At 41.9% G+C, this 57,671-nt stretch carries 46 protein-coding genes, 1 tRNA gene and 1 pseudogene (1 of these 48 running past the window's edge); 14 read left to right on the top strand and 34 right to left on the bottom strand.

Translation table 11 applies throughout. The features are described from left to right. Positions 1–83 carry the end of a TonB-dependent receptor gene (locus EXT43_RS00860; RefSeq protein ID WP_062566547.1) on the top strand. The gene continues 2,017 nt to the left of window position 1, outside the view, so 83 of the gene's 2,100 nt are visible here — the last part of the coding sequence; its start codon lies beyond the left edge, outside the window; it ends in the stop codon at positions 81–83. Between the two features lie 68 nt (positions 84–151). Here EXT43_RS00860 and epmA read toward each other — a convergent pair whose 3' ends face one another. Continuing rightward, the gene (epmA, locus tag EXT43_RS00855) at positions 152–1,126 is read right to left on the bottom strand and encodes an elongation factor P--(R)-beta-lysine ligase (RefSeq protein WP_130166172.1); all 975 of its coding nucleotides are present in this window, start codon (positions 1,124–1,126) and stop codon (positions 152–154) included. A gap of 66 nt (positions 1,127–1,192) precedes the next feature. After that, positions 1,193–1,759: an elongation factor P gene (gene efp / locus EXT43_RS00850; RefSeq protein ID WP_054554126.1), complete on the bottom strand. Its 567-nt coding sequence runs from the start codon at positions 1,757–1,759 to the stop codon at positions 1,193–1,195. 41 nt (positions 1,760–1,800) lie between these two features. Between efp and epmB the strand changes: the two genes are divergently transcribed. Then, the gene (gene epmB, locus EXT43_RS00845) at positions 1,801–2,814 is read left to right on the top strand and encodes an EF-P beta-lysylation protein EpmB (RefSeq protein WP_130166171.1); all 1,014 of its coding nucleotides are present in this window, start codon (positions 1,801–1,803) and stop codon (positions 2,812–2,814) included. Here the strand turns inward: epmB and EXT43_RS00840 are convergent, their stop codons facing one another. After that, positions 2,815–3,027: a hypothetical protein gene (locus EXT43_RS00840; protein ID WP_054554124.1), complete on the bottom strand. Its 213-nt coding sequence runs from the start codon at positions 3,025–3,027 to the stop codon at positions 2,815–2,817. 72 nt (positions 3,028–3,099) lie between these two features. Here EXT43_RS00840 and EXT43_RS00835 point away from each other — a divergent pair, with 72 nt between their 5' ends. Then, complete coding sequence (locus EXT43_RS00835) at positions 3,100–3,390, top strand: hypothetical protein (RefSeq protein ID WP_054561134.1); 291 nt, start codon at positions 3,100–3,102, stop codon at positions 3,388–3,390. Between the two features lie 176 nt (positions 3,391–3,566). Here EXT43_RS00835 and EXT43_RS00830 read toward each other — a convergent pair whose 3' ends face one another. Then, a complete protein-coding gene (locus EXT43_RS00830; RefSeq protein WP_130166170.1) occupies positions 3,567–4,070 on the bottom strand; it encodes a DUF3016 domain-containing protein in 504 nt (167 codons plus the stop codon). Positions 4,071–4,300: 230 nt separating this feature from the next. Between EXT43_RS00830 and galE the strand changes: the two genes are divergently transcribed. Further along, positions 4,301–5,314 (top strand): UDP-glucose 4-epimerase GalE, encoded by a 1,014-nt coding sequence (gene galE, locus EXT43_RS00825; protein WP_062566551.1) that lies wholly within the window; start codon positions 4,301–4,303, stop codon positions 5,312–5,314. A 63-nt stretch (positions 5,315–5,377) separates the two neighbouring features. Here the strand turns inward: galE and EXT43_RS00820 are convergent, their stop codons facing one another. The 5 genes from EXT43_RS00820 to EXT43_RS00800 all read right to left on the bottom strand — a co-directional run bounded on the left by EXT43_RS00820 (position 5,378) and on the right by EXT43_RS00800 (position 10,091). Next, complete coding sequence (locus tag EXT43_RS00820) at positions 5,378–7,828, bottom strand: carbohydrate-binding domain-containing protein (protein ID WP_130166169.1); 2,451 nt, start codon at positions 7,826–7,828, stop codon at positions 5,378–5,380. Between the two features lie 151 nt (positions 7,829–7,979). Next, positions 7,980–8,549 carry a hypothetical protein gene (locus tag EXT43_RS00815; protein WP_130166168.1) on the bottom strand — a complete coding sequence of 190 codons (570 nt, stop codon included), beginning with the start codon at positions 8,547–8,549 and terminating at the stop codon, positions 7,980–7,982. A 5-nt stretch (positions 8,550–8,554) separates the two neighbouring features. Then, positions 8,555–9,058, bottom strand: coding sequence for an RNA polymerase sigma factor (locus EXT43_RS00810; protein ID WP_130166167.1), 504 nt, complete (start codon positions 9,056–9,058; stop codon positions 8,555–8,557). Positions 9,059–9,079: 21 nt separating this feature from the next. Then, the gene (locus EXT43_RS00805) at positions 9,080–9,787 is read right to left on the bottom strand and encodes a hypothetical protein (RefSeq protein ID WP_130166166.1); all 708 of its coding nucleotides are present in this window, start codon (positions 9,785–9,787) and stop codon (positions 9,080–9,082) included. Positions 9,788–10,014: 227 nt separating this feature from the next. Then, positions 10,015–10,091 (bottom strand) — tRNA-Ile (locus EXT43_RS00800). Positions 10,092–10,364: 273 nt separating this feature from the next. Here EXT43_RS00800 and hemN point away from each other — a divergent pair. Further along, positions 10,365–11,738, top strand: a complete 1,374-nt coding sequence (hemN, locus tag EXT43_RS00795; protein ID WP_063529036.1) for an oxygen-independent coproporphyrinogen III oxidase — start codon at positions 10,365–10,367, stop codon at positions 11,736–11,738. A gap of 60 nt (positions 11,739–11,798) precedes the next feature. Here the strand turns inward: hemN and EXT43_RS00790 are convergent, their stop codons facing one another. The 3 genes from EXT43_RS00790 to EXT43_RS00780 form a co-directional block, all read right to left on the bottom strand. Beyond that, positions 11,799–12,314, bottom strand: a complete 516-nt coding sequence (locus EXT43_RS00790; protein ID WP_054561152.1) for a DUF2489 domain-containing protein — start codon at positions 12,312–12,314, stop codon at positions 11,799–11,801. After that, entirely contained in the window at positions 12,311–12,910 is a 600-nt protein-coding gene (yihI, locus tag EXT43_RS00785) for a Der GTPase-activating protein YihI (RefSeq protein WP_130166165.1), read from the bottom strand. Before yihI ends, EXT43_RS00790 begins: the two co-directional genes overlap by 4 nt. Before the next feature lie 748 nt (positions 12,911–13,658). After that, on the bottom strand, positions 13,659–14,291 hold the full coding sequence (locus tag EXT43_RS00780; protein ID WP_054561153.1) for a c-type cytochrome: 633 nt from the start codon (positions 14,289–14,291) through the stop codon (positions 13,659–13,661). A 283-nt stretch (positions 14,292–14,574) separates the two neighbouring features. Here EXT43_RS00780 and yihA point away from each other — a divergent pair, with 283 nt between their 5' ends. Next, positions 14,575–15,222 (top strand): ribosome biogenesis GTP-binding protein YihA/YsxC, encoded by a 648-nt coding sequence (yihA, locus tag EXT43_RS00775; RefSeq protein WP_054561154.1) that lies wholly within the window; start codon positions 14,575–14,577, stop codon positions 15,220–15,222. A 4-nt stretch (positions 15,223–15,226) separates the two neighbouring features. Here the strand turns inward: yihA and EXT43_RS00770 are convergent, their stop codons facing one another. Together EXT43_RS00770 and EXT43_RS00765 are read right to left on the bottom strand one after the other, a co-directional pair. Beyond that, complete coding sequence (locus EXT43_RS00770; protein WP_130166164.1) at positions 15,227–15,745, bottom strand: DUF1285 domain-containing protein; 519 nt, start codon at positions 15,743–15,745, stop codon at positions 15,227–15,229. Beyond that, positions 15,745–16,332, bottom strand: a complete 588-nt coding sequence (locus tag EXT43_RS00765) for a YceI family protein (protein ID WP_058585960.1) — start codon at positions 16,330–16,332, stop codon at positions 15,745–15,747. The genes EXT43_RS00770 and EXT43_RS00765 overlap by 1 nt, the downstream gene beginning before the upstream one ends. Positions 16,333–16,756: 424 nt before the next feature. Between EXT43_RS00765 and EXT43_RS00760 the strand changes: the two genes are divergently transcribed. Beyond that, complete coding sequence (locus tag EXT43_RS00760) at positions 16,757–17,677, top strand: triacylglycerol lipase (protein ID WP_130166163.1); 921 nt, start codon at positions 16,757–16,759, stop codon at positions 17,675–17,677. Positions 17,678–17,994: 317 nt separating this feature from the next. Here the strand turns inward: EXT43_RS00760 and polA are convergent, their stop codons facing one another. Beyond that, on the bottom strand, positions 17,995–20,730 hold the full coding sequence (gene polA, locus EXT43_RS00755; RefSeq protein ID WP_130166162.1) for a DNA polymerase I: 2,736 nt from the start codon (positions 20,728–20,730) through the stop codon (positions 17,995–17,997). 511 nt (positions 20,731–21,241) lie between these two features. On the opposite strand from polA, the gene elbB reads away from it, so the two are divergent. The 3 genes from elbB to EXT43_RS00740 all read left to right on the top strand — a co-directional run bounded on the left by elbB (position 21,242) and on the right by EXT43_RS00740 (position 25,233). Then, positions 21,242–21,892 (top strand): isoprenoid biosynthesis glyoxalase ElbB, encoded by a 651-nt coding sequence (gene elbB / locus EXT43_RS00750; protein WP_130166161.1) that lies wholly within the window; start codon positions 21,242–21,244, stop codon positions 21,890–21,892. Positions 21,893–22,074: 182 nt separating this feature from the next. Next, entirely contained in the window at positions 22,075–22,467 is a 393-nt protein-coding gene (locus EXT43_RS00745; protein ID WP_054554118.1) for a cytochrome c5 family protein, read from the top strand. 201 nt (positions 22,468–22,668) lie between these two features. After that, positions 22,669–25,233: a diguanylate cyclase gene (locus tag EXT43_RS00740; protein ID WP_130166160.1), complete on the top strand. Its 2,565-nt coding sequence runs from the start codon at positions 22,669–22,671 to the stop codon at positions 25,231–25,233. Here the strand turns inward: EXT43_RS00740 and rep are convergent. Next, entirely contained in the window at positions 25,223–27,235 is a 2,013-nt protein-coding gene (gene rep, locus EXT43_RS00735) for a DNA helicase Rep (RefSeq protein WP_130166159.1), read from the bottom strand. The genes EXT43_RS00740 and rep overlap by 11 nt on opposite strands. A 111-nt stretch (positions 27,236–27,346) precedes the next feature. Here rep and EXT43_RS00730 point away from each other — a divergent pair, with 111 nt between their 5' ends. Continuing rightward, positions 27,347–27,610, top strand: a complete 264-nt coding sequence (locus EXT43_RS00730; RefSeq protein ID WP_054561163.1) for an accessory factor UbiK family protein — start codon at positions 27,347–27,349, stop codon at positions 27,608–27,610. A 51-nt stretch (positions 27,611–27,661) separates the two neighbouring features. Here the strand turns inward: EXT43_RS00730 and can are convergent, their stop codons facing one another. From can to ilvG, 7 genes are all read right to left on the bottom strand, one after another. After that, a complete protein-coding gene (can, locus tag EXT43_RS00725) occupies positions 27,662–28,324 on the bottom strand; it encodes a carbonate dehydratase (RefSeq protein ID WP_054561164.1) in 663 nt (220 codons plus the stop codon). Positions 28,325–28,342: 18 nt separating this feature from the next. Further along, a complete protein-coding gene (locus EXT43_RS00720) occupies positions 28,343–29,521 on the bottom strand; it encodes a methyltransferase (RefSeq protein WP_130166158.1) in 1,179 nt (392 codons plus the stop codon). A gap of 49 nt (positions 29,522–29,570) precedes the next feature. After that, a complete protein-coding gene (locus EXT43_RS00715) occupies positions 29,571–30,566 on the bottom strand; it encodes an ABC transporter substrate-binding protein (RefSeq protein ID WP_130166178.1) in 996 nt (331 codons plus the stop codon). Positions 30,567–30,703: 137 nt separating this feature from the next. Then, positions 30,704–32,257, bottom strand: coding sequence for a threonine ammonia-lyase, biosynthetic (gene ilvA, locus EXT43_RS00710; protein WP_130166157.1), 1,554 nt, complete (start codon positions 32,255–32,257; stop codon positions 30,704–30,706). A gap of 2 nt (positions 32,258–32,259) precedes the next feature. After that, positions 32,260–34,116 carry a dihydroxy-acid dehydratase gene (ilvD, locus tag EXT43_RS00705; protein ID WP_130166156.1) on the bottom strand — a complete coding sequence of 619 codons (1,857 nt, stop codon included), beginning with the start codon at positions 34,114–34,116 and terminating at the stop codon, positions 32,260–32,262. 103 nt (positions 34,117–34,219) lie between these two features. Continuing rightward, positions 34,220–34,465, bottom strand: coding sequence for an acetolactate synthase 2 small subunit (gene ilvM, locus EXT43_RS00700; RefSeq protein WP_054554110.1), 246 nt, complete (start codon positions 34,463–34,465; stop codon positions 34,220–34,222). Next, positions 34,462–36,111: an acetolactate synthase 2 catalytic subunit gene (gene ilvG, locus EXT43_RS00695; RefSeq protein WP_130166155.1), complete on the bottom strand. Its 1,650-nt coding sequence runs from the start codon at positions 36,109–36,111 to the stop codon at positions 34,462–34,464. The genes ilvM and ilvG overlap by 4 nt, the downstream gene beginning before the upstream one ends. A gap of 535 nt (positions 36,112–36,646) precedes the next feature. On the opposite strand from ilvG, the gene EXT43_RS00690 reads away from it, so the two are divergent. After that, entirely contained in the window at positions 36,647–37,525 is an 879-nt protein-coding gene (locus EXT43_RS00690) for a TraB/GumN family protein (protein WP_130166154.1), read from the top strand. A gap of 26 nt (positions 37,526–37,551) precedes the next feature. Here EXT43_RS00690 and modF read toward each other — a convergent pair whose 3' ends face one another. Next, positions 37,552–39,009 carry a molybdate ABC transporter ATP-binding protein ModF gene (modF, locus tag EXT43_RS00685; protein WP_130166153.1) on the bottom strand — a complete coding sequence of 486 codons (1,458 nt, stop codon included), beginning with the start codon at positions 39,007–39,009 and terminating at the stop codon, positions 37,552–37,554. A 129-nt stretch (positions 39,010–39,138) separates the two neighbouring features. Here modF and EXT43_RS00680 point away from each other — a divergent pair, with 129 nt between their 5' ends. After that, entirely contained in the window at positions 39,139–39,762 is a 624-nt protein-coding gene (locus tag EXT43_RS00680; RefSeq protein ID WP_062566584.1) for a hypothetical protein, read from the top strand. A 13-nt stretch (positions 39,763–39,775) separates the two neighbouring features. Here the strand turns inward: EXT43_RS00680 and EXT43_RS00675 are convergent, their stop codons facing one another. The 5 genes from EXT43_RS00675 to EXT43_RS00655 all read right to left on the bottom strand — a co-directional run bounded on the left by EXT43_RS00675 (position 39,776) and on the right by EXT43_RS00655 (position 46,048). After that, entirely contained in the window at positions 39,776–41,527 is a 1,752-nt protein-coding gene (locus tag EXT43_RS00675; protein WP_130166152.1) for a response regulator, read from the bottom strand. A gap of 93 nt (positions 41,528–41,620) precedes the next feature. After that, complete coding sequence (locus EXT43_RS00670; protein ID WP_130166151.1) at positions 41,621–43,957, bottom strand: fatty acid cis/trans isomerase; 2,337 nt, start codon at positions 43,955–43,957, stop codon at positions 41,621–41,623. Further along, on the bottom strand, positions 43,954–44,334 hold the full coding sequence (locus tag EXT43_RS00665; protein ID WP_055198464.1) for a hypothetical protein: 381 nt from the start codon (positions 44,332–44,334) through the stop codon (positions 43,954–43,956). The genes EXT43_RS00670 and EXT43_RS00665 overlap by 4 nt, the downstream gene beginning before the upstream one ends. Positions 44,335–44,472: 138 nt before the next feature. Further along, the gene (locus EXT43_RS00660; protein WP_130166150.1) at positions 44,473–45,138 is read right to left on the bottom strand and encodes an SDR family oxidoreductase; all 666 of its coding nucleotides are present in this window, start codon (positions 45,136–45,138) and stop codon (positions 44,473–44,475) included. Positions 45,139–45,253: 115 nt separating this feature from the next. Continuing rightward, complete coding sequence (locus tag EXT43_RS00655) at positions 45,254–46,048, bottom strand: VOC family protein (RefSeq protein ID WP_130166149.1); 795 nt, start codon at positions 46,046–46,048, stop codon at positions 45,254–45,256. Positions 46,049–46,273: 225 nt separating this feature from the next. Between EXT43_RS00655 and EXT43_RS00650 the strand changes: the two genes are divergently transcribed. Further along, on the top strand, positions 46,274–48,346 hold the full coding sequence (locus EXT43_RS00650) for a TonB-dependent receptor (protein ID WP_240701456.1): 2,073 nt from the start codon (positions 46,274–46,276) through the stop codon (positions 48,344–48,346). A 65-nt stretch (positions 48,347–48,411) separates the two neighbouring features. Here EXT43_RS00650 and EXT43_RS00645 read toward each other — a convergent pair whose 3' ends face one another. The 5 genes and pseudogenes from EXT43_RS00645 to EXT43_RS00625 form a co-directional block, all read right to left on the bottom strand. Then, on the bottom strand, positions 48,412–49,128 hold the full coding sequence (locus EXT43_RS00645) for a hypothetical protein (protein WP_130166148.1): 717 nt from the start codon (positions 49,126–49,128) through the stop codon (positions 48,412–48,414). A gap of 71 nt (positions 49,129–49,199) precedes the next feature. Further along, positions 49,200–50,996, bottom strand: coding sequence for an alkaline phosphatase (locus EXT43_RS00640; protein ID WP_130166147.1), 1,797 nt, complete (start codon positions 50,994–50,996; stop codon positions 49,200–49,202). Between the two features lie 11 nt (positions 50,997–51,007). Then, positions 51,008–52,597 (bottom strand): alkaline phosphatase, encoded by a 1,590-nt coding sequence (locus tag EXT43_RS00635; protein WP_130166146.1) that lies wholly within the window; start codon positions 52,595–52,597, stop codon positions 51,008–51,010. A gap of 301 nt (positions 52,598–52,898) precedes the next feature. Beyond that, a complete protein-coding gene (locus EXT43_RS00630) occupies positions 52,899–56,543 on the bottom strand; it encodes an Ig-like domain-containing protein (RefSeq protein WP_062566593.1) in 3,645 nt (1,214 codons plus the stop codon). Positions 56,544–57,595: 1,052 nt separating this feature from the next. After that, positions 57,596–57,671 (bottom strand): annotated as a pseudogene (locus tag EXT43_RS00625) (elongation factor Tu); the annotation flags it as partial.

Here is a 57,671-nt window from a genome sequence, read left to right as displayed (position 1 = left end):
CATTAGACGGTTACACCACTCATACATACACACAACTTGGCGAACCTATGGTTGCCGGTGTGACATTTATTTACGAGCTATAAGCAATTAGGTGCTAGGTTTTTTACCTAGCACCCAAACACCTAGAGCCTAGAGCCTAGAGCCAAATCAGTTAAGCCCTTTCAACATCAAAGGCGAGTACGTCTTTAATCTTTTGTTTATTCATTGCCAGCATAATGAGTCGATCAATACCCAGTGCGACACCCGCACATTGTGGTAAGCCATGCTCTAGTGCAGCTATTAAACGCTCATCCATTGGCACTTGCTTTAAGCCATTTGCTTCACGATATTGATTATCTTCACTAAAACGAGCTGCTTGCTCTTTGCCATTGGTCAGCTCATTAAAGCCGTTTGCCAGTTCCATATTTTTAAAATATAACTCAAAGCGCCCTGCGACTCGCTCATCATGTTGGCAAATTTGCGCAAGAGCGGCTTGCGATGCAGGAAAATGATAAACAAAACAAGGCTTTTCTTGGCCAATCGTTGGTTCAACCTTCATACAAAATAATAGCTGCAACAAGGTATCGCGGTGCGTTTCATTCGCCGCAATATCGGCAAAGCCCTGCTCTGTTGCTAGTTGCTGCAATGTGCTGATATCAGCAGTTAAAGGATCAACACCTAAGGCGTTCATAAAGGCTTGCTGATATGTGAGTCGCTCTGCGCTTTCTACGCCAAGCACCAATTGCATAAGCTCATCTATTTCATCCATAAGCGCAAATTCATCAAAACCCGGACGATACCACTCAAGCATTGTAAATTCAGGATTATGATGACTACCCGCCTCTTCATTACGAAAGGCTTTGCATAGCTGGAAAATAGCCCCAGAGCCTGCAGCAAGTAAACGCTTCATGGCAAACTCAGGTGATGTTTGCAAATAAAGTGGTAAGCCACCAGCATGACCAGGACCAACAAACTCGGTACTAAATGTCGCTAAATGCACATCGGTTACACTGGCCGCACTTAAGCTTGGCGTTTCAACCTCCATAACATCACGATCATAAAAGAACTCGCGAATACGGCGGATGATAGCGGCACGGTGGCGTAAAGTTTCAATATCGGCGCTTGGTTGCCAAAGGACATTAGACATAAAGTGTTTCCCAAAAAAATCCCAGCAGAAGCTGGGATTTTATAATAAATTGCTTAACAAAGCCTGTTACTTAACACGGCTCACGTATTCACCGCTACGTGTATCAACTTTGATCACTTCGCCGATTTGTACGAATAGAGGAACGCGAACAACAGCACCTGTGCTTAATGTTGCTGGTTTACCGCCAGTACCCGCTGTATCACCTTTTAGACCTGGATCTGTTTCAGTGATTTCTAATTCAACGAAGTTTGGTGGAGTCACAGCGATTGGGCTACCGTTCCAAAGCGTGATTGTACAAACGTCATTTTCAACTAACCATTTTGCATTGTCGCCAAGCGCTTTTTCGTCAGCAGCGATTTGCTCAAATGTTTCGTTGTTCATGAAGTGCCAGAACTCACCGTCAGTGTATAGATACGCTAAATCTGTATCCATTACGTCTGCACCTTCAACTGATTCACCTGACTTGAATGTTTTTTCTAGTACTTTACCTGTGATAAGTTTACGAATACGAACACGGTTAAACGCCTGGCCTTTACCTGGTTTTACCATTTCATTTTCTAAGATGCTGCAAGGTTCGCCGTCTAACATAATTTTTAGGCCGCCCTTGAACTCATTGGTGCTATAATTCGCCATCGTTTCCTCTGTCTAAATAATTTCGAGTAATCTACGTGTCAATGATACAAAGAAATGAAGTAAATTTGCATAAAAACTGGCAAAAAGAATTGGCAAATGTTGTCACTTGTCCTGAACGCTTGCTAGAAATGCTAGGATTATCAAGCAAAGTAGACGAAAAAGACCTCAAAGCACGCAGTCTTTTTCCTGTCCGCGTGCCACTGCCTTTTATCAAAAAAATGCGTTATGGCGACATAAACGACCCTCTTTTGCTGCAAGTGATGCCAAGACACCAAGAGTTTTTAGCAAAAACAGGTTACGACAAAGATCCTCTAAAAGAGCAAGATAACAACCAACCTGGTTTGTTACACAAGTATCGCTCTCGGGTTTTAGTGATGTTTAAAACCGGCTGTGCTGTAAATTGCCGTTATTGTTTTAGACGCCATTTTCCTTATCAAGAAAACCAATTAAACAAACGCAGCTTGATTGACGCACTGGCTTACATAAAAGCAGACAGCAACATCAACGAAGTCATTTTAAGTGGTGGCGATCCATTGATGGCCAAAGACGATGCTGTTAGTTGGTTTATGGATGAGTTAGAGCAGCTTCCGCAAATTAAACGCATGCGTATTCACAGCCGCTTACCTGTTGTGATCCCAGCAAGAATTACCGATGAGCTATGTGCACGCTTTGCTGCATCGCCCTTAAAGGTGGTGTTTATAAATCATATCAATCACGCTAACGAAATTGATGATGATTTTAAAACGGCCATGCAAAAGTTAAAAGCTGCGGGGGTTACGTTATTAAATCAGGCGGTGTTACTAAAAGATGTGAATGATTCTGTCGAGTCGCAAGTTGCACTTAGTGAGGCTCTGTTTGAGGCAGATATACTTCCTTACTACTTACATCTACTTGATAAAGTTGAAGGTGGCAGCCACTTTGATATAGCTGAGAGTCAGGCACGGGAAATCGTGACGGCTATGCTAGCAGCATTGCCGGGGTTCTTGGTTCCTAAGTTGGTGCGCGAGATCGGCGGCGAAAAAAGTAAAACGCCTATCGATCTCAATATACTGTAGCTAAACGTATACGTTTACGTTGTTACCTAGTGTCGCAGTTACCGACTTAGCAGGTGTTTGTGCAGCACTGGTGTTCATTGCTGCGCCTTCGATAAGTGCAAGTGCCGCAGCACCATCAGCCTTTTGCTGTTTTTTAGCAAGCGATGCGCTGTAAACTTCTGCGCTTTCGCCACCGCCACTCATCGCTGGTAAGCTTGATCCTGATATATTCATAGTTCATTACCTGACTTTTTATGACAATCCACGTACTATATCGGCATTGCAGTCTAAAGCTTTAGGAAAAAAATGGATTCAATTATTGAACAACTCAATGCTAACCTAAAAATCGTTTATCGTCAGGCACTTGATGCTGATAAAAAATTAGATGATTTACAGCAGCAAGGCCATGGCAAATTCACAGCCTTATTTGCAAAAGATGCTGGCTTTGATTTTGAAGCGAAACGCTTTAAACCTTACGTTCTCGATGTTGCAGCTGATGTAGAAAGCTTAAGCAACGACGGTATGGACGAAGAAAAACTGAAAAAAACCGTTATTAAACTGCAACAGCTACTACAACTGTTAGCGACGTTTAAGTAAAGTAAAAGCCTCTATTTTATTTATTGTAAATAGAGGCTATCGCGCGAAATAAATTTCACGCCTACATGTGGGAGCAGCTTTGGCCGAGTATTGTTTTTCGGCGTTAAACGCCTCCCACGATATAGGTCTTTCACAAGACCCACAAACAACACAGCTCAACTTAAAACTGACAGTTATCATTCACCCAAATTTAACGATGGCAATAACTCATCTTCAAACCAATCCGTGATTAAGCGCTTGTCGTAATAATAGGCTTCATCGCGCCCCATTTTCATGCGATCCATGAAGCCCATGTCTTTAAGCTTTACATCGTTTGCTTCACTTATCACTTTACCGTCTTTGTCGGTAATCGAATAATTTAGGTCGATACGCGGAAAATAAATTGGCTTAACGATACGTAGTTCATTCATGGTACCAAAACGCACATCACCCGCTAGGTCGAGCTCAGTCACTTCAACATTGAAGGTGTAGCCTTCAGGTAACTTTTCAGCAAGTTTATTAAAGTGTTTTTCAAAATTCTTTGCCACATTTTTATGAAATGAACCTTTCGGTGAGTTGTTACCTGGTTCTACATCGCGGTAATCGTTAAAGTCATGCCATTTAACTTTTGCTTCTCCTGCGTGAGCAAAAGCGGGTAGTGCAATGATCATTGCTAAGGCAATTTTTTTTACTGTATTCATCTGTTTCTCCACTTAACAGGTATAGCTAATGATTAAATTTTAGCTGCTGACAATTAACTATAGCTTAATATCTAAACACTTAGGTGTAACCAATATGGTGCAAAATGTAATCAAAAACAAGCGATTCATGTTTTTGCTTTATCGCCGTAAATCACAATTTATTCATGTAATTTAGGCCGAAATGTGATGAAATAAGGCTAATTCAACCAGGTATAGTTCATGGATATTTTATGACCATTTTAGTCACCGGCGGAGCCGGATACATCGGTTCTCACACCGTATTAGAGTTATTACAACAAGGCACTGACGTTGTTGTACTCGATAACTTAAGCAATTCATCAAATGAGTCATTGGCTCGGGTAAAAAAAATAACAGGCAAAGACGTCACGTTTTATCAAGGTGATATTTTAGATAGAGCCTGCTTAGACAAAATCTTCAGTGAACACACAATTGATAGTGTTATTCACTTCGCTGGTTTAAAAGCGGTTGGTGAATCGGTTGTAAAACCTATCGAGTATTATCAAAACAACGTACAAGGTACGCTGACTCTGGTTGATGCTATGCGTGATGCTGGCGTGTTTAAGTTAGTATTTAGCTCATCAGCAACCGTATACGGTGACCCTGCAAGCCTGCCAATTCGCGAAGATTTCCCAGTTGGCGGCACGACTAACCCGTATGGCACATCAAAGCTTATGGTTGAAATGATGCTGCAAGATATCGCGAAATCAGATGAACGCTTTGCCTTTGTTATCTTACGTTACTTTAACCCTGTCGGCGCACATGAATCTGGTCTTATTGGTGAAGACCCAAATGGTATTCCTAACAACTTATTACCTTATATTTCGCAAGTCGCTGTGGGTAAGCTAGAAAAGCTAGGTGTATTTGGGGATGACTACGATACTGTAGATGGTACAGGTGTTCGTGACTATATCCATGTCGTCGATTTAGCATTAGGTCACTTAAAAGCGCTGAACCGAATTGCAAGTGATACAGGCGCGCACGTATTTAACCTAGGCACAGGTAATGGTTATTCAGTACTGCAAATGGTTACCGCTTTTGAGAAAGCCAGTGGTCAAGCCGTTCCATACCAAATTTCGCCGCGCCGAGCTGGCGATATTGCAGCTTGCTACGCAGCTCCAGAAAAAGCGTTAAAAGAGCTTGGCTGGCAAGCTGAGCGTGGTATCGATGAGATGATGCAGGATACATGGCGCTGGCAAAGCAATAACCCGAACGGTTACAAATAGTCAAAGTCATTATAAGCCAGTAAAAATTAAGCCTGCACTAAATGCAGGCTTAATTATAAATCACTAACCGCCGGGGCCGCCTCGACCACCGCCACCACCTGGGCCAGTTTGCCCTCCTAACTGAGTAACAACATCAGTAAGAGTAAATGACTCTGACAAACTAGCTCCGTCTAATGAGAGCTCCCCTGAAGTATACAAACCATTAAAGCTTTCACCGTCACTCACACTGCCGCCAACATAAATATCGTAGCTCTCAGACAAGCTCAATTTGGCACTTGAATAAAGTATAGTCGCAACTTGTTTAGGCACTAAAAAAGTAAGCGCTTCGTCTTGTGATTCTGAGTGAATATGTAAAATACTATCTTTGGCTACCCCATCGAGCACGATGCTATTTTGCGTGCTTTCGGTTGAGCTTGGTAAACTTGTGGTTCCACCGAGCCCAAGAATTGTGCCCCCTGTGAACTTAATCGTGTTGCTATCTGCATCGATCCCTGCCTCTGGTGCACTGCTACCAATCGCTATCAGAACACCACCGGTGATAGTAATTTCACCATTTGAGTCAACCGAGTCATTTGAACTGCTATACGCGTAGATCTGACCGCCATTAATATAAATCATATCGCCAGCATTTATGGCATCGTCATACGCGTTGATCTCGAATTGCCCATCGTTAATGGTTATTTCACTTTTCGCTTCAATTCCTTCTCCTTCTGAGGTTGTTATCGTAAAAGTGCCGCCATTAATCGTTACATTAGGAGTAATTGACTCATCTGGTTCGTCTTCTTCGCTAATATCATAAGATGCAGCAATACCATCATCTAGCACGTCAATATTAAAGACTCCATCATTGATAATAATGTAGCCCTCAGATGCATCAATACCGTCGCTTTGTGCTGCCAGCGTAAAACTACCGCCATCAGCAATAAAATAATCATTGGTATGAATGGCATCTTTTACTGCGTCAGTCACAATAATAGTGCCATCACGTACACGGATATAATCATCACTGACAATACCGTGCTTGTAATTAGCCGTCACGGTTAACTCACCTGAGCCACTAAAAATGAGTTGCCCTTCACTAAAGAAGGTCGCTTTAGCGTCTTCATCGTCAGGGATATCTGAATACGTTGTACCGTCGATAAGAGAGCTCTCACCTTCTAAAATGACAAACACCGTTTTTTTAGATTGAATATTAATGGCAGGGCCATCGCTATTTACAAGCTCAAGATCTGATAAACCCAGTTGAAATTTATTATCGCTGTAGATCTTTAATGATCCCTCAGTGCTCGAGCCTGCGACGTCATACGCAACTCCCGAGATGGTTGCCACTATAGTCACATCAGCACCATCAACGCTAATCTCAACACCATTGTCTTCAAACGGATTTGTTACCGATACGCTGGTATCGGCATAACTAATAATGACAGTGCCATCAAAGCTAGCATTTTCAACAAGGTCGTCTTCATCATCACCTGTGTTGTCAGTATCTCCTTCTGCTGCTCCTGAAGGGTTGTAGTCTAAAATAGTAATGGTATCTGCAGATGATGTACTCGTGGTCGCTGTAATAGCTACCGTATCAGCAGTACTATTTTGCGAGCCATCATTAACGATTAATTGAATGGTATAAACACCGTCTAAATCAGTTGTGAATGAGGGGGATACCGTTGTTGCATTCGTTAATTCGGCTTCACTGTCTGTCGGAGTTGATAACAATGACCATTGATAAGTAAGTGTATCGCCGTCTTCATCGCTACTTGATGAACCATCTAAGGTCACCTCTGCTCCAGTTTCAACGCTTTGACTGTCGCCCGCTTCCGCTATGGGTGCGGTATTAGTTGCAGCTGTCGATGATGCAGTAATAGTCACCGTATCTGCACTGCTCAACTCTGCCCCATCATTCACTATTAACTGTACTTCATAGTCGCCATCGCTATCTGCAGTAAAAGTAGCAGAGACACTCGTTGCATTTGAGAGGGTTGTTTCGCTGCCTGATGGAATACTTACAAAAGACCATTGATAAGTTAATGTGTCATCATCCTCATCACTACTCGACGCGCCATTTAAAGTGACGAGCGTGCCCGTTTCAACAGTTTGATCAGTACCAGCATCGGCTTCAGGTGCTGTATTTTCAACGCTAGTGGTACTTGCCGTGATAGTAACCGTATCTGCACTACTTGTGTCTTCACCATCGCTTACAACAAGCTGTACTTGGTAGCTCCCCGCTACATCTGTAGTAAAAGTAGCAGATACGCTGGTTGCATTTGTAAGACTGGCGGAGCTGTCCGAAGGTACGCTAACAAAAGACCATTGATAGGTTAACGTGTCACCATCTTCATCACTACTTGATGAGCCATCTAACGTAACCAATGTGCCCGCTTCGACACTTTGATCGACCCCTGCAATCGCAATAGGCGCCGAATTCACCGTTTCTTGATTGTCTGAGCCACTGTCACCACAGGCAACTAAGCTCAGCACAATGATCGATAAAAGCAAACATTTCACAACATGTGTCATAAATACTCCCTATATCTCAGTATTGACATAGGTGTATTTTTAGCCAGTTACAGGGCGCTCTACTATAGGTCGGGAGGCATCTTTATTGTATAAGCACAATACTTCCACACTATAAACACAATTTGGCCACCTCAAGTAGCAACGCCGCTCATCAGCGCATCGCTTGAATACTCTCAAGCGCTACAGCTAGCTGTGCTTTTAGTTTTTTATAGCGTACATAAACAGCCAGCACGATAATACCATTTATACCCAGCTGGATGAGCCATAGGCTGTATGTTTTAAACATAACCATATTAAATAAGGCAAGGATTAACAAAGCGCACCAAAGCACAACGCAGCCAATAAAACTCACACGCCAGTAATGAACTTGGTGCTTCAGCTGATTCTCTTTAAAATTAAGCATTGCATTGACGTCTAGCGTTTCTGCTCGCCAAAGCTTTCGTCTTAAACGGTATGACCAAATTCCAAAACCTAGAGGAATAGGCACTAATAGCGCAAACATAATGGTTTCATAGGTGTTTTTTGCCTCAAATAACATGGCGTAAATACAAAATACGGTTACCACAACACCTAAAAATGAGTCGATTAACCCTTTTAGCTTTAACTTAGTTCGCGACTTTTGCGTTTGTGCTATTAACGCTGCACTATCCACTTTCGGCGTTGCCTGCACGAATGCCTGCTGCCACTTAGCTAATTGATCATCTGCTTCGAATTTATCCACTTTATTTACTCCATTAGGCTTACAAGTTGTTGCCTTGCTCTACTTGCACGTTTAGCAACCGCATCTTCAGACAGCCCCAGCGTTTGAGCTATCTCACTTTGATTAAACCCTTCAAGCTGTAAGGCAAGCACTTGTCGGTATTTCAGCGTTAATTTACGAAGGGCAGCCATTAAATCTAAACTGTCGTCTGGTGATTTATGCGCACTTAAGGCTTGGGTGTAATCAATACTTTCAGAGCTTGCCACCTCTTTGCGGTTTTGCTCTTTTATCACATGATCAACCGCTTTATTGTGAGCTATTCGGGCAATATAGGTTTTTATGCTGGCATCGCCACGAAAGGCAACATCGGGTGATGAGTCACTACTTTCAAAAGCGCGCCAAACAGCCAGCGACATCTCTTGAATTAGCTCATCTTGTAGCGCTAGATTGATCTCGTAGGTTGCAGCAACACGCGCCAACAGCGGCGCATATTCATTCAGCAATGTGTTTATTTGAACATCAGCTTTCACTGTACTTCCATGTTTTTATTATTATTTGAACAAACGATTATAGGCACAAAAGTAGGTACATGCTAATACCGGCCCTACCAACAACATAGGTAAAAGACTATAAGGGGCAGTAAAGGTAACAAGCATATTAATCAAACAAAGCATGCTTAATGGTTTAATCACCTTTAGTGCCGTTGTAATGCCTTCTTTAACAGCTTCACTAAGCGAAGCATTGTTTAAAAGTAACAGAGGTACCACAAACATAAGCAACATATTTACAGGAACAATTGATACAAACATGACTCCTACGCGCCAGCGCTCAACATCAACAAACTGACCTGACAATAAAGCCGATAACTGCTCACTACCAATCAAAGCACTCCCTACTGCAAATTGCACCAGCGCCAGTAAAATACCAACAACTGACCACATGGCAACTCGCCCCCACTTCGCCCATGTTGCATTATGCTTAAATGAAAAACCTTGCTGATTATTCAGGTTAAACAACAATGGCCACACCGTTGCCATTAACATAGGCGCTAACCATTTTGATAAAGTTAAACCTGTAGGTGCAGGTAATAGCTGCACTAAACCTGGCACAATAGCGAACAGCGTCATAAGTAAAAAAAGTTTAAACGGTGCTTTTTTAAATAGCCCCCACCCTTCTTTTAACCAAACAGCAGCATCACTAAATGGTGCATTCGTTGAATCAAGTTTTAGCGTATTCACAGTTGATGTTGTAGTCGTCATGAGTTTGTCCTTTTCGTAAAAATAGATACATAAGACACTGCCTATTGCTACCACCAAATAGAACAACTTCGTGTCATTTGCAGCTATAGACGAGACAAACACAGAAAACCTGACAAAATATTTTTAAAAAATTAAAAATAATTTTATCTCATTGAATTTTAAGGATAAAAAGAAATTGAGCGCAGCTATAAAAACAGCTTTAATTTTGGATTTTTACAGTAAGAAAATGGTGGCCCCTCCCAGACTTGAACTGGGGACCTAACGATTATGAGTCGTGTGCTCTAACCAACTGAGCTAAGGGGCCATTGTATTAGCGAAAGCTAAATTTTTTGATGCGTTTAGCAGGTTTAACTGACTAAAGCGGGATGCAGTATAAAAAGTTTTTGTAACCTTGTCACTAGCAAAACCCTTTATTTTAATAATCACTAAATCAACTGCTCAAATAGTAAACTCTTTGTTTTTACAACGACCTTAAAGCATGCCGATTAGTTTCTAGCCTCCGACATTGTTCTAGATCAAATAGCTAAATCACTAAACTCGTTAAAATAGCCGCTCAATCAATTGCGGAGTGCTGACTGTGATAAATTTACCAAGCTGGGATCAATCTCTGATCAACAAGTACAATATTTCTGGGCCTCGATATACATCTTACCCAACAGCATTGTCTTTAGCTGATGGTTATAACCAACAAGATATGATTAACGCGATTGCGGCGTCGAAAAGCCGTTCTTTATCGCTGTATATCCATATCCCTTTTTGCAGTCAGCTTTGTTATTACTGTGGTTGTAATAAGGTGATCACTCGTCATCAATCTAAAGCCGATTTATACCTAGATAATTTAGCGCTTGAAATTGCTGAGCAAGCAACGCTTTTTGCCGATTATAACGTTGAACAACTGCATTTAGGGGGTGGTACGCCAACGTTCTTATCGGCAGAGCAAATGAGCCGCTTAATGGCATTGGTTGAGCAGCATTTTAATTTTGCTGATGATGCCGAGCGCGGTATTGAGATTGACCCTCGTTCTTTAGCTGATGGCATGCTAGTTCACCTACGTCAGCTTGGCTTCAATCGTGTCTCATTTGGTATTCAAGACTTTAATGATGATGTGCAACTGGCAGTTAATCGCCCGCAAAGCGTGCAATCTGTAAAAGGTTTAATTAGTGAGGCTCGTGAACTTGGCTTTAAATCTATTAATGCCGATATGATTTACGGTTTGCCACTGCAAACACCTGAGAGCTTTAAAGAGACGATTGCACAACTGATTGAGCTAAACCCTGATCGCGTGTCGGTATTTAACTATGCTCACTTACCAGATAGATTCGCTGCACAGCGTAAAATTAAAGACGCTGACTTACCGTCTGCGGGCGATAAGCTCACTATGTTCAAAAATACCCTTGAGCAGATGTTAGCGGCGGGTTATCAGTTTATTGGTATGGACCACTTTGCCCGTAAAGACAATGAACTAGCAATTGCACAAAACGCAGGTCAATTACACCGTAATTTCCAAGGTTACACAACGCATGGCCAATGTGACTTATTAGGTTTGGGTGTGTCATCGATTTCGCAAATAGGCAATGCCATTTTACAAAACGAAAAAGAGTTGAAGCACTATTACAAAGCTGTGCAAGAAGGCTATGGCAGTGCAATCTGTAAAGGTGTTGCTTTAACTGATGACGATACGTTACGTGCCGCGGTTATCAAACAATTGATCTGCCAGTTTGAGCTGGATATTCCAGCAATCGAAAAACAGTTTAATATTAACTTTGCCAGCTACTTCTGCGAGGCACTACAGGCACTCGACCCATTACTAGCTGATGGCTTGGTGTCTGTTAGCCAAGATAAGATCACAGTAACAGCTCGCGGTAATTTATTTATTCGTATTATTTGTATGTGCTTTGATGCGCACCTACAACAACAAATCAAGCAAACTCGTTTCTCACGAGTTATCTAGCCCAACAAAAAGCAGAGCCTAGGCTCTGCTTTTATTTTGCTTAAATCGCAGCATGTTTGTTTAATTGAATACTACGTTTTCGCTGCCTGGAGCGGCTTTAAACTCTTCAATTATACGTGCGCAATCTGCTTTAATTTCATCGCTATGCTGTTCTTCAGCACGCCAGCGAGCGGTGTCCATTTTAAAAATCTCTTTTTTAGAGTATTTCTTACGGGCATCGTGCGTTGGCATATCTTTTACAACTTCGTACATTTTAAATATGCCTGGGTAACGCTCACTTAGCTCAAACTCTTCTGCAAAGCTGTATTGAGAGATCAGCACCCAAATACGTAAGCAGCCTTCTGAGAACTCACATTGCTCTTCATTCATAGCACGGGCAATTAAATGAATGCTATCGGCTAGCTTTGCATTACGCTTTGCTTTTGATGCCGCAAGCTTTTGCTCATGCTCAGCTTGCTTCTTGGCGATAAGCTTATTTTGCTCTTTTAGTTTATACAGAAGTTGCCCTGCATAAAACGCAAGCCCTGCGATAATTGCCGCACCAATTACAATGGCAATAATCAAGGTTGTGCTCATCGCTCATCCTCATCTTCGTCATCAAACCATTCATTGGCTAAGTCATCAGATAAGTACTTATCGAAGTCAGATTCACCTTCATCGTATGAATCATCTTCAAAGTCATCTTCGTACTCGTCTTCATCTTCAATGCCTAATAACTCGCAAAGTGCTTGGTGGCGAGCAATACGGCTATTGAAGTACTTAGCGTCTTTACCTGTTAATAACTCACCGCGCTCATGACGCTCAACCAGCTTAAGTAGACGCTCGTCATTCTCTAGCGCTTCTAACTCTTGCTCTGGTGTTAGTTCAGGCTCAGTCACTTTCTTAAGCTCAACCATAGGTTTTAAGTTGCGTTTCATTTCAACTTTCGGCTCAGCCTTAGGCGCAACTAAAGAAACCGGCTTTTTACTACCAACACGCTTATCTTTCGGTTGATTGTTTACAGCAGTGTTTTCTGCATTTTGTGCATCAGGTGCATTTCGAGACCCAGGTTTAGCACCTTTGGTCTTTTTAACTCGCTGCTCTTTTAACGCGCGCATCTCTCTAAGCTTTTCTTTGCTTAGACGTACAGGACCATTCGATGGAATTTTACGCGACTTTTTCTTTCTACTCATATCTTGATCATCTCACTTAAGAGGTTGTGCACAACGCCTTTGTGGCATTGTAATGCTGGCATAACCAGAAGAATTCGATGTGCGGATGTGGTTGGTCAACTTGACGAACTGCGCACTTTTCATACTTTTAGTACAAACGGTGGCTATTGTAACAGGACAAATAAAAAGGCGGTAGAGAAAACATCTCTACCGCCTACTAATCTGAGCGCCAATTATCTGGACACTTCTCCCTTCGACTTTTTAGTCTTTATTATTTTTATTATTATTTATCCATTTTGTTATTGTTTCAACCTTCCGTGTAGCATTCCATTTTGTTTTTATTATTAAACTTCCATGAGCTTTTATTATTCTCGGTCAATCCTGACGCTTTTTTGTTATTTCCTTTAGGACACCTAACCAGTGTCAACCCCTAAAGACTTGCCGCAGTCACTTTCCTTATTACATTGTCCATGTTGTTTTTGCTGTCTCAGCGACAGTGGTTAATTTACTCATTAATAATTTTGTTACAACTGATTTATATAATTTTTCTTACAGATAAGATATTGCAACAAGCTCAACTTATTTAATAACAAAGAGTTATGTATAAAATTGAAATAAAAATAAGATTTAGCTTACAGCTCGATATGGACAATGTCTCACAAAGGCGTAGGAGATTTCGACATGGTTTAAATACAAAAAAAGCAGCTTGCGCTGCTTTTTTCACACTAATCACATATTACTGCGGAGTATTACTACCCGCAATCAGACTTTAGTGTAAGCCACCTAAGTATTTTGAAAGTACTTCGATGTCTTTGTCTGTTAGCTTTTTAGCGATGTCTTGCATCATACCGTTTAAGTCGTTATTACGCGTACCATCACGGAATTTTTCAAGTTGTGACTTGATGTATTCTGGATGTTGGAACGAAACTTTCGGGAATTTAGCTAGTGATGTACCGTTACCACGAGGACCGTGACACGCAGCACATGCTGGAATACCGCGCTCTGCATCACCGGCTTTATAAAGCTGCTGACCTACTTCTACTACATCTTTAGGTGTTGTACCTTCAGACATATTTAAAGAAGAGAAGTAAGCTGCTAGGTCTTTCATGTCTTGATCGCTAAGCGGCATAGCCATACCACTCATTACTGGATCCATACGACCTTCTTTGCCGCCAGATGTCATACCTAATTTAAACTCTTGTAATTGTTTATAGATATAATCTGCGTGTTGGCCTGCAATTTTAGGGTAGATATTAACCGGTGCATTACCGTCTGGGCCGTGACAAGCCGCACACGTTGCCGATTTCTCTTTACCTGCGTTTACATCGCCATCAAATGCTGTTGCGTTGCTTGCTGACAACGTACCAAGCAATATAGTTAAAGATAGTGCTATTTTTTTCATGGTGAATTCTCTGTTTCCGACCCTGTATCATCTACAATATGGATGTTGTGATTTCTATATTCTACACGATAATAAATTCTCTGGCACGTTTTCTGCCCACATTAAGCTCATAATTTATAGGGATTTGACTTAGATTAAGTTTATACCTAGTAATTTTCCTAATTTAAAGCCAATTTAGCACGCTTAAATACGCTTTTGAATGCTGCTTTAATAGTATAAAATACGTGCCTTAAGTGGAAATTAGCCACTGTTTGTTATTTTTTATAAAAGACTAGGAGAGCCTGTGCTCAAATCTCGTATCAAATACAATACTGCGTCCTTTGTTACCAGCGCACCTGATATCTCACGCTTACCTGCTGATACGGGGATTGAAGTCGCGTTTGCTGGTCGCTCTAATGCGGGTAAATCAAGTGCTTTAAACACGTTAACAGATCAAAAGTTAGCGCGTACTTCTAAAACACCCGGTCGTACTCAGCTGATCAATACCTTTGAACTTGATGCCGATAAACGCCTTATCGACTTACCTGGCTATGGTTTTGCTAAAGTTCCTATCGAAATGAAGAAGAAATGGCAAAAGTCACTAGGTGAATACTTACAAAAACGTCAAAGCTTAAAAGGTATCGTTGTTTTGATGGATATTCGCCACCCGTTAAAAGATTTAGACCGTGACTTAATCGACTGGGCCGTGGGCAGCGAAATTCCAGTGCTGGCACTATTAACTAAAGCCGACAAGCTAAAACAGGGCGCGCGTAAAGCTCAAGTTTTACAAGTTCGTCGTGAGTTAAGTAGTTTAGATGGTGATATTACAGTACATGCCTTCTCTTCACTAAAAGGCACAGGCTTACCTGAAGTTGCTAAAAAGCTTGATGAGTGGTTCTTAGGGCCCATTGAAGCTCAAGCACCTGAGTCTGACGAACAACCAGAAGCTTAATCGCTTAGGCCAAGTAATAACGCTTGGCTAATGATTCTATATAGTAGCCCTGCTCGTCTGAGCAGGCTATTTCGGCCCACTGATAATAAACATTTCTCGATACCCTCGCAGCCAAGCCATGTGCTAATTGAAGATAAGGCACACTGATACCTTCAAATTCTCTCAGTAATAGTGGTTGCTTTGCTGAAACCAACCAAGCGCGCTGTAAATTATCAACACAACAAAGCGCACGGCCTTGCTCTGTATCTTCAAAGCGCCAATCAACAATAATAAAAGGTACATCATCGACCGTGATAGCCATTTTCTCGACAGGTGTTTTTAAAAAATAACTATCTGCTTCTTTGCAAAGCACAGAGGCAAAGAGTTTAACCATTGCCTCGCGCTTTATTTCACTGCCAGCATAAAACCACCGCCCTTGCGCATCAATCAATATAGGCACTTGCCCACAGTTTTGTGGCTGCCATTGATCAAAAGGTTTATCGGGTGCCTGAAGAGCGGCTTCTAAGTCAGCAAGTGATTGCATTATTTTTCTTTATCTAGCGTCAAAGAAAATGTCACAGGAACAGCTGTCGCAATAGATGGTAAACCCGCAAGTTTTTGTAACTCACTAATACCTTCTGTTACTTTGAAATCACTTGCATTAATAATCACCGGCGTAAACGATGAAACAGTAACATCGCCTTTCGGTGACATATTGGCAAGTACATCAATTGTTAGCTCTTTCTTGTTGCCATGGAAGTCTAATTCAGCTTTCAAACCTTTAAGCACATGTTGTCCTGGCTTTAGCGTTAACAGCGCTTTGCTTAAATCAGCAGTTAACACTGCATTAGGGAATTTAGCTGTCTCAAATAACAACTTGGTCATGCGCTCATTGCGGATAGGGATCAGAGTTTCAACCGATGTCAGATCGATCATCAACTTAAATTGACCTTGCTCGTTAAGTGTACCCGACACGTTTTTGAAATGATGCGCTTCTGCAACTGAATTCTTTTTGATAGACACAAAGCTCACATTGCTTTGCTCATTATTAACTTGCCAGTTTGCGCTGGCTAAAGGGGCAACTAAAATACTCGATAATGAAAAGGCAGCAATTGCCAAAGATTTAAACATAACGCATTCCTTCGAAAGTAAATAAGAATCACTTTGATGGTATCACTTGCGTTAATTTGTGCAATGAATTGTATGATAAGAGAAAGAAAAAGCGACTCACTCAACAAGGAGTGAGCCGTTATAGCAAACTGGGGAGAAGCTATCAATACGTTGCATCCTTTCAGATGCATCATCAACAGGATGTCCTACAGGATGAGGACGGCGCGGACTTTAGCAAATACCGGATTAAAAATAAATTGCATAACCGCAGAAACAACACAAATTGATAAACATATAACGAAACACTAAAACCATCTTTTCTTGTTTACTTAAAGTTAACATTACAGCGAGCCGTAATTTAGGGTAAAGTGAATCAACAGCACGCAAAAATCAGGCTTTTTTAAGGCTTGTTAGTGATAAAAATTGCAGTAGAAGAGTAAAAGGTATGAAAAAAATCCCCTTAATTTTATTTGCTACCTTACTTTTTTTAATGACCCCCTACTGCCATGCAAAAAAAACAACGACACAATATCCGGTAATTTTAGTTCATGGGCTAATGGGATTCGATAACCTACTCGGCCTAGATTATTTTTATAATGTTGCTACAAGTCTCAATCAAGATGGTACCTTGGTGTTCACGCCAGCGGTCTCGGCTATTAATAGCTCTGAAGTAAGGGGCGAACAATTACTCACTCGCGTAAAAGCAATTTTAGCACTGACTGGCGCAAAAAAAGTAAATTTGATTGGCCACAGCCAAGGTGCGCAAACAGTGCGCTATGTTGCTTCAGTCAGGCCAGATTTAATTGCCTCAGTAACGAGTATTGGTGGTGCAAACTATGGCAGTGGCATTATTGATCTAATTAATCAAAAACTACCTGCAAATTCTCAAGCAGAACATACCGCGCGGTTCGTATTTGATGCATTTGGTGAGGTCATTTCACTGCTCTCAGGCCACAGCCAATTACCGCAAGATACACTCGGTGTTTTAAGTAGCTTAAGTACACAGGGCGCTGACGTATTTAATCAAAAATACCCTGAAGGTTTACCAGAAAATAAGTGCGATCAAGGTCAGTTAGTTGCCGAAAATGGGGTGTACTATTTTTCGTGGAGTGGTACAGCAGCACTCACCAATATACTTGATCCAACCGACTTGCCCATGCTGCTCGGTTCATTACTTATTTTAGGCAAAGATGATGGCCTTGTATCGCGCTGCAGCAGCCATTTAGGTCATGTCATCAAAGATGATTATGAAATGAACCACTTAGATGAGATTAATCAATTTATTGGTTTACACAATTTTCGTGAAGTTGACCCTATTGAGCTTTATCGTCAACACGTAAAGCGGTTGCAGGAGTTGGGGTTATAGTTAACGAGTAATGATTTATTTTTGGGTGAGTCGGGTCGCACGAAGCGATGTTCTATATATAGAAGCGATCAGCTTTCAGCCTTCAGCGGTCAGACGCGCGAAACAAGTTTCACGCCTACTTGTAGCAGCGGCTTTATGCCGCGACCCTTAAATTGGAAGCTAGATTCGAGATAAATACGCTATAACGGTCAAGCAAATCGCTAACTTTTAGTCTGAAAGCTGATAGCTGACAGCTCTAACTTTCCCTTAGAAACTCGCTAACTTTTAAGCTGATAGCTGACGGCTGATAGCTGACAGCTTTCATTTTTTCGAGACTATTAGTGTGCCTGTTGCCAGTTGTCACCGCTGTCGGCTTCAACAATCAGAGGCACATCAAGAGTCGCGGCTTCAGACATTAGCTTACAAATTTCAGCTTTATAGTCGTCAACACACTCTTCTTTAATTTCGAACACTAATTCATCGTGCACTTGCATTAGCAGCTTCACTGAACCTTCAGCTTGCGAGTTCACCCACTGATGAACTTTTAGCATCGCTTTTTTGATGATATCAGCAGCAGTACCTTGCATTGGTGCGTTGATCGCAGCACGTTCAGCGGCTTTACGACGAGCACCGTTACGGGCATTGATTTCTGGTAAATGTAAGCGGCGACCAAAGATCGTTTCTACATACCCTTTATCAGCAGCTTTTTCACGAGTTGTTTCCATGTACTCAAGTACGCCAGGGAAACGCTCGAAGTATTTATCAATATAATGCTGTGCTTCATGGCGTGGTACATCTAACTGACGTGATAAACCAAACGCCGACATGCCATAAATTAAACCGAAGTTAACCGCTTTCGCTTTACGACGCATATCGCTGGTAACCTCTTCAAGGCTAACCCCAAAGACTTCTGCCGCCGTAGCACTGTGTACATCTAAACCATTCGCAAACGCAGTTAATAGGCCTTTATCTTGTGATAAATGCGCCATGATACGTAATTCAATTTGGCTGTAATCGGCAGCCACAATTTTATGCCCAGGTGCAGCAATAAAGGCTTCACGAATACGGCGCCCCTCTTCTGAACGAATTGGAATATTCTGTAAGTTAGGATCCGTTGAGCTTAAACGCCCTGTTGCTGTTACAGCTTGATGGTAAGAGGTATGCACTCGCTTAGTGCGCTCATCAACCATTAGCGGAAGTTTATCTGTGTAGGTTGATTTAAGTTTAGATAAACCACGGTGCTCAATAATCACTTTTGGTAATGGATAATCATGAGCAAGTTCTTGCAATACTTCTTCTGCTGTCGAAGGTGCACCCTTAGGTGTTTTCTTGATAACAGGCAGCTCAAGTTTTTCAAACAAAATAGCTTGCAGTTGTTTAGGTGAGCCTAAGTTAAATTTTTCACCTGCAATATCATAAGCTTCTTGCTCAAGCTCTAACAGGCGTTCACCTAAACGTTGGCTATGAGCTGCAAGCATGTTGCTATCAATTGCAACACCAGTGCGCTCAATATCAGAAAGCACTGTGACAAGTGGTAACTCAATATCTTCGAATACTGACTTCAACTGGCTATCAGCATCAATTTTTGGCCATAACACTTGGTGAAGGCGTAGCGTTATATCGGCATCTTCAGCAGCATAAGGCGCCGCTTTTTCTAGCTCAATTTGGTTAAACGTTAACTGCTTTTTACCTTTACCGGCAATATCTTCAAAGCTGATATTTTTGTGGCCTAGGTATTTCAGTGCCAGCGAGTCCATATCATGACGGCTGCCTACACTATTAAAGACATACGACTCCAACATAGTGTCGTATTTAATACCTTTTAACTCGAAGCCCGCATTCGCTAACACGCTTTTATCGTACTTAAGGTTTTGCCCCACTTTCGCTTTGTTTTCGTCAGCTAAGATTGGGCCAATTTTTGCCATTACGGTTTCTAAGCTTAATTGTTCTGGCGCATCAGGGTAATCGTGAGCAACCGGAAGGTAAGCCGCTTCACCCGCCTTAACCGCAAAGCTCATACCAACCAATTGCGCTTGCATATAATCAAGGCTGGTTGTTTCAGTATCAAAAGCAAACAATTCGGCGTCATTTAACTGCGCTACTAAGGTATCTAGCTGCTCTTCAGTTAAAATAGTTTCGTAGTGTGCATCAGCAACTTTTGGTAGTTCGTTAGCTTCAGTTGGCACATCTAAATGCGTATCAGCGTCTTTAGGGTTATCAAGTAGTTCAGCTAACCAACGGCGGAACTCACATTCACCATAAAGTGCAATCAATTCGTCACGATTAGGCTCTTGCAGCTTAAAAGTTTCAAGATCTGACTCAACCTCAACATCACACTTAATTGTTGCTAATTCATAACTAAGTGGCAGATGATCAAGTGCTGCAGCAAGTTTTTCACCAATCTTGCCTTTAATTTCACCTGCATGATCAATGACACCTTGCAATGATCCATATTTTTGTAACCATTTCACTGCTGTTTTTGGACCACAGCCATCAACACCTGGGATGTTATCGACCTTGTCACCCATTAAAGCAAGGTAATCAATGATCAACTCAGGGCCAACACCAAACTTCTCAACCACGGTTTCTGGATCTGAAATGCTATCTGTCATGGTATTGATCAGCGTGACATGTTCATTAACAAGCTGCGCCATATCTTTATCGCCAGTTGAGATCAGTACATGACGCTGCTGCTCTGACGCTATGCGCGCAAAGGTACCAATAACATCGTCAGCCTCAACACCTTCAATACTAATCAGCGGGAAACCCATTGCTTTAATAATGTTATGCAGTGGTGCGATCTGTGTGCGTAAGTCATCCGGCATTGGCGGACGATTCGCTTTGTATTCACTGTACATGTCATTTCTGAAGGTTTTACCCTTGGCATCAAATACCACCACCATGTGCGACGGATCATATTGCTTGATCAAACTCTTAAGCATATTAACTACGCCATAGATTGCGCCTGTCGCTTCACCTTTTGAGTTAGTAAGGTGCGGTGGCGAATGGTATGCACGGAATAAATAAGAAGAACCATCTACAAGAATAAGTGGATTTTCAGGGATCTGAGCCATGGTGAAATTGGATCCTAATTGAATAACATTAAATTGTTTGTAAGCATGCCATAAGGCCATGAAGAAAACGACTGTGAATTATTAACCAATAAAGGTTTATGACAGAGCAAGCTGTGGATAACTTTGTAGATAACAGAAAGAGCTAATTCTCCCGAAATGAAAAAACATTTAGGAAAATTTTATAAGTTCATGTTTTGATTTAAAAAAGATATTACGGCGTTCTTTTTTTATTATTTTTGTCCGATGTGGAAAACGGTTTTAGTAGCGATAACCTTTTGCTTATTCGATACCGAATTAACATCCCTTTTCATAACCGGAGGAGTATTCTAGCATAATGGATCAAAGATCATAGCGATCCTTTATACTTTTTTTTTCGTTAGTAATTTATAAAAAGGCATAAACAGCTATTCATCACGCTTTGCGAGTTATCAAGCGACAAAAATTTTTTATTTTGTCGCTATGCTCGTATCCTTGTTAAACTAAAGCTAGTCGCATTAAGGAGAGTTCAAAAATGAAAAAAGTTGCTGTAATTTTAGCTGGTTGCGGTGTTTACGACGGCGCAGAAATCAATGAAGCCGTATTAACCTTATTACATATCGCAAAAGCAGGCGCGAGCTATCAATGCTTCGCACCCGATATCGACCAAATGCACACCATTAATCACCTAACCGGTGAAGAAATGACACCTAATCGTAATGTGTTAGTTGAAGCTGCGCGTATTGCCCGTGGTGAAATTAAAGCGCTGACTGAGCTAAATGTAGATGAATTCGATGCCTTGATCGTACCAGGTGGCTTTGGGGCCGCGAAAAACCTATCTGACTTTGCTGTTAAAGGCGCAGATGCCCAAGTTCAAGGTGATGTACTGACAACTGCGAAGGCCTTTGTCGATGCCAACAAAGCAGCGGGTTATATATGTATTGCTCCTGCCATGCTGCCACTTATTTATGGTAAAGGTGTAAAAACAACCATTGGTAACGATGCAGACACCGCTGCAGCAATCGAGCAACTTGGCGGAGCGCACCAAAGCTGTGCTGTGGATGATATCGTTGTCGATCCTCAGCATAAAGTGGTCACAACCCCAGCCTATATGTTGGCCCAAAGCATTTTAGATGCTGATGCGGGTATCGAAAAATTGGTTAACAAAGTATTAGAGCTTGCTTAAACATCAAGCTAAGAGCCAGTATTTAATGCTGGCTTTTCTTGCGCTAACGCAAAAAAATGACGGTTTTTCTCAAGAAAAAGCCTTTTAGATCATTTTATAAATTGTGGCTTAGCGTTATAATCGTTCTAATTTCCGTCAGATATCGTGATTGATCACGTTCAAATCGAAGTGAGCAAGGCAAAATGAAAAAACTATCAGCTGCATTATTACTGCTAGCAACAACGGCATATGCACAAGCGTATGACAACTCTTTGACTGAAGATGCAATTAAAAAGCGTCTAGCGCCAATTGGTTCTGTATATCTAGAAGGTGATAAAGCTGCGGTCGCTGCTGAACCTACAGGTCCTCGTTCTGGTGAACAAGTTTACCAAGCAGCATGTTTTGCTTGTCATGGCACTGGCGCACTAGGTGCACCTAAATCAGCTGATGATTGGGCTCCTCGTATTGCTAAAGGCATGGACACTCTACTTGACCATGCAATCAACGGTTTCAACGCGATGCCTCCTAAAGGTACGTGTATGGACTGTTCTGATGAAGAGATCAGCGCTGCTATCGATTTCATGACTAGCAAGTAACAGTTCAAAAACTAATACTAAGGGCTTAATTTTATTAAGCCCTTTTTTTGTGCCTGCTTTTAGCCGCTAGACTAATGCTGTAGCCAAATACGCCCCATCATAAATTACTATTTTGTTAACACCTGTTACTTGACGATCTAATAAAAAAGTGGAACTATAAAGGACGAAATTTAAACAACAATAAGATCTGGTTCTAAATCATTGGAAGATTCAGCAACACACATTGATAAGCTAGGCCGAAAAAATGCTCGCTTAAAATCGCTTTTACAAAAGTATAAGCAATCACATCACTTGCAACATGCTCTTTTACAATTATCAGAGCAAGCAAGCACTGTTGCCGAATTAACCCTGCTCTACCCTGCTATCCACAACATTCTGCAAGACTATATCCCAAGTAAAAACTTTTTCGTTGTGTTGCATAACCCGGTTTACGATAACCTTGAGCTATCTTATTTCGCCGATGAAAAAGATGGTCTTTCAGTACCGTTAAAATATGAGCAGTACTTTAAAGAAGGCCTCACAGGTTACGTATTTAAACAAGGTAAAACCTGTTACTTTACCAAACAACAAACAGAGCAAGCGGTTGAACAAGGCTTACTTAAGTGCTTTGGTACGCCAGCTGAGCATTGGGTTGGAGTGCCCGTCTATCGCGATAAAGTCATTATTGGAGTCATGGTCGCGCAAAGCTATGACAATAAACAAGGCTATTCTGAGCAGCAAATTGAGTTGCTCGAAGCGATGTCATTATATTTAGCGACAGCGATTGAACGAGTTAAAAAACGTGAGCTGCTCGAATCTGAAGTAAAAATTCGCACCCGTGCACTGACACAAAGTAACCAAGCACTTAACGACGAAATTCAACAACGTAAAAGTGCGCTAGAACGCCAACAGATCTTATTTAAAATATCAGAGCTGGCAACACAAAGTAAAAACCTCGACGATGTATATCAGCATGTACATAACATTATCAAAACCATTACCTATGCAGATAACCTATACATCGCATTGTATGACCAACAGTCACATTGGTTGAGTTTTCCTTACTGCGTCGATGAATTTAACGATAATGGCAAACCAAGGCCATTTGCTAAAGGCTACAGTGAACTGGTGCTCAGCACTGAAAAGTGCCAAGTCATAGACAGTGAAAGAGCAAAAGAGCTTATCAAGCTAGGCGTAGTAGAAAGGCCTGTTAATGTACCACCAGAGCGCACCGCGACGAGTTGGTTAGGTGCTCCGCTTAAAACATCACAGGGTGTTATAGGCCTCATTGTTTGCCAAGCTTATAACAATAAACATGAATTTAGTCAGGATGATTGTGAGCTAATCACCTTTGTATCGCATCAAATTGCTAATGTTATTCAAACTCACCTAGCAAACCAAGAGTTAAAGCTTAGTCACCAAAAGCTTGAGCACCGGGTCACTGAAAAAACCAAAGAACTTCGCCAAGCCAATATGCACCTGCAAATGCAAATTGAAGAGCGTAAAAAAATAGAACAACAGCTGTACCACGATGCACACCATGACTCACTAACCAGTTTACCGAATCGCAGTTTATTCTTAACTCAGCTTGAAAAAACATTACAGCACTACCAGCGCTACCCAGAGCAACAGTTTGCAGTGCTATTTATTGACCTTGATAAATTTAAAGACATTAACGATCACCTTGGTCATCAAGCGGGCGATCAATTTTTAATTGGTGTTGCCGAGTCTTTCTCGCATTGTATACGTGAGCACGATTTGCTTGCACGTTTAGGTGGTGATGAGTTTGTGATATTGCTCACTCACTTAACAGAGCAACAGCAAGCCCAAGATGTTGCCAAACGTATTATCGAAATTATGAGAAAACCTTTCTGTATGAAGGGTCAGTGCATTCAAAGTGGTGCGAGTATTGGTATTACCTACTCAAAACCCAGCTACAAACACACCGATGAAATTATACGTGATGCGGATGCAGCCATGTATTACGCGAAAAATGCAGGCCGTAATCGCTTTGAATGCTTCCATCCGCTGCTTAATGCCAGCAATGTGCAACATGATGCTGACAATATGCATCACTTAGATGATTTGCCTATGCACTTTAGAAGTGCCGAAATCATTACCTTGGATGAACAAACTCGCTCAGAATCTTTACTCGAAGCATTTGGTGAACACCCAGTACTTGGTAGCACCAGCTTTGAAGTACTTAAGAAGTTTGCAACCGATAGAGTTCAGCACTTTGAGGTTGAACTTAATTTATTAAAACAAGCCTTCAGCTTAGTAAGTGACAGTAATCTAGAAAAAGTATTATTCCCTTGCTCTGGTTTAGTGCTTGAACGTATTAATTTTCAAGCACTGTGTAAGCTACTAAAAGCCCACGATGCGAATAGAATGTGTTTGTTATTTAACGAACAAGAAATTCGTTATGCATCAGCGGTACAAATTGAAAATTTAAAAAACTTGGTCGCACAAGGATTTTCGATTGGGTTGAATGAATTTGCTAAAGATCGCTGTGAGTTAAACTTACTGACTGAGTTCCAATTCGATTACTTGTTATTAAGTTCAACATTCAGTAAGCGTGTACTACAGCAAGAAAACTATCACCTACAACTGCAAGGTGTGCTGGCGATTACTAAGCTGCAAAATATCCAAGTAATCGCGAAAGGGCCATCGATTTTTAACTACCGCACGTTACTCGATAAGCACGGATTGTCATTGTTTATTGGTAAGCAACATGCGCTGGCGCCCTTCGAACACGAAGCACCGAGCGCACAATTTATTACTTCTTAAGCATTGCTCTTAGATTAGCTACACGAGCTTGGCCTTTTTCCATGCGCTCAGCCTGTGAAGACGGTGGCTTTTTCGCTTCGAAGGCTAAATCATCTTGTGGTAACTCCTGCACAAAGCGACTGAGCTCTGTATCTGAAGTTTCACCAAATTGACGACGTAACTTAGCATAAGTCATTACCAGCTCTTGCTGTGCACGCGTAATACCTACATAAGCAAGACGACGCTCTTCTTCAACGTTATCTTCATCGATACTTACTTGGTGCGGTAACAAACCCTCTTCCATACCAACCATGAACACATACGGATACTCCAAACCTTTTGAAGCATGCAGTGTTAGTAATTGTACCGCGTCAGATTCGTCTTCTTCTTCGTTGCGTTCAAGCATATCCCGCAGGGTCAGTTTACTAACCACTTCAGCAAGGTTCAGCGGTGGATTATCAGCATCCCCTGTTAGCATGTCGGTGATCCAACGATAAAGCTCTGAAACGTTTTTCATACGCATTTCAGCGGCTTTTGCACTCGGTGATGACTCATAAAGGTATGCTTCGTAGTTAATTTGCCTAACTAACTCTTTTACAGCTTCAAGAGTATCGCCCCGTACTGCATTATCAGAAAGCTCAACCACCCAACGGGCAAAGCCAGCTAAGGCATTAAAACCACGGCCTTTTAAGCGGTGTGCAAGTTCAGGTTCAAAACAGGCTGCAAATAAACTGATGTGCTTTTCATTAGCAAGGGTGCCGAGTTTTTCGAGTGTGACCGTACCAATCTCACGGCGTGGCGTATTAACAATACGTAAAAAGGCATTGTCGTCATCTTGGTTCACCAATAGGCGTAAATACGCCATGATATCTTTAATTTCTGAACGCGAGAAAAATGACATGCCGCCGCTGATCTTATAGGGAATGCGGTTGCTCATAAGTGCTTTTTCAAACACGCGCGCTTGGTGGTTACCACGATATAAAATCGCGTAATCTTTGTAGCTGGTGCGTTTCATGAATTTATGAGAAATAATCTCTGCCACCACTCGCTCAGATTCATGCTCTTCATCACGACAACCAATCACTTTAATAGGCTCACCATAGCCAAGCTCACTGAATAGCTTTTTATCAAACTCGTGAGGGTTATTGGCAATCAAAATATTCGCCGCTTTTAGAATTCGCCCTGCGCTTCGGTAGTTTTGTTCGAGCTTAATTAAACGTAAGCTCGGAAAATCTTTACTCAATAGCACAAGGTTTTGAGGCTTAGCACCGCGCCATGAATAAATTGATTGGTCGTCATCGCCTACCACGGTAAAACGAGCTCGCTCACCCACCAGTAGCTTAACCAGCTGATACTGGCTGGTATTAGTATCTTGATACTCATCCACCAGCAAGTAACGAAAACGCTGCTGCCAACGCTCACGCGCAGTGGCATTTTGGCCTAACAATAAAGTAGGGATCATGATCAGATCATCAAAATCTAGGGCGTTGTAAGCACGTAATTGATTTTGATAACGCGCATACAGCTGAGCAAACAAGGCTTTTTGTGGCTCACGGGCTTCGCGAACGGCACGCTCTGGTAGAATCAACTCGTTCTTCCAGCTACCTATTTGCATCTTCAGTAGATTGAGTAGATCTTTGTCTTTTTTAAGTTCTTCTTCGGTCAGCTCAGCTAGTAACTGGTTGGTATCTTGATCATCAAACAACGAAAAACCGGGTTTAAAGCCTAGCGTCGTTAATTCTTTTTTGATGATCTCAAGCCCAAGGGTGTGAAACGTTGAAACCCATAAGCCTTTCGACTCTTGTTTACCCAGTGTTTGCGTTACACGCTCACGCATTTCTTTTGCGGCTTTATTGGTAAAGGTTACCGCCGCAATATTGCGCGCTTGATACTCACACTTTTGCACCAAGTAAGCGATTTTATTAGTAATAACACGCGTTTTACCAGATCCCGCACCGGCTAATACCAGACACGGTCCACTGATATACTTTACCGCTTCATCTTGTTTTGGGTTGAGTTTCATAAGCCCCTAAAGAAATTATCCAAAGACAGGACGGGCAATTTTACCGTAATCACTACACTACGCCTAGCCAATAAGGTAAGATTGTTTTTTTACGTGACTCAAGGGACGAAGATGATCAACCCAGCAAAACTTGAAGAAATCGCTAAGCAAATTACTGATAACATGCCGCAAGGCGTGAAAAACCTTGCCGAAACAGTTGAAGGCAAAACAAAGCAAGCTATTCAAAACAAACTTGCTGAGATGGACTTTGTAAGCCGTGATGAGTTTGATATTCAAAGCCAAGTACTTATTCGTACTCGTGAAAAACTCACTGAGCTTGAAGAAAAAGTTGCATTACTCGAGCAGCAACTTGCTAGCAAACAAGACGAACAATAAAAAAGGAGAGCGAATTAGCTCTCCTTTTTTCTACCTAGCTAGTTTTAGGTTTTAGCTTTTTTCTGCCACACGTTCAAATACGCGCTTAACGGCAATACCGTAGGTATCACTAGCTTCTTCTGCACAGGTCACTACCGACTCTAGATCATTAAGATGACCATTCGCTAAGCCATACACCCAACCATGAATTGTTAACTCTTGGCCTTTCGCCCAAGCATCTTGCACAATGTTAGTACGGCAAACGTTACGTACTTGTTCGATAACGTTTAGTTCAATTAAGCTATTTAAACGCTCTTGTTCAGGTAATGCATTGAGTTGTTCGATGTGTTTTTCTTTTACATCACCTACGTGGCGTAGCCAGTTATCAATTAAGCCAAAACGTGCTTCGTTTAATACTGCTTGAACACCACCACAGCCATAGTGACCAACGACCATGATGTGCTTCACTTTCAGTACTTCAACAGCGTATTGCATTACCGAAAGACAGTTATGGTCGGTATGCACAACAACATTTGCCACGTTACGGTGAACAAATAGCTCACCCGGTAATAAGTCTACGATTTCGTTTGCAGGTACACGCGAGTCAGAACAACCGATCCACAGATACTCTGGATTTTGCTGCATTGATAGAATTTTGAAAAACTCAGGATCATTTTCACTCGTACGCGCTGCCCAACGTTTATTATTCTCGAATAAATTTTTTAACTTTCTCATTGCGCCTCTTTACGGTATTTAATAATTAGCTTGGATCAAGATATTCCTTGGTGTCAGCTGCTTTTCGCAAAACGTACTAACTGTTACTTGATACCCTTGTTGTTGCAAATATAAAGCACGATCGAGCACGAGCCAAACTTCAATTGCCCTTCTGAACACATGTCGGACGAGTTCAACTCGCTCAGTTACCCTTTTGCGCTTTTTACCTATCTCTAAAAATTTATTGTAATCAATGCCTTCTGGTAAATATAATGATTTTTTCTCAGCTGCCCACAAACAAAATGAGCTAAACGAATCAGAGAAGATCGCTTTGTTCACTGATGGCACACTCACATAGTGCATTTCACCGGTCAGTGATTTTCGTAACGCGTCAAATCCAAGACGCCATTCAACCTCTGTTTTTCTTACCTTATCAACTCGGCTCGGTGCTGTTACCGTTTCTTGCAGCGCCAGTTTTAAATCGCGATGAGTAAGCGCTAGTTGGCTTTGCTTGGCAGTCTCGCTCATTGCTTGATAGGCGTTATCTGTGAATAAATGATAACAGCACGGTGAAAAACTGATTTGTTGGGTTTTCGCTTTGCTTGCTTGCTGCATAAATGTTTGATGCAAACGACCACAAGCATGTAAAGCAACAGCATGCTGCTGGCTTTCAAAAAAGCCATCAGTGTCATCGGTTAATACATCAGCTTGTGTAAACTGCATCGCCAATTGCTGTTGCTTAGCACTGTGTTGACCTTGGTCGCACAAGTGTTGTTGTAGCTCAATGCTATGTACTCGTGGTGCTCCATTGAATGCCAACATGCGACCTAAATGCCCTTTACCAGCACACCATTCTAAAACAGGCTGGTTTAATGGCTGCTGACTGATCGCCGCGACAAAGTCTTGTAGTTGCTCAAACTTACGGCCTTTAATGCCATTACTTATCCAAAACGGAAATTCATTTCGGGCAGCACTTATCGCTGGCAACTCACACAATTCAGCCAGCTTTTCGATGTGTTCGATTTCATCAGTAAAATAACGATATAAAGCCTGCTGATCGGCATCAAGTTCACTCACTTGTTGGTCATCAAGCGCCCATAATAAGTTGGCTAATTCAGGCCAAGGAAGATCATCAAAATCAAATGCGGTACATTGCCAGTATTGGCGGGTTGAAAATAGCAGTGCATCTAAGGCAGCAAAGTGCTCGGCAAGTGTCATAACTACTTAGCGACAAGAAATAAAAAGCAGTATAACAGATTTATCTTATTTAACGTCGGTTACTACTGATCAAACGAATGTACAATGGCACACATGCAATACTTAGAATGATGGCTAGGATCAGCATCCAAGATAGCTCAAAACCTTCTGTTTGCTGTTGATCATACATAAAGCCATCAAAGGCCTGATCAAACTCATCCTGATCTAAGCCATATAAATCTGCAATCAAGCGCCACTTTGCCATCGACATATTGCCTAAATTAATCCCCGGTGGTTGAATGTAGCTTGCTAACACATGGGCTTCATAGGCCAGCTCTTGTACGCTTTTATGGGTGGCATAATGCTGCTTGGTTACATCGATGCTTTCTTCTAAGTGTAATAAGGCATACCGCCACCCTTTTAAGCTGGCACGATAAAAGCGCTCAACAACCTCTGGCTTGTTCGCTAAAAACTGCTCTGAGGTATATAAAATATCGCCATACACATTCAAACCAAACTTTTGCGGGCAAATGAGTCGGTGACCGACTCCTTGTAGTGTCATTGTATAAGGCTCATTGGTGACATACACTTGCACCGCGTCTAAATCACCGGCAAGCCACTCTTTAATACCGCCTTCATGGCTAGCTGCCATCAAGCTTTCTAGGCTCAATCCAGCGCGCTGTAACATCACCAGTAACTCAGCATTTTCTATTGAACCGATTTTACTTAGCTTCTTACCAGCAAAGTCTCTTGGCTGAAAAATATCTGAGTTATTTTTTACCATCCAGCAGTAAGGCGAAAACTGCAGTATGGCTCCAAGGGCAACAACCGGAGCGCCTTGCTGACGCTTTTGTAATATGCCTGAGTGAGTAATGGCAAAGTCGGCTGTACCGCTTAGTACTTTAGGGAAGGTATCTGGGTGGTTTGGATCAGCAGGAATAATAGAGACATCAAGGCCAGCTTCCTTATAAAAGCCTTTTTCAGCAGCCATATAATAGCCTGCAAATTGAAACTGGTGAGTCCATTTTAACTGTAAGCTAACTTTATCAGCGCACTGCGCGCTCATAGCTAGTATTAAACAGATTACCCCTAATAGGCTTTTTATACCTTGCACGCATCATCCTTGCTTGAAACCGTGCATTAACTATAGGAAAAGTAGAGAAAAAATCAAGACTGCTAGTGAACAGTCTTGATTATATTAAGCTACTGATTTGCCGCTTTAACTTCGCTAAGTTCTTGACCTTGGCTGGTTAGGAATTGGGTGAAACATGGATTGCTTGTTTCATCTTGAACGTTGTATCCCAAACGGTTCAAATGCTCATTGAATACCTCATAATCACTCGGTTCAATAGCAAAGGCCGCCAGCACATTACCAATTGCCCCACCATGGTTACGGTAATGGAATAAAGTAATATTCCAATTACTACCAAGGGTATCTAAGAATCGCGCCAGTGCACCTGGGTATTCAGGAAACTCAAAGCGCAGTAAACGCTCATGAAGCTGAGCTGGCGCTTTACCACCCACCATATAACGAATATGCAATTTAGCCAGCTCGTTATCTGATAGATCGCAAAATGTGTAGTCGTTTTCTGTCAGTGCCGCTTTTAACTCATCGAGCTCCTGCTGCCCTTGTCTTAAGGCAATACCAACAAAAATTTGTGCTTCGCCAGGACCTGCATAACGGTAATTAAACTCGGTGATAGCCCTGCCACCTAATGAGTTACAAAACTGCTTAAAGCTACCCTTTTCTTCTTTTATGGTCACAGCAAGAAGTGCTTCGTTCTTTTCACCAAGTGCCGTTCGCTCTGCAACATAACGTAAACGGTCAAAGTTTAAGTTTGCACCCGATAAAATCGCAGCTACGTTTAAGCCTTTAACACCATTTTGTTGGCACCACTTTTTAAGGCCCGCTGTTGATAGCGCCCCTGAAGGCTCCGCTATAGCACGAGTCGAAACAAAGATATCTTGCATTGCGGCGCAGATTTCGTCGCCCGTTACAGTGACCACTTCATCACAAAACTTTTGCGCTAAACGAAATGTTTCTGTGCCGATAACTTTTACGGCTACACCATCTGCAAAGCTACCAACACGGTCAAGCTCAACGGGCTTGCCTGCTTCAAGCGCTGCTTTTAGGCAAGCACTCTCATCAGCTTCAACACCAATGACTTTGATATCAGGACGTAACGACTTAATGTACACCGCCATGCCTGCTAGCAAACCACCACCGCCAACAGGAATAAAAACAGCATCAAGGTCATTCAATTGCTGCATTAATTCACGGGCAACGGTACCTTGGCCAACAATCACATCAGGATCATCAAACGGTGGCACAAACACCCCGTTACGCTGCTCTGTCAGCTCTAAAGCGTGGGCTTTTGCCGCATCAAAATGATGGCCGTGTAATACCACTTCACCACCGAGTGAACGTACTGCATTCACTTTAATTTCTGGTGTTGTGACTGGCATCACAATCGTTGCTTTATGGCCTAAAAATGAGGCACTGAGTGCAACGCCTTGCGCATGGTTACCCGCTGAGGCTGTGATCACATCAGAACCTTTTGGCAACTTGCTCAGTTTATGAAAAGCACCACGAAGCTTAAATGAATAAACCGGTTGTTGGTCTTCACGCTTTAGCCACACATGGTTGCCTAGCCGTGCACTAAGATCAGCCATTTCGCTGACCTCAGTGACTTTTGCAAGGGGCTCCATGTTCGCTTGGATGATAGCGCGAAAATAATCGAGCTCTTGAGAAACCATAATTAACTAAGCTCCTCAAGTTTTGCTAAATCGCGAACAGCTCCTTTGTCTGCACTGGTTGCAAGTAATGCATAGGCTTTAAGTGCAGATGAAACATAGCGGTCACGATCAAGTGGTTTATAAGCATCTTTACCGCGTGCAAGTTGCTTTTGTTTACGTGCTTCAAGCTCTTCATCTGACAACGCCAAAGTGATTTCACGGGTTGCGATATCAATGATTATTTTATCGCCATTTTCAACATAAGCGATTGCACCACCGCTTGCTGCTTCTGGTGAAACGTGACCAATTGATAAACCTGATGTACCACCCGAGAAACGACCATCGGTGATAAGCGCACACTTTTCACCTAAGCCCATTGATTTTAAGTAACTCGTTGGATACAGCATTTCTTGCATGCCTGGGCCGCCTTTTGGTCCTTCGTAACGAATTACAACAACGTCACCCGCTTTTACTTCACCGTTAAGAATACCTTCTACCGAATCATCTTGTGATTCGTATACAATCGCAGGGCCTTCAAAGTGCAGCATTTCTTCAACTACACCGGCACTTTTAACAATACAGCCATCAAGGGCTAAGTTACCTGAAAGTACAGCTAAGCCACCATCTTGACGAAAGGCATTTTCAACACTGCGAATACAGCCGTTTTCACGGTCATTATCAAGTTCTGGCCAGCGGCACTCTTGGCTCATTGCTTTTGTAGTGCGGATACCGGCAGGGCCTGCTTTATAGAATTTTTGCGCTACTTCATTATTAGGATCGGTGGCATCCCATTTAGCCACCATTTCGGCCATAGTGTGACCTGCTACATGATCAACAGTTAAATCGACAAGGCCAGCCTTACCTAATTCACGGATAATTGCCATCATGCCACCAGCACGGTGCACATCTTCAATATGATATTTATTGGTTGCAGGCGCCACCTTACAAAGGAAAGGAGTTTTACGAGAAAGCTCATCGATGTGCGACATATCAAAATCAACACCCGCTTCTTGCGCTGCAGCTAATAAGTGTAAAACCGTATTTGATGAACCACCCATAGCAATATCAACTACCATTGCATTCATAAAGGCAGTGCGATTAGCAATAGCACGTGGTAATACTGCTGCATTATCTTTTTGATAATACTCACGGCATAAATCAACAATGCGCGCACCCGCTTCAACGTAAAGCTGTTTACGGTCTTTATGCGTAGCTAGTGTGGTACCGTTACCCGGCAGTGCTAAACCAATCGCTTCTAATAAGCAATTCATTGAGTTGGCAGTAAACATGCCCGAACATGAACCACAAGTAGGACACGCAGAGCGCTCTACTTTTTCAGAGTCTTCATCGCTTACTGTGGTATCAGCGCCTTTTACCATGGCATCAACTAAATCAAGTTTAATGTCGATATCAGCTAGGCGTGTTTTACCCGCTTCCATTGGACCACCTGATACGAAAATAACCGGAATATTTAAACGCAGTGCTGCTAGCATCATACCCGGGGTGATTTTGTCGCAGTTAGAAATACAGATCATAGCATCGGCACAGTGTGCATTAACCATGTATTCCACAGAGTCAGCAATTAAGTCACGCGATGGTAGTGAATAAAGCATGCCGCCGTGACCCATCGCGATACCATCGTCGATCGCAATAGTATTAAATTCTTTTGGTACACCACCGGCTTCGGTGATGGTTTCAGCCATCAGCTCACTAAGTTGGTTAAGGTGAACATGACCCGGTACAAACTGAGTATATGAGTTAACAACAGCGATAATTGGCTTACCGAAGTCTTTATCTGTCATCCCTGTTGCACGCCATAAAGCACGCGCCCCTGCACGTTTGCGACCTTCTGTTGTTGTTGCACTTCTTAATTTAGCCATAATTACCTCAGTTGTTGCAGTGGCATGCCACTGACTTCCTCATTCCTAATTTATTTCTCACTAAAGCATCAATCTGATTGCTCTAGTTACCTGTTGATTTTTACTAGATTGCTTGTTGTTGAAATTGGTTTTCAACATTGACGTGTTTTACATCAACCAATTTATTCAATTGTGATGTTAGTAGATAAATTGGCTTATCGCTGTCTACCGTCATAGTGACGTGAAACGCTTCATCAGCCATTTCTAAATTCATGGTTGTTAGGTCAAAGCCACGATGACGCGCAACGCGTAAAAAGCGCTCTACAGCGACACTTTGATTCTTTAATGCAATCGTTAGGGTGTGTTTCATTTTACTGTCTCCGTCATCATTTCATCATTGGCAGCACCGGGTGGTACAAGCGGCCATACATTTTCTTTATCATCTATACAGGCATGCAGAATGTATGGACCTTCACTATTTACTAACGCATCAACTGCAGCATCGACTTCATCTGCTTTAGTGATGGTTTGACCTGGAATGCCAAACACCGCTGCTAACTGCACAAAATCAGGATTATCTGAAAGGTTTGTTTCAGAATAACGACCTTCAAAAAATAGCTGCTGCCATTGACGTACCATGCCTAAGCGCTGGTTATCTAGGATTAGAATTTTAACTGGCAGATTGTTACGGCGAATTGTTGCCAGTTCTTGAATGTTCATCATGATTGAGCCATCGCCCGACACTGTGATCACAAAGTCATTTGGGCGAGCAACTTGAGCGCCGATGGCGGCCGGTAAACCAAAGCCCATGGTACCCGCACCACCACTACTTAAATGATTACTTGGGTGGCTAAACTTCATGTGCTGTGCCACCCACATTTGGTGCTGACCCACATCACAGCACACAACACCCGTTGATGGCATTTTTTGGCTTAGTTGGTTTAATAAATAAGGGGCAAATACTTTCTCGCCCGGATAGTCATAACGCCATGCATGTTCTTTCATCATGCTTTCGATGTGCGTTAACCACTCATCAGGCGTTACAAAACAATCAAGTTGCGGTAATGACGTTTTTAAATCTGCGACTAATGATGCTTTTGCAGGCTTACGCTTACCAACCTCTGCCGCGTCGATATCAAGGTGTATCACTTTTGCTTTTGCGGCAAACTTGCTTAAATTGCCAGTAACACGGTCGTCAAAACGAGCACCGATACAAACCAAAACATCACACTCTTGCACTGCTAAGTTAGCCGCTTTACCACCATGCATACCTAGCATGCCAAGGTCATATTCATAATCAGGTAAGACGCTGCCTAGCGCTTTTAATGTTGATACTGCTGGCATGTGAGTTTTTTCTAAAAACTGCATAAGCTCGTTTTGTGCATCCGCAGCCTGTACGCCACCACCGATATACGCCACAGGGCGCTGCGCTTCACTTAAGATTTGGTTAGCTATCGCAACTTGGTTTGCGTCTAATTTAGGTAAATGATCTTCGGCGGCTAACCAAGGGTGGAATGGTACTTGCGCCATTTGGATGTCTTTTGGGATATCAACTAATACAGGGCCTGGGCGGCCGCTTTGCGCTAAGTGGATGGCTTCTTGTAGTATTTCGGCTAAGTCTTCAGCTCTTTCAACCATGTAACTATGTTTAGTACATGATAACGACATACCTAACACATCCACTTCCTGAAAGGCGTCGGAGCCTATCGCTGCGGTAGGTACTTGCCCTGTGATTGCAAGTAACGGCACTGAATCCATCATCGCATCAGCAAGGGCTGTTATTAAGTTAGTCGCACCAGGGCCTGATGTTGCAAAGCACACACCTAACTTGCCTGTGCTGCGGGCAAAACCTACAGCTGCAAAACCCGCTCCTTGTTCATGACGCGTCAAATAATGTTTGACTGGCGCACCGTACAAAGCGTCGTAAATAGGCATGATGGCACCACCTGGGTATCCAAAAACATCCCTAATGCCATGTTTGGCTAATAAATCGATTGTTAACTCTGCGCCTGTCATCGTAAATCCTCATTCCTCAGTGACATTGTGTATTTGCTGCGACTCAAACCTTAAAACGAAAAAGCCCCCCGGACTGTTAAGTGCGGGGGGCTTTTTAAATGCTTCACTTTTCTCTAAGCACTAACTAGCCCCCGCGGTAATAATAATCACCACGACGTTAATTAGAATTAGAGAAAGTTTGTTTGTAAGCATTTATCTGTAACCAAATTCTGTTCATTTGTAGCGGAAATCTAGCCATCCCGCTGTCTTTTTCTATTAGTACCGCGCTGGGGCCTGTAAGTCAACATAAAAATCAATTCAAAAAACAGGCTAAAAAGCAAAATTAAAGAAATAAATATTCAACAATTTCACATATAAAGATTTATATTTCACCATTTATTAAAAATTGAAATTTCATACCTCGTTATTTGCCATTATATGATTGATTAATTTTTAGCAATTAGATGTGATTTTTCTGCATAAAGCCGATTTAATTTAACGCCTCAAAGAAAAATTAGTTTAGTATTGAAAAAACCACGTTATGAAAAGGAAAGTTATGAAATTCGTCCAGCGTATAAATGCCCTGTTTTTTATGGTGCTACTACTTGGTTTTAGCCAATATGCACTTGCAGAGCCGGGGTTATGGAAAGTAGAAAAAAACGGCGTTGCTTCTTATTTATTCGGTACCGTGCATGTGGGTGACAACAGCATGAAAGGCTTGCCAAGTAAGGTAACAAAAGCACTCGATAACTCAGATAAAGTCATTGTTGAGGTGGATATCAGCGCCATTTCACCAATGGAAATGCAGCGTCGCTCATTACCATTTATGATGCTGAAAAATGGCAAAACCTTACAATCAGAATTATCACCAGAAAACTATGCAAAACTGCAAAAGTACTTTGCTGATAAATCAATTGATATTGCAATGTTTAAGAATTTAGCACCATGGGCGGTGATGGTCACCATGATGCAAATGGAGTTCCAAAACGTTGGTTTTTCAGATCAATATGGCATCGACAAGCAAGTACTTGCTTACGCTCAAGAACATAAAATATCTATTGGTGAGCTCGAAACTCTTGAACGCCAAATGGAAATGTTTGAGCACTTAGCAATTATGAATGACAAGATGATCGAAGAAACATTCGAGCAACTTGCAGACGTAGATACCTACTTTTTTGGCCTTATCAAGGCTTGGAAATCGGGTGATATGAAAACACTTACGCAGTTTTACAATGAAAGCTTTGATGACTCTCAGTATGGTCAACTAAGCGAGCAAGTGATGTTGATAGACCGTAACAACGATTGGGTTAATCAACTATCGACTCGCATCGGTAAAGAAAAGCTGTTCATTGCAGTGGGCGCTTTGCACTTACCAGAGCAACACGGTTTATTGAAGCAATTAACAGATAAAGGTTTTACCATTACCCGTATCTAAATGATTTCAATTATTAAAAAAGCGCCTTATGGCGCTTTTTTTGTGAAATCTGCCATCTCTAAATAATTGTTGATACCGGCTATTTTGTCACTCGCGTGGTGATTAACATACACCACGGTGCTGGTGCCTGCAGCACAGATTTTTTCTATTAGTAATAACACGCGTTGCCTATTCGCTTCATCTAGGCCTAAGCAAGGTTCATCAAGGATCAATAAATTAGGGTGTTTAACCATAGCCCGAGCAATCAATAATAAACGCTGATCACCAAAAGACAGCTGGCTAAATGAACTACTTTGTTTGTCACTTAACCCTAATAACGCTAACCATTGTTTGGCTATGGCAAGTTGCTTATCGGTGGCTTTTTGGTAAAGACCAATGCTGTCATAAAAGCCCGAAACAACCGTATTGAGTGCGGTGATACTCACTCGATAATCCATATGAAGCGCGTTAGAGATATAACCAATATGCTGTTTAATTTGCCAAATACTCTCACCGCTTCCGCGTTGGTAGCCAAACACCTTGATATCGTTGTTGTAACACTGCGGGTTATCACCCGTGATAAGGTTCAGCAAACAGGTTTTACCTGAGCCATTTTTACCTGTTAACTGCCAATGTTCGCCTTGGTTAATTTGCCAGTTGAGTTTTTCAAAAATAGCCTCGCCGCCATAACTTACCGATGCGTTGTTTAATCTTACCAGCATAGAATCAGTGAGCGGAGGTGCTTGATGGTCAATATCTGCCTCAGGTATTTGTAACTGAGTATGCGTGAGATGCAATAGCTTGAGTAAATCATCGCGCTGCTCGGCTGTAGGCTTTGCTAATTGCTCTGTGACATGACCCTCTTTAACGTAGGCGTAATGATCAACAAAGTCAGGGATCTCAGTTAAGCGATTGAGCACAAAAATAAGGGTCGTTGTTTTGCTAAGCTCTGCGAGTAGCTGATTAAGCCCAGCCATTGCCATGACATCTAAGCCATCAAAAGGCTCATCAAGCACAAGTAAATCTGGTCGACCTATTATGGCTTGGATCAGCATCAGTTTGCGGGTTTCACCGGTCGATAAATCGCGAAATGCCTTGCTAAGTTTGTCACTAAAATCAAATAGGCTTATTAACTGCTGTTGCAAATCACTATCAAGCTGTTGCTCGTCTCGACCTGCAATAATTAACTCATAAACCGTACTCGAAGGCGTAACACCATCAATAATATCATCTTGATCTTTAGTTAGCTCAGCCGCAAGGAGCTGCTTTTGGCTGTCTGGCGAAACCAATGCTATACGCTCAAAGCTATTCTCATACTGGCCTTTTTCTATTTTCGCAAAACCGGCAATGGCAGCTGCCACGGCCGATTTACCCGCCCCATTCGCACCAAGTAAAACCCATTGCTGCAATGGCGATACATTGATATTGAGATCATCTAAATAATAAACGTCATTGCCCTGCCCCTTTAGGCTAGCTTTAACATTAACCAACTGCACTTGTTGCACTTTGAATCCTCATTCTAAGTTACCGTTAGCTTGACGTTACCGTATTCGATAAAAAATTAAAAACCGTTTAAACCTTTTTTGAACACAGCTGCGACTAAGGTATAAAAGGTCATCAACAGGAAACAGACAATGAAAAAATTACTTTGTGTAGCAGCTATAGGCTTAGCACTAACAACAACATACGCAATGGCAAAAGACTCACGTGAACTAAATCACAACTTCGCTGTGAGTGGCGCAAGCCAGCTTGATATTGATTTTCCGGTGGGCAGCTTAGAGGTCGAAAGCTATGACGGTAGCGAAGTCGTCGTTACAGTTCGCATTGAACCAAAAAATGACAATAGCTGGTTCAGCTCTGATGTCGATTTATCAGATATTGAATTAAGCCACTCGCAAAGTGCCAGCTCACTTAGCTTAAAACTAGATAATGACGACATTCAACAAAACTGGCATGTAAAAATGCCTAAATCGATGGCAATTGATGTTGAACTTGGTGTTGGCGATATTGAAATTAACGACGCAAGTAATTCAGTTGAGATTGAGCTTGGTGTGGGCGCGGTAAGAATTGATAGCGCGCTTGATGACTACAAACGTATCGAGCTTGATACCGGTGTGGGCGATACTAAAATTCGCGGCTTAAAAAATGACGGTAACACTAGCCGTAAAGTGGTTAGCTCGCATTCAAGCTATCGTGGCAATGGCCAATACGATATCGAAGTCGAAGTGGGTGTTGGTGACATTAAAGTAACGAACTAATTTAACGCTTTGATTATCCCTGTGAGCTCTCAGCAAATAAAATGCTGAGAGCTTTTTGCACTGAATCCAGCGTGATCGGTTTATATACGTGCAAGTTTGCTCCAAGCTCATATACTCGTTGCAAATCTTCATTCGATGTATTGGCGGTCACCACCAAAATTGGCACCTGTTGCCCCTGCTCATTACGAATAATATCAATCGCTTTAAAGCCATCCATAACTGGCATATTTAAATCCATAAAAATTAAATCGTAATGCTTATCTGAGGCTTTATCTGTGGCAATTAAACCATTTTCCGCCACATCAAAGCTGTAATTTAAATGGCTAACCATGCGCCCTAAAATGGTGGCGTTTAGCGGGTTATCTTCAACAATTAAACAATGTAAAGCTTTCGGCAGCGGCGCTGGCATTGCTGATTTAGGCGTGCTTTCTAGTTCTAAATTAATTAACACTTTCACACCTTGTGGCTCAGCATTAAGAAATTGGATTTCTCCTTTTAATGCTTTCACAATGTGCATAACCCTAAGCAGTCCCGTTTTTAAGCCTTGAAAATGTTGCTCTGAGTCATTTTCGTAGCTAAGTAAATCTGTCGGCGGCTTTTCAAAGCCTTTCCCGTTATCTTGTATTTCCATTACAAAGTGCTGCTCACCTTGGCACGCAGCAGTTACGGCAATACGGCCTTGGCTTGGAGTAAATTTAACGGCATTATTAATGATTTCAGCAATGATTTGCGTCAACCTTGCATGGTCAGTGCTCACCTCTTTATTGAGTGACTCAGCTAAGTTCACGCTCAAGGTAATACCTTTATCGTTACAGGCATATTCATAGGGTGAGATAGCTTGCTTTAATGTTGATAACAAATTGCTGCTAGTAAAACTTAACTGCCATTCTCCCGAGGTTAGCTGCTGTAAGTCCATTAATTCGTCTAGCATAGCCACCAGCCTGTTAACGCAATAAAGCGCCTGCTGTTTAGTCAGTTGCTGACTGTCGCTGATATCGAGCGCTTCGATGGATGCGGTTAAACCTTGCAATGGTGTTCTAAATTCATGACTGGTACGGGCAATAAAGCGCTCTTTATTTTTATTAACACGCTCAGCAAACTCTTTTTGTTCTTTGTACTTAGCAATATTTTTAGTGACCAGTTTCTCCATGGGCTTAAAAATGAAAAATAACTCAATGGCTAATAACACCATGGCGAGGAGCCAAAACAATAACTCCAGAACCGCCAAAAATGTGACTTTTTGAACTGATTTTTGCTCGAGTAACTTAACCGCTTGGTCTAGCTTTGTGAGCAGTGCTTCAAGCTGATTGCTAACAAATGTTGAGCGGTCCACATAGGCAAAATCATCGGTATTGTTTAATAGCTGCTGCGCTTTACTTACATAGCGCTTTACATGTTCATCTAACGCGGTCGGCGGCGAGAAATAATGGGCCTCAAGCGCCTCATTTAAATGAATATAGTGACCTTGCTCATCTTGCTGAATTAAAAATTGATGCCCTGCAATAAATTGCTCAACCGCTTGTTGCAATAGCCTTCGGTGTTGCTGTTGGAAATGATCGGATTCATGGTAAATGAGTGCATTGCCGTACAAGGCTATTTTTTGTGACAGCATGCGTTGCTTACCGGCAATGTTGATAACTTTGGCGTCACCCTTTTGGATATACAAAAGGCTCTGTATCAAGATGGCTGATACAGAGATCAATATGGCAATCGCCAATAACCCCCAGCGATATCGTTTTCGGATATCTGTGACTAGCTGCAACATGTTTTACTCATTATTTTTTAAAAATAATTGTAGTTCATAGAATACAAGAAAGCCCACTTGAAGTGGGCTTTAAACATGATAGTTAACAGAAATTTATCGATTTTCGAGTCGGTTATAGTCAAATAACCCAAATTCAACGCCGCGATACTCTTTCGCTACACGGTGTAAAATATCGCTGTATTGCCAAAACTGTGGATGTGTTCGGCGAATAGCGAACTCACTTTTCAGATCTCTGTAAGCTGCTTCATCTGTTGCTTTAGCCAGCCCAGCTGCAAAAGCTGCAATTTGCTGGTCATTGTGTAAGTACCAAATGGCTTCTGGGTAATCACCTATGAACCCAGGCACAATCGTTACTGTATCTTCGTCATAAGCTCGTTGCCCTTCTTCATTCAATAAGCTCGAAATATTGTAATGAGCATTATGATGGATCAGGGTATAGGCCTTATGCTTATCATCGCCATCTTTGACTAACACAAACGAAATTTGCGGTAGCAAGTTCACTGCTTTAACCGGAAGGTTGTTAATTTTAGCAAGTGGCTCAGGCACTTTCGTATAGTCGTAACGAGGGCTTAAAATTGGCTTAAGCTTCTCTTTTAGCATATTGAACAACTCTGACTGCGGATCCATTGTTTTGTATTCAATGCCCGTAGGTTGGCTAAATGACAATTCATCTTCAAAGAAGCTCGTTAAGCTAGGTGGCGATTTACGATACCACTGGGCTTTAATTTCTTTACGCTTAGCTTCTGGTAATAATGCAAGGTAGTTTGCTTCACCTTCTAAGCGTAAAAAGTCCATATACAAACGAGTTAATAGCTGATGACCAATGTTGCCATACACATCAAACCCCGCCACCAGCAAGTAATGAATACGTTCAAATAGTGCGTAGTCGAGTATCCAGGCGGTTTTTGGTTGCTGGCCTATCCAGCCTTTTACAACTGTTGCGCTATCAAAGTGGCGGAACACTGTGAGTGCTGCATTTTGGTTATGGCCATCACCCTGCCAAAGTAAATCGGTTGTTAGGTGCTGACCGTTCTCAAACATCTTATTAGCCAGTGCAACTTTGGCTGACAAATATTTGTTTTGGCGTTTTGAATACTTCACCCAACTAGAAATCGGCAAGGCATTGCTTTCTTCTTCAGCTGGTAATGCTAAGGCATCTTCATGTTGTAACAACATTTCACCGACTTTAGGTGTCGCCGCCATTTCAGGTTTAGCAAACCCCACCCAGAACTGGTCGTTAATCACGTTTAACGCGATTTGACCTCGACAAACAGGCCCTTTAATAAAGCCCATAATAATAAGCTCAGCTTCATCAAGCATAAATTGATAACGTGAGTTTACTGGTATTGCCGCAAAGGCCTTAAATGGGTTTGATGCCACTTCTGGCTTATAGCTTGGCAGTTTATCTACTTGATAATCAGCTTCAATAAATTGCGAATGTAAGCGTGCAAGCTTTTCGTCATTTAATGCTAAAGGTAAATGTGTTTTCGCTAAAATAGTCGAACGATCATGCATTAAACGATAGTAAACACGCTCAACCTTAGGGTCTTCATAAGGGCGACGGGTGCTAATGTGTTTGATCTCTTCACCCGGTGGCGTTGAAGAGCGAACCAGCTTAAAGTAGCTGTGTTTATCGCCATGCTCAGGGAAGTAAATATGCGCTAAATACCAGTGCTCATAAATATAGCGAGCAGCCAACTGATGCTTTAAACCATCTTGATTTAAAAATGCTTCCCAACGTTCGACTTGTTTGAGTACCCCCTTTTCAGGAGGCTCGATATGAGCTAAATAACCGCCCTTCTTAAGCCATTTAGCAAGGTGTTGAAACTCTTCGCTTGAGATCCCCGGCAAACCATAAGGCATACCACTATGCGGGCTATCTTTAGCGAATGAGTCAAACTCATTCATTGTGGTACATGTTTGCTCACGGTCGAGTGAAAAATCAAACTCATCACCTAAAATAGCTTGCTTAGGCAGAGGGCTACTTTGCTTAAGTACTAAGGCATTATAAAGCACGCTACCAGCTAGGTTCGCTTCTTCGGTTTGTGCTCGCTCGTTAAGTACTGGGGTAAAGCCTTTTTCACGCCACTGGGCGGTACTTGTCGCATCGAACAATAAACGGCTTGGCTCTTGGGCTAGTAAGCGAGTGCCGTCATAAACACGCTCTTTACTTAAGCCGCGGTCAATACCTTCCACAGAAGATAACTTAAGCTGACATGGTGCGTCATAACAGCCATGGCAAACCACACAACGAGTGTCTAGTACCGGCTTTACATCACTTAAAAACTCGGCACCTTCAAGTGTTGATGCAGCAACAACGCGCTCTCTAGGTTGCTCTTCACCAAACAGTTCATCGTAATGAGCGGCACCTAAATAAGCACAACCACTTAATAAAATAAGACCAAATACGGTGGTGAGGAGTTTTCTCATCCTTCCTCCTCGATATCTTCAACGTCATCGCCTAAATCGAAGGTTGGCATCATATCGACTTGCGGCGACACAAAGGTTTGGTCGTTGTCGCAACTAAGCATTGCGCTCAATAGAGGTCCACGAACGAGTGTCAGTTGCGCATCATGCTCACCATCAATCAATGCTTGATAGTCATCATTTAATGCTTCAAGACGATATTCATTAATGGCAATTGCGACACTGCTATCAACAGCTGGGTTTTGGCAAAGCTGCGCGAGTAACTCTTCGCTTAGCGTTACATGTAATAGTAAATCTGGAGATTCGATATCGCGGCTGTGAAGGTTCTCATCAAAATAAAAAAGAGGAAGGGTTAAATCGCTATTTTGCTCTAATTCCATGTGCTGCTCTCTACATCAAAATGACTTTTAATTGTACGAGTATAGCAAACTATAAGTTCAATAATTAGCGAAACTTATCAGCCGTTAGCAGCTTTTTAGCTGCTAACTAATCGAATTATAAAAACAGTGAAAAATGCATTACCAAGGTAGCGTTTCGCCGTTTGAATGCCAAAACCCACCTGTGTTGCTAAGGTTTAATTCGTCAATCCGCTTGATGAGCCGCTCTGCGGCAGTTTCAGGGCTGATATCGCCGGCAAAATTAACCATTTGCGTTTGTACAAAGCCCGGATGAAATAACCCTACGGCAATTTTTTTATCTTTTAGTTCATGGGCTAAACTAACACTGGCGGCATTAAGCGCCGCTTTTGACATACGATAACCAATGTAACCACCCGAGCCATTATCAGCAATTGAGCCCATACGCGATGTGATCATCGCCACTTTGGCATCAATACCTAAGCTTTGCTGTAATGCATGAGTAATACGAATAGGTGCAATACTGTTCACGCTAATTTGCTTTTCGATGGCTGCAAAGTCCATGTCAGCTAATGTTTCGTTATGAAAAATACCGGCGTTGTTAACTAAAATATCAATTTTGTCGCCGTGTAAGTAATTGGCAAGTGTTGCAACATCATCGGCGTTAGATACATCAATATCGCTAATAATTTTCACATCGAGTGCTTGAAGCTCCTCACTTGGCGTGCGAACCACTGCGGTAACACGGTAACCTTGGGCTGAATACTGTTTACAAAAATTAAGACCAATACCTTTATTGGCCCCCGTAACCACCACATGCTTAGTCATCAATCTGCTCCTTAGTAGGCTTTTCTATACCCAAACCACCTCAAGGTGCGAGTTTGTGCATTTTGAGGAGGCTTAGATATATATACCTTGGGACAGATTGGCAAAAACCAAGGGCTTAAGTTAATTCATCAATGGTTGATTTAAGTATAGAAAATACGGCCCCTTGTGGATCGGTAATCACACTAAAGCGCCCAACATCTGGAATGTCTGTTGCTGGCACACAAATAGCGCCATTAAGCTGCGTTGCTTTAGCGACTGCCTGATCGCAATCTGCTACCGCAAAATAAGGCATCCAATGGGGTGGAATATCATCTGGCCATTCATTGGTCATTTCAAGCATGCCTGCAATCGGTTGCTCATCAATGGTAAATAAGGTGTAATCCATGCCCTCCATTGGTTTCACCTCAAACTGCCATCCGAATAACTGACAATAAAAGTCGCGACTTTTTTGCATGTCTTTCGACACAAGCTCAAACCAGTAAGGCAGGTTAAGCTCTTGTACTCGTTTTGCCCCGATATGCTCACCGGCTTGCCATAAGGCAAATGTTGCACCGCCTGGTTCTTGCAGCATCACCATGCGACCCGCCGTCATAACATCATGTGGCCCTGCCAATACAGTTGCACCTAATGATTTTGCCAGCTCAGTACTTTGGTCAACATTATCAACAGCAATGTACAATAACCAATGGGTTGGCATCTCGCTCATACTTTCTGGCAGTTGATACATAGCGGCAATATCATCACCTTGCTTTTGCAGCATGGTGTAATACATATCTTCGCCTATTGGCTGGTCGTCAAAACCCCAGTCAAAAAGTTGCGTATAAAATTGCTTCGCAGCTTGCCAGTCTTTAGCGCATAACTCGGCCCAGCAGAAAGTACCTGCTGGGTGTTTTGTATTTATTTTTGTCATGGCTGTTCCTCCTTCATTAACGGTAATCAACAAGCTGCTTTTTTGCCAATTATTTTTAAAATTTATTTAATTCACGTTTAGAAAAATTAAATAATCATAATCAATAACTTAGGTTTAAACCCTGCTAAAACAGAGAATTGCAGTTATGGCACTATATTGATTGTCACAACAAACGCATGTATAAATGCGAACAATTTTTAATAACAATTGTATAGCGATTTAACTATGACAATGAAATTTGCGCTTCCTTTTTTACTTACTCCTATCGCTGCGTTTGCAAATCAGGCCCAAGATATTGAACGTATTACCGTTTCTACAACTCGTAGTACGGCACCTGTTAGTACTGTACCTGCAACTATCAGTGTTATTACTAGTGAAGACATTGCTGAGCAACTTGCTCACACTCAAGATCTATCGCAAATTTTAGGTAATTTATTACCGAGCTTTTCACCTAGTCGTCAAAAAATGACCAGTGCAGGTGAAACACTCCGTGGCCGTGAGCCGCTATACATGATTGATGGTGTTCCTCAGTCAAACCCGCTTCGTAACGGTTCTCGTGATGGGAATACGATTGACCCTGCAATGATCGAACGCATCGAAGTGATCAGTGGCGCAAATGCAATTCAAGGTATGGGCGCAAGTGGCGGTATTATTAATATCATCACAAAATCAGCTGGCGATTTTAATCACCAAATGAGTGCGGGGTTTAGCACTCCAACAGACGGTGGCAGCGACAGCCAAAGCTATAAAGCCAGCTACTTATTCAGCCAACAACTAGATGATATCAGCTTTATTGGTGGTGTATCGGCTCGTAGTACAGGTATGTATCGCGATGGTAACGGTGACTTTGTTGGTTTAGATGGCACACAAGGTGACACGCAAGATTCAACCAGTCTAGACTTATTTTTTAAAGTGAAATATCAGCTTGATAACGAGCAAAGCATTCAAGCAATGCTGAATCACTACAAAATTGAAGGTAATGGTGACTTTGTAGCTGTAAATGGCGATCCAGCAACAGGCCTTGCAACCTCTGCTGAAAAAGGCGATGTAGAAGGCGACACGCCACGTAACCGTGTAACAACCTTTACCCTAGATTATAACCACAGCAATGTGGCTGGCGGTAACCTTGCTATTCAATTATTTACGCAAGATTTTGCAGCTATGTATGGTGGTGGCACATTTGCTACGTTCCAAGATCCAGCCTATGGTGAGACTATTTTCGATCAGTCTCAAAATAAATCACAAAAGTTTGGTAGCCGCGTTACTTACAATAAAGATAACCTGTTAAACAGCCAGTTTGATATTGCGACAGGTATTGATTTACTTTCTGACGAAACATACCAAGAGCTTGCGCAAACAGGTCGCCATTGGGTGCCAAAAACCAAGTTTAATAACATCGCGCCATTCGCTCAACTACGTTATGACGGCTTAGAGGATTGGACGTTCAATGCCGGTGTTCGTTACGAGTACGGCAAATTAAAAGTGGATGATTTTACTACCCTAGCATCTTACAACAGCAGCTTTGTAGAAGGCGGTGAGCCAAGCTTTAATGAATTATTAGAGAACTTAGGTGTTGTCTATCAAGTTACTGATGAACTTCGTCTATATGCAAGCTACAGTGAAGGCTTTAGCATGGCTGATGTTGGTCGTGTGCTGCGTGGCATTAATCAAGCAGGTTTATCGGTTGAGAGTTTCTTAAACCTAGAGCCAGTCATTTCTGATAACCGCGAATTAGGTTTTGAATTTGCCAACGATAGCTTCAATATTAAAGCCAGCTACTTTGAGTCTGACTCAGACTTAGGTTCACGTTTACAAGCTGATGCTGATGGTATTTACAGCGTGCAACGTGAGCGTACTGAGATCTCAGGTTTTGAAGCAAATGCTCAATATTACCTAACTAACAGCACAACATTTGGTGCAAGTTACGCTGATACAGAAGGTCAATATGATGGTGATGGCGACAATAAAGTAGAGAGCGATTTAGGCGGCAGCAATATATCACCTACACGTTTAAACCTTTACTGGCAGCAACAGTGGCCAGCGAATCTTTCTAGCCGCGTACAAGCTAACAAAATATTTGACCGCGACTTTAATACTGGTGAAGAGTTTGACGGCTACACAACCGTTGACTTATCGGTGCAATATCAAAGTGTTGAGTACGGTGCATTTAGCCTAGGTATCGATAACCTGCTAGATAAGTATTACATCACTTACTACGGTCAAACACGCCCAGCTGCAACACGCTATTTTGCGGGCACCGGTCGTACCGTAAACCTAAATTGGAACTATGCATTTTAGGTTTAAGCTAAGTAATTAAACAATAAAAAAGGCACCTTGGTGCCTTTTTTTGTGGTTGGTACTAATTAGTGATGATGCCCATGCTCACCTTTGAGCTGATTACCTTGCGCATCATAAAAACCGCTCGCGCCATGCTCAACAAACCCTAAGTTGATCATTTTAGCTAAAAACGGATCGCTTTCATTATCACCGATATCTGCGTAATCGGTCGTTTGATAGTTATCCCATTTCGCAAATTCTGCCTGAATCTTTTGCTGGTTGTGATGACTGGCTATTAAAGCAATTTCACGGCTATAAGTTGGTGTTGAAATACGAATTGCTTTGAGTAACTTTTGATTGGCAAGCCAGCTTAGCTCTATTTTGCTCTCACCCTGCTGTTGTGTGTAATACTCTGTTAGCTCACAGCCTTCACCTGTGCTTTTCTGGTGCGTCATTGAGGCTAAAAACTTATCGCTTACTAGCTGATATTTGCTATTCCAATCTTGTTCACCTTGCACTTCCGATGGTTGATACTCAATACCACGCTGGGCATGCTGAAAATAACGAATTGGGCGAATTTGTTGATTGCGCAACTGTTGCCATAACTCAATAAACTGTGGATTCTGCTTAGCCACCTGGTGAGGCGTACGCCAAAGGGTAAAGGTGTTTTCAGTATGCTGCTTATTAGCAACTATATCTGTGGTGACCGTATAGTCTGCTTGCGTAAAACCGGTGTTCATATCGCATTGCCCTGCAACAGCAAGAGGGCTAAGTAATGAGGCAAGTAAGATGGCTGCTTTCACGGGATTCTCTTTTGTCTGGTTTACTTTATAACTAATTGAGTAAGGGAGGCTTAGAGCCTCCCAAACACTCATTATTGTGCTAATTTATCATCGGCTTGTTTAACAAGGTCAGCTGCATAATCCATAACATGGAAAATAAGGCTTTGCTCATTAGTGCCTGTTACTAAATGTGCACCTGGGCCTACTGCATACACACCCACATCTTCTGCTGCGTGTGTTTCAGAGCCTAGTGGTACGACAGCCTCTTGGTGGAAACCAGGTGTTGTTGTGTCAACATCAGTTAAATCAACACGACCCGTTACCGGCGCAAAGTTATAACCTGCATCAGCATCAGTCTCATCACCTAAGTCGCGGAAACCGCCACCATTGGTATAACCAACCGTTGTGTATGGCATGTTATCTGCTGCAAGTGATGGTTCATCACTACCCACAGGTACCACTTTACCTAAGATTGGGTTACCGCGTTTTGGGTAGCCTGCAATGGTAAATACGTGGCTGTGGTCAGCTGTTACTATGATTAACGTGTCTTCGATGCTGGTTTTATCAAGAGCAACTTGGACTGCTTTTGAAAGCTCAACTGTATCGCTTAGTGCATTGTAAGCATTACCAGCGTGGTGACCGTGGTCAATACGGCCAGCTTCAACTGTTAGCATGAAACCATTGGCGTTGTTATCTAACACATCAATTGCTTTTGCTGTCATTTCAGCAAGTGAAGGCTCGCCAGCTACATCATTTGCGCGATCTGCTTCGTATTGCATATGTGATTCATTAAATAAACCAAATACGCGCTCTGTTGACTCTGCATCGATTGCATCAAAACCAGCTTGGTCCATCACATATTGACCTGCTGGGTATTTAGCTTTCCATTCAGCTGTTAGGTCGCGACCATCTGTACGGTCACCTTCTACTGAACTCACAGCATCAGCAGAATTAAAAGCAGCGTCTTTCGGTAAGAAATGACGACGACCACCGCCCATGACAACTTCTAAACCATCAACATCGAGGCCTTCGTAGCGTGCTTCTAGGTTTGCTTCAAAGTTAACTAACTGCGATGCAATATCTTCACAGCCAGCGGTTACTGCCGCTTCTGGCATATCTGATACGTCTTCCCAGTTACGGTCAGCCGATTTTGCATACGTTGCTGCAGGCGTTGCGTGAGTGATACGCGCTGTCGAAACAATACCAGTCGATTTACCGGCAATCTCAGCAAGCTCAGTGGCTGTCACTAGCTCATTACCTGCAACCGTTGCACAGTTACCACGCTCAATGTCTTCATCAACACCGATAACGCCAGCATCCGTTTTTACGCCCGATGCCATTGCTGTCATCGTACCCGCAGAATCAGGTGTTTGCGCATCAACGTTATAGGTTTTAGCAAACCCTGAGAAAGGTAGTGTTTCAAAGCTAAGTTGATGTTCTTCACCCAACTTACCTTCAAGCTGACCGGCCATGATACGTGCTGCCGTCACGGTTGAAATACCCATGCCGTCACCCACGAATAGGATCACGTTTTTCGCTTTACCTGACTCTTTTACAGCGGCAGCAATGTTTTCTTCGCTAGTAGCGACTTTAACTTGTGCTGACTTGAACCATTCATTATCAGTTAACGGCGCTAATTGCGATGCCGTTAACGACGTTGCTGGTGCATTACATGCAACGCTTGTATCCGTTACTTCTGCTGAGTCTAGCTCACCGTTATCGTTACTATCTTCACCTGTTAGGGTTTCTGTACCACCGTTTACACACTGCTCAGAACCAACAGCTAATGTATTTTCAACGGTTAATGTTTTTGGTGAGTTGTCATCGTCATCAGAACAACCCGCTAATGCCACTACTACAGCAAGAGAAATTAAATTTAGTTTTTTCATCGTCGTCGCCATTATTCTTCGATTAGTTCTAGAGCTTGGTTAATGATGTGGAAAATTACGTTTTGCTCCACAACGCCTTGTGCTAGTTGCGCACCTGGACCTTTTGCATGAAGTGAAATATCTTCACCCGCATGAGTCTCAGAACCTAATGGCACGGTAGCTTCTTGGTGATAACCAGGCATCGTCGTATCAACACCCGTTAAATCAACACGACCTGCAAATGCCGCTTCGCTATATGATGCATCTGCATCAGTTTCATCACCTAAATCGCGAAAACCTAAACCATTTGCATAACCAACTGTGGTGTACGGCATACCATCTGCCGCAAGGCTTGGCTCTTCGCTACCAATGGCAACCACTTGACCTAAGATTGGATTACCGCGCTTTGGATAACCCGCGATAGTAAATACGTGGCTGTGGTCGGCAGTAACAAGAATAAGTGTTTCTTCTGGGTTGGTGTTCTCAACTGCTGTTTGCACTGCTTTGGCAAATTCAACGGTATCGTTTAACGCGTTATAAGCATTGCCCGCATGGTGGCCATGGTCGATACGACCAGACTCAACGGTTAAGAAAAAACCTTTTTCATTGCTCTTTAAGATATCAATTGCTTTACCTGTCATTTCAGATAATGATGGCTCACCCGCTACATCGTTAGCGCGATCTGCTTCGTATTGCATGTGTGATTCATTAAACAGTGCAAATACACGTTTGCTGTCAGCATTTAGCGTATCAAAGCCAGCTTGGTCCATGACATACTTGCCATCAGGGTACATTTCTTGCCATTCAGCAGTTAGGTCACGCTCATCAGTACGGTCGCCTTCAACTTCACTAACTGCATCAGCTGAATTGAACGTTGCATCTTTCGGTAAGAAGTGACGACGTCCACCGCCCATCACAACTTCAAGACCATCTACGTCAGTGCCTACGAAGCGTGCTTCTAGGTTCTTCTCAAAATTAACAAGTTGTGAGGCAATATCTTCACAACCGGCTTCCACAGCATCAGCTGGCATATCTGATACGTCTTCCCAGTTACGGTCAGCTGATTTTGCATAGGTCGCAGCTGGCGTTGCGTGAGTAATACGCGCTGTTGAGATAATACCTGTTGCTAGGCCTTTGATTTCTGCTAGTTCTGTAGCGGTAATTAACTCATTACCGGCAACGGTTGCACACTTGCCACGCTCGATGTTTTCGTTAACACCAATAACACCTACATCGGTTTTAACGCCTGAAATAATTGCTGTCATTGTGCCTGCAGAGTCAGGTGTTTGCGCATCAACGTTGTAGGTTTTGATTTGCGCAGAGTAAGGGAATTCTTCAAAGCTTAGTAAGCCTTCTTCGCCTGACTTGCCGTCCATTTGTCCCGCCATGATACGAGATGCAGTCAGCGTTGAGATACCCATACCATCGCCAACAAATAAAATGACATTTTTAGCTTTAAACGTTTGCTCAGCCTGAGCCGCCGCCTCTTTTTCTGTTAATTTTGTTTCAGCGGCACTATACCAATCATTTTGTTTTTGACTGTCTGGTAACACACCTGCATTGGCCGTCGCTGACAACGCCAGCGTTAAACCAATTGCAGTAGCAATTTTATTAATTTTCATCGTTACGTTCCGTTAGTACGTTATTTTAAGAATTTGAGTGCTAACTAAACTGCACTTGGATAATTAGCGCAGCCATACTAAGAAGGCATTGTTACTAAAAAAGTGAGTTTTCATGACGAAATGATGAAACCCAAAAAAGTAGCTCAAGAAGGTAAGTAATTAGTTTTAGAGGAAATAATAGGGTTAGTGGTTTAAGAGTAATTCAAGCTTCCTTTTAAATAACTTCAATGTAATCAACATGAATAAAAAGCCCTTGAGCATATTACTCAAAGGCTTATAGTTGCATTGTTATTTAATTTACTTACTTTTTGCGACGTCTTAGCAAGCTAAATGGCGCTAGAAGTAAAGTTAGCCAAAATAAACTACCACCGCTGCTTGAAGATGATTTTTCAACTTCAGGTTTGCTACCTTCACCGTTTACAGTCACAGTAACGGTTGTTGAAACTTGTTCTGAGCCATCAGATACAGCATAGCTAAATGTTTCTGTCGCTGAGCTGCCAGCATATAAATCAGCAAACTTCCCAGCTGGGTCATATGTGAATGTACCATCCCCATTATCAGTAACAGTTCCTTTAATACCTTCCACATCTAACGAGACCACAGATAGAGCATCGCCATCTTCATCACTATCATTCCCTAAAGCATCTATGAGTACTGTTGATGATTTAGATGTTGAAACCTCGTCAGCTTCAGCTGAAGGTATAGTATTGATACCCGTAATAATCACAGAAACCTGAGCCATAGACTCTGAACCCACTTCATCAGCTATCGTATAAGTCAATGCATCTGTTACTTGTTCACCTTTTGTCAATGAATCAAATTGACCATTTGTAGAATATGTCCAAGTACCATCATTATTATCTGTTAATTCACCTGTTAGAGTATCCAAGTAATCAATTAATGTTATTGAATGACCATCAGCATCACTATCATTTTGTAATGGTGAAATATTTACAGTTCCATTTTCGTCAACATAAACAATATCGGCTTCAGCTGTTGGAGGCGTGTTGATAGATACAGATATGGTTACCTGCCCCTCAACAAATGCACCATTATTATCAGTCACAATATACTTAAAGGAATCGGAAATAACTGTTCCAGGAACTTCATCATCAAACGCGGTTGATGCATCGTATGTAATCTGACCATCAACTAAACTTACAACACCCAAGGTTCCATTATTTTGTACACTATCAATTGATAGAGTATCACCATCTAAATCTGTATCATTTTCTAAAACATTGATAACTGTTGTTTGACCTGACCAAATTGATGCAACATCTTCAGCTGCTACAGGTGCGTTATTTGGAGGCGTATCAGTATTTAGTGGAGCACCCGCACTAATTTGGTATCCACCAGTAGTTGCGGTCGTATCTTCATGCTGCACTACGGCGTAGAGAGTTGACTCTAAGTCCGTAGTAGCAACTTTATAGAACACATAGCCTGTTTTAGAAGGGTTTGTATCTAACGTAATATCTTGATCAATTACAGTTATGCCATCTGACTTATATAATGTAAGGCTAGGTTTCATCCCCAAGCTTAAGTCAGATACACGAACAACAAACTCACTTGTGGTATCAATGTTTTCGATTTGATAAAAGTCTAGGTCTCCCTGAGAGTCAACCATCCCCTCGATTCCAGCATTACTTGGAGTAAGATCATCACTCAGATAATAACTGTCATTACTATCACTGTATGGGACATCACTGACTACTAGTGAAGTTTTAGCTATACGAACAAAATTCTCATCGATACTTGGCAACGTCTCAGTTTCTGGTACTGAGCCATCAATAGTTGGCGTTAATAACCCTGTTGTGGTGTACACTGCATTGCTGTCATTATTGTCTACATGCACTTCAACTTGATAAATACCATTTTGATTATAAGGTGCAATTACTGAGTAAATTCCGTCCCCTGAAACAGCATCTCCACCAATGCCATTATCAAACATTTCAAGTTCGCTTTTAACTTGGTTTGGATCTGTAATAGTTGCCTTAACATTAGCGCCTGTAATTAGTTTATCTTTGGTGATTGCCGTAGTCAGGATCATAGGGGCTGGATAAGTAACTGCGTTCCCATCAACTCCTTCAACGTTGACAGAGTATGTACCTGATAAGCTTGGTTCAGCACTCACATTTACCGCAGCAGTAAGGCTAGTACTTTGATTTAGATTCGTTAATTGTAACTGCCACTGCCCTGCACCATGTGCAGATAGTTTCTGGTTAGAAATATTAGCACTACATGATTGAGTGCTAGCAGTATCTATACAGTTGAAATCTATATCGGTAACGAGTGTACCAGCACCATCAAATAGCGCTAACTCAAGATCTGCAAGATCTGCATTGTGATTTACAAAAACATTTATGTTATCTAGTCCAGAATCAACATAAATTGGCTGACTGGCGCTTTGAGTACTATCAATTGAGTATGTTGTAGATGCAAGGTTCTGATTATCTGTCGCAATCGCATTAGCTTGCAAGAAAGCATCAACAATTTCAGCCAATGATGTTGGTGAAGAAAAGTACTTACCACCAGTAGCATTAGCTAAAGTGAGAAGTGGGCCAGTTGGTGATGCACTACCATAGCCAAAACTGAAAATTGGCATATTGGCTTGTTGATAATTACTGATAACCGACGCCTGTGACAAGCGAGAATCATTGTCATCACCGTCGGCTAGGACAAAAACAACACCTGGAGCACCGCTTGCTTGAGTTTGTTGATATTGTTCTAAGTTATCAAGCGCTAATTGTGAACCATCGTAAAGGGCTGTTGACCCTCCAGCTCTGATTGAATCAATTGCTGCTTTTAGTTCAGTTTTTACTGAAACATCTGGGCTTTCAATTTTAGTTACAGGAAAATCTTGTATCACATTATAGTAGCTAGAGAAGCTAACTAACCCCATTGATGTAGTGCCTTCTGCTGTAGCATCAACAAGAATTTTAGCTGCTTGTTTGGCATTATTGATTGCCGCACCGCCCATACTACCTGAACGGTCAATAACCACTTGCATATCAATATCACCTTCAACCCAAACTACATCAAGCTGATCTCGGCATGATGCTTGAGCTGAAGGTAGTTCAATCTTTACTGGTGTTACATCATCTGGAGCATTGTTAGCCAGAGTAAGAAAGCGAGTACGCTCTGGTTGAGCCGTTTTTCTTCCTAACTTAGGATCATCTTTGGCATCTTGTAATAGCACTTCCCATGCACTTTTTCCGTATACTCGACCTTGAGCTGTTCTATCAACATTACCAATATTTGTTGCAGTAGAGTGATTAAGCCAAAGCATATCACCTTGTAGAGCTTTCCACTGATTACTCATAATAGAGTTAGTAGCTAAATCAGTTTTTATAGGGCTATTTGCATCTGCGCTTTCAGCTACGCCTTGATACTCGTCAAAAAGGCCATAAGCATAGTGCCCCCATTCATGGGCAAGTGTATAACCAGCACCTTTAGGATCTTGAAGCATATCATGGTCTTTGCCAGCACCTGCACCGTTCGGGAAAACATCACCAAACCAAATATGCATGCCATTCGCACCAAAACCTGACGCATTAGCTCTAGGCCATTCTCTTGACCCCCAAATAATATCTGATTTAGAGCGATGTTTATTTTCTCTAAATACACTCACTGTGCCAAGCTTATGCTCACCATTTGTTTGCTCACAAATAGCATCTGCGAAATTTTTAAAAATTTCTTCATAGGCATTCTGCTCTGCACCTTCTGGATTATTGTATAACGACACTGTTATATCAAAAATTGCAGTTGACGAATCAGTACTGACAGCTGAAAGGCTTTGCATACTGTTAGCTGCAAATACTTTCTTTTGCTGATGCTGATCGACGGTACTGACTCTAGATAACCAACTATTGGCAGCAATTGTTGATGTTGAGGCAAGTGCAGCGGCAACGCATAAAGCAGTTTGCGTAAGTTTATTTTTATACACTAATAATTCCTTTTTATATTAACAACTTAAATTTCACCTACTGTTTTAAAGCTACTATTCGATTTAATAACTAAAAATATTGGGCGATAACTCCTTACTTAAATGTGGTCTATATTTTAAAAGTTTTCGACCACTACAGAAGGAAGTGCCTGTTACAGGAAAGGAATTAACATTAATTAGATTGATATATACATAGTTATTCATACCGATTGTTGGCAAATAATTAACACAACAATCCCCACCGAGGTGTGAATTTTATGTATGTCTTCAGTATTTCAGAGCTTTTGAAGATAGAAAGAGAAAACCTACTGCTACTTATGAGCAATTTAGATCAAACCATCAAAGTACAAGCTATAAAGATACTGAGCATCTAAAGGGGAATTAAAAATATACTGCAAATAGCAAAGCTATTTTTTGACAAGTAGCACTTAAGCTAGTCATTAGCCATCCCTGATAAAACCATTCCATTTACATGACGGCAGTGATTCTAACAAAATCCATTAACAAAATACTACTATAAGATTGATTTTCGATTTCCTGTTTAGGAACAATACATTAAGCGAGATTTACCCAACTCTTATAATATTTAACTGACATCTAACTGATACTTGAGCAATTTAAGCTAATTTCACATAAAGAATCTAACATCCCCAATACAGAAACTATATTAACAATAAAAATTTAGTGAAATATTCACATTAAAATGACGTTATTAATGAATAAAACGATAAAACAATAGCGTAATGGTGATTTTTATACAGTGGTTAACGAGGGTAAAGTTCAAAGGGTCTAGGTAAAGCCATTAGGAGGCATGGTTTATGGTAATGGGGGTCATAAAAGAAAAGGTTTACATGGTTGTGTTGGGTTTCGCTGCGCTCAAACCAACCTACCCGAAGAATGAACAGGACGAATGCTGAGTGAGATACCACACAAACCAACCCCACCAATCTAATCTGACGTCTGAAAGCTGACAGCTGATAGCTTTTCTACAAGTATTAAAAAAGGCCGCCTGGGCGACCTTTTTATAAGCTGTGAAGCTCTATCTGTTGATATTACTCAACGATAGTTGCAACAACACCAGCACCAACTGTACGGCCACCTTCACGGATAGCGAAGCGTAAACCTTCG

This window comes from Pseudoalteromonas sp. CO109Y, from assembly GCF_004208935.1.
Classification (GTDB): domain Bacteria; phylum Pseudomonadota; class Gammaproteobacteria; order Enterobacterales; family Alteromonadaceae; genus Pseudoalteromonas; species Pseudoalteromonas shioyasakiensis.
The sequence above is the reverse complement of the archived record's forward strand: the minus strand, read 5'-3'. Positions and strand labels throughout refer to the sequence as shown.

Coding starts and splice junctions, on each gene's coding strand:
- epmA (WP_130166172.1), bottom strand. CDS start 1,126: ATGTCTAATGTCCTTTGGCAACCAAGCGCCGATATTGAAACTTTACGC.
- efp (WP_054554126.1), bottom strand. CDS start 1,759: ATGGCGAATTATAGCACCAATGAGTTCAAGGGCGGCCTAAAAATTATG.
- epmB (WP_130166171.1), top strand. CDS start 1,801: ATGATACAAAGAAATGAAGTAAATTTGCATAAAAACTGGCAAAAAGAA.
- EXT43_RS00840 (WP_054554124.1), bottom strand. CDS start 3,027: ATGAATATATCAGGATCAAGCTTACCAGCGATGAGTGGCGGTGGCGAA.
- EXT43_RS00835 (WP_054561134.1), top strand. CDS start 3,100: ATGGATTCAATTATTGAACAACTCAATGCTAACCTAAAAATCGTTTAT.
- EXT43_RS00830 (WP_130166170.1), bottom strand. CDS start 4,070: ATGAATACAGTAAAAAAAATTGCCTTAGCAATGATCATTGCACTACCC.
- galE (WP_062566551.1), top strand. CDS start 4,301: ATGACCATTTTAGTCACCGGCGGAGCCGGATACATCGGTTCTCACACC.
- EXT43_RS00820 (WP_130166169.1), bottom strand. CDS start 7,828: ATGACACATGTTGTGAAATGTTTGCTTTTATCGATCATTGTGCTGAGC.
- EXT43_RS00805 (WP_130166166.1), bottom strand. CDS start 9,787: ATGACGACTACAACATCAACTGTGAATACGCTAAAACTTGATTCAACG.
- EXT43_RS00790 (WP_054561152.1), bottom strand. CDS start 12,314: ATGAGCACAACCTTGATTATTGCCATTGTAATTGGTGCGGCAATTATC.
- yihI (WP_130166165.1), bottom strand. CDS start 12,910: ATGAGTAGAAAGAAAAAGTCGCGTAAAATTCCATCGAATGGTCCTGTA.
- EXT43_RS00780 (WP_054561153.1), bottom strand. CDS start 14,291: ATGAAAAAAATAGCACTATCTTTAACTATATTGCTTGGTACGTTGTCA.
- EXT43_RS00770 (WP_130166164.1), bottom strand. CDS start 15,745: ATGCAATCACTTGCTGACTTAGAAGCCGCTCTTCAGGCACCCGATAAA.
- EXT43_RS00765 (WP_058585960.1), bottom strand. CDS start 16,332: ATGTTTAAATCTTTGGCAATTGCTGCCTTTTCATTATCGAGTATTTTA.
- EXT43_RS00760 (WP_130166163.1), top strand. CDS start 16,757: ATGAAAAAAATCCCCTTAATTTTATTTGCTACCTTACTTTTTTTAATG.
- polA (WP_130166162.1), bottom strand. CDS start 20,730: ATGGCTCAGATCCCTGAAAATCCACTTATTCTTGTAGATGGTTCTTCT.
- elbB (WP_130166161.1), top strand. CDS start 21,242: ATGAAAAAAGTTGCTGTAATTTTAGCTGGTTGCGGTGTTTACGACGGC.
- EXT43_RS00745 (WP_054554118.1), top strand. CDS start 22,075: ATGAAAAAACTATCAGCTGCATTATTACTGCTAGCAACAACGGCATAT.
- rep (WP_130166159.1), bottom strand. CDS start 27,235: ATGAAACTCAACCCAAAACAAGATGAAGCGGTAAAGTATATCAGTGGA.
- EXT43_RS00730 (WP_054561163.1), top strand. CDS start 27,347: ATGATCAACCCAGCAAAACTTGAAGAAATCGCTAAGCAAATTACTGAT.
- can (WP_054561164.1), bottom strand. CDS start 28,324: ATGAGAAAGTTAAAAAATTTATTCGAGAATAATAAACGTTGGGCAGCG.
- EXT43_RS00720 (WP_130166158.1), bottom strand. CDS start 29,521: ATGACACTTGCCGAGCACTTTGCTGCCTTAGATGCACTGCTATTTTCA.
- EXT43_RS00715 (WP_130166178.1), bottom strand. CDS start 30,566: ATGAGCGCGCAGTGCGCTGATAAAGTTAGCTTACAGTTAAAATGGACT.
- ilvA (WP_130166157.1), bottom strand. CDS start 32,257: ATGGTTTCTCAAGAGCTCGATTATTTTCGCGCTATCATCCAAGCGAAC.
- ilvD (WP_130166156.1), bottom strand. CDS start 34,116: ATGGCTAAATTAAGAAGTGCAACAACAACAGAAGGTCGCAAACGTGCA.
- ilvM (WP_054554110.1), bottom strand. CDS start 34,465: ATGAAACACACCCTAACGATTGCATTAAAGAATCAAAGTGTCGCTGTA.
- ilvG (WP_130166155.1), bottom strand. CDS start 36,111: ATGACAGGCGCAGAGTTAACAATCGATTTATTAGCCAAACATGGCATT.
- EXT43_RS00690 (WP_130166154.1), top strand. CDS start 36,647: ATGAAATTCGTCCAGCGTATAAATGCCCTGTTTTTTATGGTGCTACTA.
- EXT43_RS00680 (WP_062566584.1), top strand. CDS start 39,139: ATGAAAAAATTACTTTGTGTAGCAGCTATAGGCTTAGCACTAACAACA.
- EXT43_RS00675 (WP_130166152.1), bottom strand. CDS start 41,527: ATGTTGCAGCTAGTCACAGATATCCGAAAACGATATCGCTGGGGGTTA.
- EXT43_RS00670 (WP_130166151.1), bottom strand. CDS start 43,957: ATGAGAAAACTCCTCACCACCGTATTTGGTCTTATTTTATTAAGTGGT.
- EXT43_RS00665 (WP_055198464.1), bottom strand. CDS start 44,334: ATGGAATTAGAGCAAAATAGCGATTTAACCCTTCCTCTTTTTTATTTT.
- EXT43_RS00660 (WP_130166150.1), bottom strand. CDS start 45,138: ATGACTAAGCATGTGGTGGTTACGGGGGCCAATAAAGGTATTGGTCTT.
- EXT43_RS00655 (WP_130166149.1), bottom strand. CDS start 46,048: ATGACAAAAATAAATACAAAACACCCAGCAGGTACTTTCTGCTGGGCC.
- EXT43_RS00650 (WP_240701456.1), top strand. CDS start 46,274: ATGACAATGAAATTTGCGCTTCCTTTTTTACTTACTCCTATCGCTGCG.
- EXT43_RS00640 (WP_130166147.1), bottom strand. CDS start 50,996: ATGAAAAAACTAAATTTAATTTCTCTTGCTGTAGTAGTGGCATTAGCG.
- EXT43_RS00635 (WP_130166146.1), bottom strand. CDS start 52,597: ATGAAAATTAATAAAATTGCTACTGCAATTGGTTTAACGCTGGCGTTG.